The sequence below is a fragment of the Polynucleobacter campilacus genome (assembly GCF_002206625.1).
Taxonomy (GTDB): Bacteria; Pseudomonadota; Gammaproteobacteria; order Burkholderiales; family Burkholderiaceae; genus Polynucleobacter; species Polynucleobacter campilacus.
Window position 1 is genome coordinate 797,136 of the sequence record NZ_NGUP01000003.1, and the last position, 57,671, is coordinate 854,806.

The 57,671-nt window shown below is 45.2% G+C and carries 56 protein-coding genes and 1 pseudogene (2 of these 57 cut by a window edge); 38 read left to right on the forward strand and 19 right to left on the reverse strand.

Going from position 1 to position 57,671, the window contains the following annotated elements:
• Positions 1–253 carry the final stretch of a proline--tRNA ligase gene (locus CBI31_RS07570; protein ID WP_088525753.1) on the forward strand. The gene continues 1,490 nt to the left of window position 1, outside the view, so 253 of the gene's 1,743 nt are visible here — the last part of the coding sequence; the start codon falls outside the window, past its left edge; it ends in the stop codon at positions 251–253.
• Positions 254–276: 23 nt separating this feature from the next.
• On the opposite strand, the gene ffh is transcribed toward CBI31_RS07570, so the two are convergent.
• Complete coding sequence (ffh, locus tag CBI31_RS07575; RefSeq protein ID WP_088525754.1) at positions 277–1,650, reverse strand: signal recognition particle protein; 1,374 nt, start codon at positions 1,648–1,650, stop codon at positions 277–279.
• A gap of 426 nt (positions 1,651–2,076) precedes the next feature.
• Between ffh and CBI31_RS10520 the strand changes: the two genes are divergently transcribed.
• The 5 genes from CBI31_RS10520 to CBI31_RS07600 all read left to right on the forward strand — a co-directional run bounded on the left by CBI31_RS10520 (position 2,077) and on the right by CBI31_RS07600 (position 8,395).
• Positions 2,077–2,520, forward strand: coding sequence for a cytochrome C assembly family protein (locus tag CBI31_RS10520; RefSeq protein WP_240553799.1), 444 nt, complete (start codon positions 2,077–2,079; stop codon positions 2,518–2,520).
• A gap of 3 nt (positions 2,521–2,523) precedes the next feature.
• Positions 2,524–3,342 (forward strand): 1,6-anhydro-N-acetylmuramyl-L-alanine amidase AmpD, encoded by an 819-nt coding sequence (gene ampD, locus CBI31_RS07585; RefSeq protein ID WP_276207129.1) that lies wholly within the window; start codon positions 2,524–2,526, stop codon positions 3,340–3,342.
• Positions 3,343–3,674: 332 nt separating this feature from the next.
• Positions 3,675–6,602 carry a ribonucleoside-diphosphate reductase subunit alpha gene (locus tag CBI31_RS07590; protein ID WP_420812076.1) on the forward strand — a complete coding sequence of 976 codons (2,928 nt, stop codon included), beginning with the start codon at positions 3,675–3,677 and terminating at the stop codon, positions 6,600–6,602.
• Between the two features lie 45 nt (positions 6,603–6,647).
• Positions 6,648–7,832: a ribonucleotide-diphosphate reductase subunit beta gene (locus CBI31_RS07595; RefSeq protein WP_088525756.1), complete on the forward strand. Its 1,185-nt coding sequence runs from the start codon at positions 6,648–6,650 to the stop codon at positions 7,830–7,832.
• Between the two features lie 332 nt (positions 7,833–8,164).
• Positions 8,165–8,395 (forward strand): hypothetical protein, encoded by a 231-nt coding sequence (locus CBI31_RS07600; RefSeq protein ID WP_240553800.1) that lies wholly within the window; start codon positions 8,165–8,167, stop codon positions 8,393–8,395.
• Positions 8,396–8,606: 211 nt separating this feature from the next.
• Here the strand turns inward: CBI31_RS07600 and CBI31_RS07605 are convergent, their stop codons facing one another.
• The 7 genes and pseudogenes from CBI31_RS07605 to CBI31_RS07630 form a co-directional block, all read right to left on the reverse strand.
• Positions 8,607–9,566 carry a carbohydrate kinase family protein gene (locus CBI31_RS07605; RefSeq protein ID WP_088525757.1) on the reverse strand — a complete coding sequence of 320 codons (960 nt, stop codon included), beginning with the start codon at positions 9,564–9,566 and terminating at the stop codon, positions 8,607–8,609.
• Positions 9,567–9,636: 70 nt separating this feature from the next.
• Positions 9,637–10,182, reverse strand: coding sequence for a DUF3426 domain-containing protein (locus tag CBI31_RS10525; RefSeq protein ID WP_240553842.1), 546 nt, complete (start codon positions 10,180–10,182; stop codon positions 9,637–9,639).
• Between the two features lie 63 nt (positions 10,183–10,245).
• Positions 10,246–11,166 (reverse strand): annotated as a pseudogene (prmA, locus tag CBI31_RS10530) (50S ribosomal protein L11 methyltransferase); the annotation flags it as partial.
• 16 nt (positions 11,167–11,182) lie between these two features.
• Positions 11,183–12,547, reverse strand: a complete 1,365-nt coding sequence (accC, locus tag CBI31_RS07615) for an acetyl-CoA carboxylase biotin carboxylase subunit (protein ID WP_088525759.1) — start codon at positions 12,545–12,547, stop codon at positions 11,183–11,185.
• 48 nt (positions 12,548–12,595) lie between these two features.
• Entirely contained in the window at positions 12,596–13,063 is a 468-nt protein-coding gene (gene accB, locus CBI31_RS07620; protein ID WP_088525760.1) for an acetyl-CoA carboxylase biotin carboxyl carrier protein, read from the reverse strand.
• A gap of 36 nt (positions 13,064–13,099) precedes the next feature.
• Positions 13,100–13,549, reverse strand: coding sequence for a type II 3-dehydroquinate dehydratase (gene aroQ, locus CBI31_RS07625; RefSeq protein ID WP_088525761.1), 450 nt, complete (start codon positions 13,547–13,549; stop codon positions 13,100–13,102).
• 191 nt (positions 13,550–13,740) lie between these two features.
• Positions 13,741–14,268, reverse strand: a complete 528-nt coding sequence (locus CBI31_RS07630; protein WP_088525762.1) for a TlpA family protein disulfide reductase — start codon at positions 14,266–14,268, stop codon at positions 13,741–13,743.
• Between the two features lie 26 nt (positions 14,269–14,294).
• Between CBI31_RS07630 and mpl the strand changes: the two genes are divergently transcribed.
• The 6 genes from mpl to mtgA are packed head-to-tail and all read left to right on the forward strand — an operon-like array spanning position 14,295 to position 21,061.
• Positions 14,295–15,692 carry a UDP-N-acetylmuramate:L-alanyl-gamma-D-glutamyl-meso-diaminopimelate ligase gene (gene mpl, locus CBI31_RS07635; RefSeq protein ID WP_088525763.1) on the forward strand — a complete coding sequence of 466 codons (1,398 nt, stop codon included), beginning with the start codon at positions 14,295–14,297 and terminating at the stop codon, positions 15,690–15,692.
• Positions 15,693–15,732: 40 nt separating this feature from the next.
• On the forward strand, positions 15,733–16,467 hold the full coding sequence (fabG, locus tag CBI31_RS07640; protein WP_088525764.1) for a 3-oxoacyl-ACP reductase FabG: 735 nt from the start codon (positions 15,733–15,735) through the stop codon (positions 16,465–16,467).
• A gap of 2 nt (positions 16,468–16,469) precedes the next feature.
• Complete coding sequence (locus CBI31_RS07645) at positions 16,470–18,473, forward strand: ribonuclease catalytic domain-containing protein (RefSeq protein ID WP_088525765.1); 2,004 nt, start codon at positions 16,470–16,472, stop codon at positions 18,471–18,473.
• A 40-nt stretch (positions 18,474–18,513) separates the two neighbouring features.
• Positions 18,514–19,344, forward strand: a complete 831-nt coding sequence (locus CBI31_RS07650) for an energy transducer TonB family protein (RefSeq protein ID WP_240553802.1) — start codon at positions 18,514–18,516, stop codon at positions 19,342–19,344.
• A 42-nt stretch (positions 19,345–19,386) separates the two neighbouring features.
• Positions 19,387–20,292, forward strand: a complete 906-nt coding sequence (gene aroE, locus CBI31_RS07655) for a shikimate dehydrogenase (protein WP_088525767.1) — start codon at positions 19,387–19,389, stop codon at positions 20,290–20,292.
• Positions 20,293–20,317: 25 nt separating this feature from the next.
• Positions 20,318–21,061 (forward strand): monofunctional biosynthetic peptidoglycan transglycosylase, encoded by a 744-nt coding sequence (gene mtgA, locus CBI31_RS07660; protein ID WP_088525768.1) that lies wholly within the window; start codon positions 20,318–20,320, stop codon positions 21,059–21,061.
• 29 nt (positions 21,062–21,090) lie between these two features.
• Here mtgA and pyrF read toward each other — a convergent pair whose 3' ends face one another.
• Positions 21,091–21,933 (reverse strand): orotidine-5'-phosphate decarboxylase, encoded by an 843-nt coding sequence (pyrF, locus tag CBI31_RS07665; RefSeq protein ID WP_088525769.1) that lies wholly within the window; start codon positions 21,931–21,933, stop codon positions 21,091–21,093.
• 73 nt (positions 21,934–22,006) lie between these two features.
• Between pyrF and corA the strand changes: the two genes are divergently transcribed.
• A complete protein-coding gene (gene corA / locus CBI31_RS07670) occupies positions 22,007–22,972 on the forward strand; it encodes a magnesium/cobalt transporter CorA (protein ID WP_088525770.1) in 966 nt (321 codons plus the stop codon).
• Here corA and CBI31_RS07675 read toward each other — a convergent pair whose 3' ends face one another.
• The 3 genes from CBI31_RS07675 to thiL are packed head-to-tail and all read right to left on the reverse strand — an operon-like array spanning position 22,973 to position 25,049.
• Positions 22,973–23,467, reverse strand: a complete 495-nt coding sequence (locus tag CBI31_RS07675) for a CinA family protein (protein ID WP_088525771.1) — start codon at positions 23,465–23,467, stop codon at positions 22,973–22,975. It lies immediately after the preceding gene.
• Positions 23,464–24,027, reverse strand: coding sequence for a phosphatidylglycerophosphatase A family protein (locus tag CBI31_RS07680; protein WP_088525772.1), 564 nt, complete (start codon positions 24,025–24,027; stop codon positions 23,464–23,466). Before CBI31_RS07680 ends, CBI31_RS07675 begins: the two co-directional genes overlap by 4 nt.
• Positions 24,024–25,049 carry a thiamine-phosphate kinase gene (gene thiL / locus CBI31_RS07685; RefSeq protein ID WP_088525773.1) on the reverse strand — a complete coding sequence of 342 codons (1,026 nt, stop codon included), beginning with the start codon at positions 25,047–25,049 and terminating at the stop codon, positions 24,024–24,026. The genes CBI31_RS07680 and thiL overlap by 4 nt, the downstream gene beginning before the upstream one ends.
• 84 nt (positions 25,050–25,133) lie before the next feature.
• Here thiL and CBI31_RS07690 point away from each other — a divergent pair, with 84 nt between their 5' ends.
• Both CBI31_RS07690 and CBI31_RS07695 read left to right on the forward strand, forming a co-directional pair.
• Positions 25,134–27,455 (forward strand): NADP-dependent malic enzyme, encoded by a 2,322-nt coding sequence (locus tag CBI31_RS07690; protein ID WP_088525774.1) that lies wholly within the window; start codon positions 25,134–25,136, stop codon positions 27,453–27,455.
• Between the two features lie 128 nt (positions 27,456–27,583).
• Entirely contained in the window at positions 27,584–28,204 is a 621-nt protein-coding gene (locus CBI31_RS07695) for a barstar family protein (RefSeq protein WP_088525775.1), read from the forward strand.
• Positions 28,205–28,237: 33 nt separating this feature from the next.
• Here CBI31_RS07695 and CBI31_RS07700 read toward each other — a convergent pair whose 3' ends face one another.
• Positions 28,238–28,999, reverse strand: coding sequence for a 16S rRNA (uracil(1498)-N(3))-methyltransferase (locus CBI31_RS07700; RefSeq protein ID WP_088525776.1), 762 nt, complete (start codon positions 28,997–28,999; stop codon positions 28,238–28,240).
• 44 nt (positions 29,000–29,043) lie between these two features.
• Here CBI31_RS07700 and tkt point away from each other — a divergent pair, with 44 nt between their 5' ends.
• Together tkt and gap are read left to right on the forward strand one after the other, a co-directional pair.
• A complete protein-coding gene (tkt, locus tag CBI31_RS07705; RefSeq protein WP_088525896.1) occupies positions 29,044–31,047 on the forward strand; it encodes a transketolase in 2,004 nt (667 codons plus the stop codon).
• A 34-nt stretch (positions 31,048–31,081) separates the two neighbouring features.
• A complete protein-coding gene (gene gap / locus CBI31_RS07710) occupies positions 31,082–32,110 on the forward strand; it encodes a type I glyceraldehyde-3-phosphate dehydrogenase (RefSeq protein ID WP_088525777.1) in 1,029 nt (342 codons plus the stop codon).
• A gap of 92 nt (positions 32,111–32,202) precedes the next feature.
• Here the strand turns inward: gap and fur are convergent, their stop codons facing one another.
• Positions 32,203–32,658: a ferric iron uptake transcriptional regulator gene (fur, locus tag CBI31_RS07715; protein ID WP_088525897.1), complete on the reverse strand. Its 456-nt coding sequence runs from the start codon at positions 32,656–32,658 to the stop codon at positions 32,203–32,205.
• Between the two features lie 136 nt (positions 32,659–32,794).
• Between fur and CBI31_RS07720 the strand changes: the two genes are divergently transcribed.
• The 10 genes from CBI31_RS07720 to hemL all read left to right on the forward strand — a co-directional run bounded on the left by CBI31_RS07720 (position 32,795) and on the right by hemL (position 43,446).
• Positions 32,795–33,436 carry an outer membrane protein assembly factor BamE gene (locus CBI31_RS07720; RefSeq protein WP_240553804.1) on the forward strand — a complete coding sequence of 214 codons (642 nt, stop codon included), beginning with the start codon at positions 32,795–32,797 and terminating at the stop codon, positions 33,434–33,436.
• Positions 33,437–33,504: 68 nt separating this feature from the next.
• Positions 33,505–34,305 (forward strand): 4-hydroxy-tetrahydrodipicolinate reductase, encoded by an 801-nt coding sequence (dapB, locus tag CBI31_RS07725; RefSeq protein WP_088525898.1) that lies wholly within the window; start codon positions 33,505–33,507, stop codon positions 34,303–34,305.
• 49 nt (positions 34,306–34,354) lie between these two features.
• Positions 34,355–37,027 (forward strand): leucine--tRNA ligase, encoded by a 2,673-nt coding sequence (leuS, locus tag CBI31_RS07730; RefSeq protein WP_088525779.1) that lies wholly within the window; start codon positions 34,355–34,357, stop codon positions 37,025–37,027.
• Between the two features lie 15 nt (positions 37,028–37,042).
• Positions 37,043–37,570, forward strand: coding sequence for an LPS-assembly lipoprotein LptE (locus tag CBI31_RS07735; RefSeq protein ID WP_088525780.1), 528 nt, complete (start codon positions 37,043–37,045; stop codon positions 37,568–37,570).
• 19 nt (positions 37,571–37,589) lie between these two features.
• Entirely contained in the window at positions 37,590–38,651 is a 1,062-nt protein-coding gene (gene holA / locus CBI31_RS07740) for a DNA polymerase III subunit delta (RefSeq protein ID WP_088525781.1), read from the forward strand.
• 32 nt (positions 38,652–38,683) lie between these two features.
• Positions 38,684–39,961 carry a glutamate-5-semialdehyde dehydrogenase gene (locus tag CBI31_RS07745; RefSeq protein WP_088525782.1) on the forward strand — a complete coding sequence of 426 codons (1,278 nt, stop codon included), beginning with the start codon at positions 38,684–38,686 and terminating at the stop codon, positions 39,959–39,961.
• Between the two features lie 5 nt (positions 39,962–39,966).
• Positions 39,967–40,392 carry a CopD family protein gene (locus tag CBI31_RS07750; protein ID WP_088525783.1) on the forward strand — a complete coding sequence of 142 codons (426 nt, stop codon included), beginning with the start codon at positions 39,967–39,969 and terminating at the stop codon, positions 40,390–40,392.
• Between the two features lie 42 nt (positions 40,393–40,434).
• On the forward strand, positions 40,435–41,898 hold the full coding sequence (locus CBI31_RS07755; RefSeq protein ID WP_088525784.1) for a THUMP domain-containing class I SAM-dependent RNA methyltransferase: 1,464 nt from the start codon (positions 40,435–40,437) through the stop codon (positions 41,896–41,898).
• 62 nt (positions 41,899–41,960) lie between these two features.
• Positions 41,961–42,131: a rubredoxin gene (locus tag CBI31_RS07760; protein WP_088525785.1), complete on the forward strand. Its 171-nt coding sequence runs from the start codon at positions 41,961–41,963 to the stop codon at positions 42,129–42,131.
• Positions 42,132–42,153: 22 nt separating this feature from the next.
• Positions 42,154–43,446 carry a glutamate-1-semialdehyde 2,1-aminomutase gene (gene hemL / locus CBI31_RS07765; RefSeq protein WP_088525899.1) on the forward strand — a complete coding sequence of 431 codons (1,293 nt, stop codon included), beginning with the start codon at positions 42,154–42,156 and terminating at the stop codon, positions 43,444–43,446.
• Positions 43,447–43,458: 12 nt separating this feature from the next.
• On the opposite strand, the gene CBI31_RS07770 is transcribed toward hemL, so the two are convergent.
• Both CBI31_RS07770 and CBI31_RS07775 read right to left on the reverse strand, forming a co-directional pair.
• Positions 43,459–44,298 (reverse strand): symmetrical bis(5'-nucleosyl)-tetraphosphatase, encoded by an 840-nt coding sequence (locus tag CBI31_RS07770; RefSeq protein WP_088525786.1) that lies wholly within the window; start codon positions 44,296–44,298, stop codon positions 43,459–43,461.
• Between the two features lie 35 nt (positions 44,299–44,333).
• Entirely contained in the window at positions 44,334–45,809 is a 1,476-nt protein-coding gene (locus CBI31_RS07775; RefSeq protein WP_088525787.1) for a cryptochrome/photolyase family protein, read from the reverse strand.
• 75 nt (positions 45,810–45,884) lie between these two features.
• Here CBI31_RS07775 and CBI31_RS07780 point away from each other — a divergent pair, with 75 nt between their 5' ends.
• The 5 genes from CBI31_RS07780 (at position 45,885) to CBI31_RS07800 (ending at position 49,228) form a co-directional block, all read left to right on the forward strand.
• Entirely contained in the window at positions 45,885–46,685 is an 801-nt protein-coding gene (locus CBI31_RS07780) for a YdcF family protein (RefSeq protein WP_088525788.1), read from the forward strand.
• Between the two features lie 127 nt (positions 46,686–46,812).
• Complete coding sequence (locus CBI31_RS07785; protein WP_240553843.1) at positions 46,813–47,352, forward strand: YqgE/AlgH family protein; 540 nt, start codon at positions 46,813–46,815, stop codon at positions 47,350–47,352.
• Positions 47,345–47,755, forward strand: coding sequence for a Holliday junction resolvase RuvX (gene ruvX, locus CBI31_RS07790; protein ID WP_088525790.1), 411 nt, complete (start codon positions 47,345–47,347; stop codon positions 47,753–47,755). The genes CBI31_RS07785 and ruvX overlap by 8 nt, the downstream gene beginning before the upstream one ends.
• 16 nt (positions 47,756–47,771) lie before the next feature.
• Positions 47,772–48,275 carry a bifunctional pyr operon transcriptional regulator/uracil phosphoribosyltransferase PyrR gene (pyrR, locus tag CBI31_RS07795; protein ID WP_088525900.1) on the forward strand — a complete coding sequence of 168 codons (504 nt, stop codon included), beginning with the start codon at positions 47,772–47,774 and terminating at the stop codon, positions 48,273–48,275.
• Positions 48,272–49,228, forward strand: coding sequence for an aspartate carbamoyltransferase catalytic subunit (locus CBI31_RS07800; protein ID WP_206075459.1), 957 nt, complete (start codon positions 48,272–48,274; stop codon positions 49,226–49,228). Before pyrR ends, CBI31_RS07800 begins: the two co-directional genes overlap by 4 nt.
• On the opposite strand, the gene CBI31_RS07805 is transcribed toward CBI31_RS07800, so the two are convergent.
• Positions 49,208–50,131 (reverse strand): glycosyltransferase family 61 protein, encoded by a 924-nt coding sequence (locus tag CBI31_RS07805; protein WP_088525792.1) that lies wholly within the window; start codon positions 50,129–50,131, stop codon positions 49,208–49,210. The two genes, CBI31_RS07800 and CBI31_RS07805, sit on opposite strands and share 21 nt — an antisense overlap.
• Positions 50,132–50,262: 131 nt before the next feature.
• Here CBI31_RS07805 and CBI31_RS07810 point away from each other — a divergent pair, with 131 nt between their 5' ends.
• The 3 genes from CBI31_RS07810 to CBI31_RS07820 are packed head-to-tail and all read left to right on the forward strand — an operon-like array spanning position 50,263 to position 53,425.
• Complete coding sequence (locus CBI31_RS07810) at positions 50,263–51,594, forward strand: glycosyltransferase family protein (protein ID WP_240553806.1); 1,332 nt, start codon at positions 50,263–50,265, stop codon at positions 51,592–51,594.
• 11 nt (positions 51,595–51,605) lie between these two features.
• Complete coding sequence (locus tag CBI31_RS07815) at positions 51,606–52,505, forward strand: DUF6492 family protein (protein WP_088525793.1); 900 nt, start codon at positions 51,606–51,608, stop codon at positions 52,503–52,505.
• Positions 52,505–53,425 (forward strand): glycosyltransferase family 2 protein, encoded by a 921-nt coding sequence (locus CBI31_RS07820; RefSeq protein ID WP_088525794.1) that lies wholly within the window; start codon positions 52,505–52,507, stop codon positions 53,423–53,425. Before CBI31_RS07815 ends, CBI31_RS07820 begins: the two co-directional genes overlap by 1 nt.
• Here CBI31_RS07820 and CBI31_RS07825 read toward each other — a convergent pair.
• Complete coding sequence (locus CBI31_RS07825; RefSeq protein WP_088525795.1) at positions 53,422–54,450, reverse strand: hypothetical protein; 1,029 nt, start codon at positions 54,448–54,450, stop codon at positions 53,422–53,424. The genes CBI31_RS07820 and CBI31_RS07825 overlap by 4 nt on opposite strands.
• Positions 54,447–55,460, reverse strand: coding sequence for a glycosyltransferase family 10 domain-containing protein (locus CBI31_RS07830; protein ID WP_088525796.1), 1,014 nt, complete (start codon positions 55,458–55,460; stop codon positions 54,447–54,449). The genes CBI31_RS07825 and CBI31_RS07830 overlap by 4 nt, the downstream gene beginning before the upstream one ends.
• Positions 55,461–55,467: 7 nt before the next feature.
• On the opposite strand from CBI31_RS07830, the gene CBI31_RS07835 reads away from it, so the two are divergent.
• The 3 genes in view from CBI31_RS07835 to rfbD are tightly spaced (at most 24 nt apart) and all read left to right on the forward strand, a layout consistent with a single transcriptional unit that may run on beyond the window.
• Positions 55,468–56,409 carry a hypothetical protein gene (locus tag CBI31_RS07835; protein ID WP_088525797.1) on the forward strand — a complete coding sequence of 314 codons (942 nt, stop codon included), beginning with the start codon at positions 55,468–55,470 and terminating at the stop codon, positions 56,407–56,409.
• A gap of 24 nt (positions 56,410–56,433) precedes the next feature.
• Positions 56,434–57,489, forward strand: coding sequence for a dTDP-glucose 4,6-dehydratase (gene rfbB, locus CBI31_RS07840; RefSeq protein WP_088525798.1), 1,056 nt, complete (start codon positions 56,434–56,436; stop codon positions 57,487–57,489).
• Positions 57,490–57,506: 17 nt separating this feature from the next.
• On the forward strand, positions 57,507–57,671 hold the start of the coding sequence (gene rfbD / locus CBI31_RS07845; protein WP_088525799.1) for a dTDP-4-dehydrorhamnose reductase. It continues 789 nt past the right edge of the window; the window shows 165 of its 954 coding nt (coding positions 1–165); it begins with the start codon at positions 57,507–57,509; its stop codon lies off the right edge, out of view.

The window sequence follows — 57,671 nt, forward strand, 5'->3', positions numbered from 1 at the left end:
ATTGCATGATGAATTACTCGCTGCTGGCATCGATGTGATTTTGGATGATCGTGGCGAGCGCCCTGGCGCGATGTTTGCTGACTGGGAGCTGATTGGTGCACCGTTCCGCGTGGTGATTGGTGACCGTGGATTAGCCAATGCTGAAGTAGAGTTTAAAGGTCGCACCGATGCTGACTCACAAAATATTCCGCTAACCGATATCAAGGCAAAAGTGATTGCCGCTATTCAAGCGGCGAAGAACTCAATTCATTAAGCTCTTCGTAGTGCTTATTTAGTTTATTTTTTAAAGAGTCCGCCAATACCTTTGGCGACTCCTTTTGCAGCCATGGTGCGTGCCATCTTGCCACCTTTGAACTGTTTCATCATGGTTTGCATTTGCTCAAACTGAGCCAGTAGGCGGTTTACTTCTTGTACTTCAACTCCAGCACCTGCGGCAATACGCCGTTTGCGGCTGGCTTTGAGTAGCTCAGGTTTGCTTCGTTCACGTGGGGTCATGCTGTCGATAATGCCGCGCATGCGTGTAGTTTGTTTGTCTGCATTGCTGAGGTTTGTTTTAGAGGCTGCTTGAGCAACCTGACTGGGTAACTTATCCATCAAACTAGCCATGCCACCCATCTTTTGCATTTGCATGAGTTGATCACGGAAGTCTCCAAGATCAAACCCGCCTTTAGAAATCTTGCTGGCTAATTTTTCTGCTTTGGCAACATCAACATGTTCTTGGGCTTGTTCTACCAGGGCCAGAATATCGCCCATACCCAAAATACGATTGGCCATGCGCTGCGCATCAAAGGCCTCAAGCCCATCCATTTTTTCAGCCACACCAATGAATTTGAGGGGCACGCCAGTCACTTGGCGCACAGAAAGGGCAGCGCCGCCGCGAGAGTCACCGTCAAGCTTTGTGAGGATGACGCCCGTTAACGGAAGTGCTTCATGGAAGGCTTTGGCAGTATTGACGGCATCTTGACCAAGCATGGCATCAACTACAAATAGTGTTTCGATGGGGTTTAAGCTCGCATGCAAAGTTTTAATTTCTTGCATGAGTGCTTCGTCAATGCCTAAGCGACCTGCGGTGTCGACTAAAACTACGTCAAAATAATGACGGCGAGCCCAATCTAGGGCGGCAGTAGCAATGTCATTTGGTTTTTGATTAATGTTGCTTGGAAAAAATTCTGCACCAACTTGTTTGGTAACAGTTTCAAGCTGTTCAATAGCAGCAGGGCGGTAGACGTCACAAGAAACCGTCAACACTTTTTTCTTTTTCTTTTCCTGGAGCCATTTGGCTAGCTTGCCAACGGAGGTTGTTTTACCGGCACCCTGTAAGCCTGCCATCAAAATCACTGCTGGCGGCTGAGTGGCTAGATTGAGTTCGCCGCTTTGATCGGTGTCACCCATCATCACTTGGGCCAGTTCACGCTGGACTACGCCAACCAGAGCTTGTCCTGGGCTAAGGCTGCCAACCACTTCTTCACCAAGGGCTTTAAACTTGATCTGCTCTAGTAAAGACTTCACTACTGGTAGCGCTACGTCAGCCTCCAATAAGGCTAAGCGGATCTCCCGCAGCATTTCAGCGGTATTGGCTTCAGTGAGGCGTGCTTGGCCTCGCATTGTTTTAACAACGCGGGATAGGCGGTCGGTGAGATTCTCTAGCATTTATCGATTAGACTTTCCATATGGATATTTTAGGTTACTCAAGTTTCGGCTGGCTCCCCCCGGTCCTTTATTTACTTTTGCTGCTCTTTTTGAGCCAGAGAGCTAGGGCTGGTAAGGAGTCACCTCTCTCAGCTGGGCTAATGCAAGCCTGTATTTTTGTGATTTTGATGCTCCATGGCATTGAGTTGCATGATTCCGTCTTTACACCTCAAGGCTTCGTTTTTGGGTTTGCTCAGGACTTATCCTTGATTGCCTGGGTAGGTTTAGCATTTTATTGGTTCCAATCCTGGTTTTTGCCAATCGCTAGCTTGCTTTGGATGTCAATTTTATTTGCTTTGGCTTGTTCTCTTTTGCCGATTTTTTTCCCGGGAGTATTAATTTCGCCTGTGGCTGTTTCGGATCCTTGGTTCAAGGCACACTTCAATTGTGGCAACCATTTCAGTCGGCCTCTTAAGCCTAGCAGCGATGCAGGCAATGTTGATGAGTGTTTATGACCGCGCCTTGCATCGTCAATTAGCAATTGTTCCGAATAGTCGTCTGTCTCATTGGTTAGAAGATTTGCCGCCACTCATGATGATGGAGGGTCTGCTATTTAATTTGCTGTATGTTGGTTTTGCACTCCTAACAATGACTATTTTTTCTGGCTTATTCTTTTCACAAGTTTTGTTTGGTAAGCCTTTTGTGTTTGACCATAAAACTATTTTTGCGCTTGTCTCCTGGATCTTGTTTGCTGGATTGCTGATAGCCCGCTGGTGGGTTGGTTTGCGAGGTTGGGCAGCAATTCGTTGGGTATTGAGTGCCTATGTTGTTTTACTACTCGCCTATGTTGGCAGCCGCTTTGTATTGGAAGTGGTTCTTCAGAGAGCATGATCTTTGCTTAAGTGGCTTTTACTATTTGCCGGAGCAGGCCTTTTATATTTTTGGCTTAAGGGAAAAAAACAGGCGAAATTTGATCGGAGTAAATCAAGTAATCCCAGCCCCAGTAAGGATCAGACCCTGACGGAGCCTGAGGCAATGGTGCAGTGCCAATATTGCAAAGTACACCTGCCGAAAGCTGACGCCATTGCTCACGACAATCGGTTTTATTGCTCAAAAGAGCATCGTCATGCCTTAGACGAACAAGGATGGGTTGGTGCTGCAGCTTGGCGCGCCTCACCAAACAAAGACACAAGGCCAAATGAAGTAAAGCCTGATTTAGTGGTGATTCATCACATTAGTTTACCGCCCGGTGAATTTAAAAGTCAGAGCTCTACTCAGAACATCGTGAGTTTTTTTCAAAATACCTTAGACGTTAATGCGCATCCCTATTTTTCTGAGATCGCAAATCAAAAAGTTTCCAGTCATTTCCTGATTGCGCGTACAGGAGAATTAACCCAATTTGTTTCAACGCAAGACAGGGCGTGGCATGCCGGCGCATCGAATTTTATGGGTAGAGAAAGATGTAATGATTTTTCAATTGGTGTTGAGCTGGAGGGTGATGGCGCTACGCCATTTGAGGATGTTCAATACGAATCGTTAGCAAAGCTTGTTCAGAAATTGCAACTGACTTATCCAAATTTGCAATTTGCAGGGCATAGCGACATTGCTCCAGATCGAAAAACAGACCCCGGAAAATATTTTGATTGGGAAAAATTCCAAAAAGAGACAGGCATTTCGCTGGAAAAAATACCCTACGGATTGGTTTCTCGCTAACCCAAAACTTTGTATGTGAGCATACGCTCACTTTTTTAGCCTTTAGCTAAAAAGGGCTAGAAAATCCGCACCAAAATGACTCTTAAATTACTGTAAAACTTAGTAAAAATACTAATAAACATTGGTAAGAAAAAACTTACCAAAAACGAATTATTTCCCTATACTTAGTACCCAATGCGCTTCAAAACACTAGATGTAGTGTTTCAATACAGCAATACCCCATTGTTTTTTAACGATATTTTGTCCAAATAACTATATATATAAGCAGGAGCAACATGACATACGCCAATCCCCAGGCAGCAGGACAAGCAACTGGAGCTAATAATCCAGGAATGGGTCCTGCGGGAACCATGAACCAAACTCCCTCAGCCGGCTTTGTAGCTGGTGGTGTTGGCGGTAGCCAGGCAACCCAGTTGTCCGATTACAAAATCATTCGCCGCAATGGTTCTGTTGTTGCATTCGAGCCATCCAAAATCGCCATTGCAGTTACCAAAGCATTTTTGGCGGTTAATGGTGGCCAAGGCGCTGCATCTGCCCGTGTTCGTGAACAAGTTGAGCAGCTCACCCACTCTGTGGTGCGTGCTTTATTGCGCAGCCGCCCAAACGGTGGCACCTTCCATATTGAAGATATCCAAGACCAAGTTGAGTTGGCTTTGATGCGTAGTGGTGAGCACAATGTTGCTCGTGCCTATGTTCTCTATCGTGAAAAGCGTAATCAAGAGCGTGCAGCCCAGCAAGAAGCTTCACAAGATACTCAAGTGGCTAATCAGGCTGGTGAGTCTGGCATTAAGGTTACCGACGATGGTCAAGAGAAGTGGCTCGATATGGCTGCTTTGCGTACTGTGATTGAAGCTGCTTGCGAAGGCTTAGGTAATCAAATTGATGCAAGCCCAATCATCACCGAAACAATTAAGAATTTGTACGATGGCGTACCAATGGCACAAGTGTATGACTCTGCTATCTTGGCTTCCCGTACTCTGATTGAAAAAGATCCTGCATACAGCCAGGTGACAGCACGTATCTTGATGCATACGATCCGTAAAGAGATTTTCGGCAAAGAAGTATTACAAGGTGACACACAGGCTGAATACAGCACTTACTTTGCCAAGTACATCAATGAAGGTATTTCTGCAGAGTTGCTAGATCCACGGATGCGCGAGTTTGACTTGCCACGTTTGGCTGCTGCTTTAAATGCAAGCCGTGACTTGCAGTTCAATTACCTGGGCCTGCAAACTTTGTATGACCGCTATTTCTTGCATATTGAAGAGCGTCGTATTGAAATGCCACAAGCATTCTTTATGCGTGTTGCAATGGGATTGGCTTTAAATGAGATGGATCGTGAACGTCGTGCGATTGAGTTCTATGAAATTCTGTCTACATTTGATTTCATGTCCAGCACACCAACTCTATTTAATTCAGCAACAACCCGTCCACAGCTTTCTAGCTGCTACTTAACTACAGTGGATGATGATCTTGATGGCATCTACGAAGCTTTGAAAGAAAATGCTTTGCTGTCCAAGTTTGCAGGCGGTTTAGGCAATGACTGGACCAATGTCCGCGCTTTAGGAAGCCACATCAAAGGTACTAACGGTAAATCACAAGGTGTTGTGCCATTTTTAAAAGTAGTGAATGACACTGCAGTTGCTGTGAACCAAGGTGGTAAGCGTAAGGGTGCAGTTTGCGCCTACTTGGAAACATGGCACTTAGATATCGAAGAGTTCTTAGAGCTGCGCAAGAACACTGGTGACGATCGTCGCCGTACGCATGACATGAATACTTCTAACTGGATTCCTGACTTGTTCATGAAGCGCGTTATGGAAAATGGTGATTGGACTCTGTTCTCACCATCCAATACTCCTGATTTGCATGACAAGTTTGGTAAAGCCTTTGAAGAAGCTTATGTTGCCTATGAGCAAAAAGCGGACCGTGGTGAGTTAAAGCCATTCCGCAGAATCCCTGCGCAGCAGTTGTGGCGCAAGATGCTTGGTATGTTGTTTGAAACAGGTCACCCATGGATCACTTTCAAAGATCCTTGCAATATTCGTAGCCCACAGCAGCACGTTGGTGTGGTTCACTCCTCTAACTTGTGCACAGAGATTACTCTGAACACAAATGAGACCGAGATTGCTGTATGTAACTTGGGATCTGTGAACTTAACCGCTCACATGACGACCGATGCTAACGGTAAGATGATTTTGGATCATGAGAAGCTTCACAAGACTGTGCGTACTGCGATGCGCATGCTTGATAACGTAATCGATATCAACTACTACGCAGTTGCTAAAGCACGCAATTCTAATTTGAAGCACCGTCCAGTCGGCATGGGCATCATGGGCTTCCAAGATTGCTTGCATATGCAGCGCATTCCTTACGCTAGCGATGAGGCTGTCAAGTTTGCAGACTCTTCTATGGAAGCAGTTTGCTACTACGCTTACCAGGCTTCATGCGAGTTGGCTGAAGAGCGCGGCGTATACAGTACTTACAAAGGTTCCTTATGGGACCGCGGCATCCTCCCACAAGACTCAGTAGCGCTGTTGGCTGAGCAACGTGGTGGCTATGTAGAGGTGGATAACTCCTCTACGATGGATTGGAGTGGTTTACGTGCTCGCATTAAGCAACACGGCATGCGCAACTCCAATTGCGTAGCGATTGCGCCAACGGCGACGATTTCTAACATCATTGGCGTTTCTGCTTGTATCGAACCTACTTTCCAGAACTTGTTCGTCAAATCCAACCTTTCAGGTGAGTTCACGGTCGTAAATGAGTACTTAGTGCGCGATTTGAAGGATCGCGGCCTTTGGGATGAAGTCATGATTGCTGATCTGAAGTATTTTGACGGCACTTTGTCTAAGATTGATCGCATTCCACAAGACTTGCGTGATTTGTACGCAACTGCCTTTGAAGTTGAGCCAAGCTGGTTGGTTGAAGCAGCTTCTCGTCGTCAGAAGTGGATTGACCAAGCTCAGTCATTGAACATCTACATGGGTGGTGCATCTGGCAAGAAATTGGATGATACCTACAAGTTAGCTTGGTTGCGTGGCTTGAAAACGACCTATTACCTCCGTACTATGGCTGCAACCCACGTTGAGAAATCAACGGTTGCAAGCGGTCAATTGAATTCCGTATCCAGCGGTGGTGGAGTAAACGGTACAGATGCAGCTGCGCCAGCGGGTGCTAGTGGCGCAGTTGAAGCAGACGGCCCGGCTTGCACAATGCGTCCTGGCGATGCTGGCTTTGAAGAATGTGAAGCATGCCAATAAGCAATTTGCTTATTGGTCAGAAATAGAAGAATTGAGGAGAAAGTTATGTTGAATTGGGAAGAAGAAGTTGCTCCAGCGCTAGCGAAAGTTAGCCTTGCACCACAGCCGGTTGCAGCGGAGCCACAACGCCCACAGCCAGACCAAGTATCGATGGCACCGCAAACTGCTGCACCTGCGCAAGTAGAGGCTGCTAATTTATCAAGTGGCGCAGCCTTGCGTGTAAACGCTGCAGACAAGCGTGTGATTAATGCCAAGACCGATGTAAACCAGCTGGTTCCATTTAAATACAAGTGGGCTTGGGAGAAGTATTTGGCTGGGTGTGCAAACCACTGGATGCCGCAAGAGATCAATATGAATCGCGATATCGCACTTTGGAAAGATCCAAATGGCCTGACAGAAGACGAGCGTCGCATTATTAAACGCAACCTAGGCTTCTTTACTACCGCCGACTCTTTGGCCGCCAACAATATTGTTTTGGGTACTTATCGTCACATTACTGCTCCAGAATGCCGCCAATACCTATTGCGCCAGGCTTTCGAAGAGGCAATTCATACCCATGCATACCAATATATCGTTGAATCTTTGGGTTTAGACCAGAGCGAAATCTTCAATGCGTATAACGAAATTGAGTCAATTCGCGCTAAAGACCAGTTCCTAATTCCATACATTGACGTATTAACTGACCCAAATTTCAAGACTGGCACACTAGAAACTGACCAAAAATTACTTCGTTCGCTGATTGTTTTTGCCTGCGTAATGGAAGGTTTGTTCTTTTATGTTGGTTTTACGCAAATACTTGCAATGGGTCGCCAAAACAAAATGACTGGTGCTGCTGAGCAGTATCAATATATCCTTCGCGACGAGTCAATGCATTGCAATTTTGGTATTGATTTGATAAACCAAATCAAGCTGGAGAACCCGCAGTTATGGACTTCCGCGTTCAAAGACGAGATTAAATCGATCTTCGAAAAAGCAGTCGAATTAGAGTACCGTTATGCCGAAGATACGATGCCTCGAGGGGTGCTCGGATTGAACGCTCCGATGTTCAAAGGGTACCTAAGATACATCTGTAATCGCAGATGTTTGCAAATAGGACTTGACGCGATGTTCCCAAATGAAGAGAATCCATTTCCATGGATGTCAGAAATGATTGATCTTAAGAAAGAACGAAACTTTTTTGAGACACGCGTTATTGAGTATCAAACTGGCGGTGCGCTAAGTTGGGAGTAGTAAGCAGTAAGTAAGCGCATAGTCGGCTGAATAGGAGATTAGACGGTTGGATAGTAGAAATCAGCAAAATCAGACTCAAATCCGAAAACCCTTGATCAAGGGTGTCTGGTCTATCCGCTCCATTTTTTCCAGCACATTTAAGAAGCCGTTGTCCTTCGGGGCCACGGCTTTTTTTCCTAGGATTCATTAGCGTGCAGCACTTAGCATCAAGCCGTGCGCCGATGAATGGCTCGCTCGTCAGATCCAATCGGTTGCAAAACCAGGCGGAAATGAATGGTCGGGTCTTCTTAATCGTTAGTTCGTACTAATCCTCACGTGAAGGAGTAACACACATGGCAACAAAGAAAAAACCTGCTGCTAAGAAAAAAGTAGCTGCTAAAAAAGTAGCTGCTAAAAAGAAGCCAGCCGCTAAAAAGCGTCCAGCTGCTAAAAAGAAGCCAGCCGCTAAAAAGCGTCCAGCTGCTAAAAAGAAGCCAGCCGCTAAAAAGAAGCCAGCCGCTAAAAAAGCAGCTGCTAAAAAGCGTCCAGCTGCTAAAAAGCGTCCAGCTGCTAAAAAAAAGTAAGTAAACCTGCTGCGAAGAAAGCGGGCTCTGCTGTAAAAAAGCCCGCGGCTAAGAAAGCTGCATCAGTAACAACTGCCGCTGCTTGGCCCTTCCCAACTGGCACTCGTCCTTAAGTTTTAACTTTAGACGAGTGGTAAGAAGTTCAAAGGGGTCTCAATGAGACCCCTTTTTTATTGCCTAACTAGCCCAGCTCGGTAAAGTCTCTATAAGCTTAGAAGCTGAACCCAAATGCTGATTTGAATTGCTCTGTAATCTGAGCTTTGCTTAATTGGTGGTTTTGTGGTCCTTGATGGCTAATTTTGATTGAGCCCATCAAGCTCGCCAGGCGACCGGTAGTTTCCCAGTCCATGCCATTTTCTAGGCCAAAAAGTAATCCTCCACGAAAAGCATCGCCGCATCCAGTGGGGTCAATGATTTTTGCTGTGGACACTGGTGGAATAGCAATACATTTACCTTCGGAATAGATATCAGCACCTTCTGCGCCTTTGGTCACAATCAGAGCCTTTACGCGTTCAGCGACTTTAGAAAGACTTAAGCCAGTTCTTTGGGAAAGCATTTCACCCTCATAGTCATTGACAGCCAGATAGCTTGCAATATCAACCAACTCTAGTAGCTCTGGACCATTAAACATGGGTAAGCCTTGGCCTGGGTCGAAGATAAAAGGAATATTCGCTTCTGCCAATTGATGGCAATGCTCCCACATCCCTTGACGACCATCTGGAGCGACGATGCCAAACTTTGCAGCCCCTTTAGTATTTTTATCGCGCTCGGCAAGTACTGCAGAAACTTGGTTTAAGTGGGATTCATTCATGGCGCCTGGATGAAAGGCGGTAATTTGATTATTTGACTGATCGGTTGTAATCATCGCTTGAGCAGTAAATGCATGTTCAATTTGGCGAATGTGGCTGGCATCAATGTGCAATTGCTTGAGTCGCTCTAAGTAAGGCTTAGCGTCCCCACCAACGGTTGCCATAATGATCGGATCGCCACCCAAAAGACTGAGGTTATAGGCGATGTTGCCAGCACAACCACCAAATTCTCGGCGCATCGTTGGTACCAAGAAGGCCACATTCAGAATATGAATCTGCTCTGGCAGGATTTGATCGGCAAATTTGCCTTCAAAGTTCATGATGGTGTCGTAGGCGACAGAGCCGCAGATCAAGCTAGCCATAAATTACTTTCTGTAAGAGATAAATAAGAATCAGGGTTAAGGATAAAGAAAAAGCACAATTGGGGATGTTTTAGGGGTAAACCACTCTCACCCGATAGCCAGCTGCATTCTGTGGCAATGGAATTGGTAGTTGAGCTTGGATTAACTCTCCGGGGGCAATGCCTAAGCGCAAAAAATCAGCATGAGATTCTTGCCATGCAATGGGTAACCATTCTTTTGGAGTTAAGCGAACTGATTTGATCTCAGATTCTTCTGCATCAGTCAGAGTAATTTCTAAATTTGGAGGTAAAACAGCAAGTGCAAGACGATTTTGTATTTCAACTTGCAGTATTGATTGATTTGCGCCGCTTTTAAGGCCCTCTCGTGCGTTTTCGGGTGATAGTGTGGCGGAAGTTATTTTCCATGCAGCAAAATCGCTTACGGGGCGATTTACGCATCCTAGTACGCCACATATTTTTTCATCGATAGCCTGCAAAATAGAAAAGGCGGACACTGAAAAAGCATTTGATGTGCCATCTACTCGTGGCGCTAACGCTGGCAGTAAAGAATTTCTGGAGAGATGCTCACTAAAAACCAGCAACAGGATAAAAAAACAGGCGAGTAGAGTGAACTTCACCCCCTTTTTTTGCGCAGGTGCAGCAAAATCTCTTTTTTTACTACCCTCTTGATCTTTAGAGAGCGTTCCGTGTAAACAAACCCACCCATCATTCTCTTTCCAGATAGAGATTTTGAGCCATTGACTATAAGTGGCAATCACCTCATCTGCTTGACGTGCAAGCACTCCAGATAAAACAATTTGTCCACCGAGGCGTATTTTATTAACCAACGCTGGAGCGAGCACTTGAAGTGGGTTAGCCAAAATATTGGCCATCACAATATCGTATTTGGTTTCTGCTGCAAGCTCTGGAGCATCCTCATTTGGTAGAACAAACTGGATGACGGTGTTGTTGATTTGGGCATTGCTGCGTGCTGCAACTATCGCCTGAGGATCGATATCTGTTCCTACGACGGGATTGCAACCTAGTTTTGCAGCAGCAATAGCGAGGATGCCGGAGCCGCAACCGTAATCGAGCAAACTCTGATTTTTTAGATTGGTATGCTCTTCGAGCCATAGCAAACACAAATGGGTGGTGGGGTGGCTACCTGTTCCAAAGGCTAGGCCCGGATCAACCGCCAAACAGATTGCATTTGGATCAGTGGGAGCATCGTGCCACGATGGCACGACCCAAATGCGTTTGCCGATAGGAATCGGTGCGAACTGACTTTGGGTAAGCCTTACCCAATCTTGCTCTTCAACAATTTTTTCTTGAGGAGCTGATAACTTAAAACCAGCCTCTTTTAGAGAGGCAAGTAGTTCAGGGATAAATTGCGCGCTACCGGAAGCATCAATCTCTGGATTAAAAAGAGCGGTTACTGAAGATCTATCCCAAGCCTGCACATCAGGCGATAAACCGGGCTCTCCGTACAGTGGGTTCTCATCATATCCGCCAGCTGCATCATCTTCTACGGTGACGGATAGAGCCCCTAACTCCAGGAGCGCATCGCCTAATGGTTCTGCTGTTTCAGCAACTACCGTGAAGACCAGTTCACGATAAGACATAAGGCACTCGCATTAGTTAAGATTTTCCGCGGCTTGCGGCTTGCTCTTCTAAGCGATGCTCCAGGTAGTGAATGCTGGTGCCGCCTTCCATGAAGTTAGGATCCAACATTAATTCACGGTGCAAGGGCACGTTGGTAGTGATGCCATCAATCACCATTTCGGAGAGGGCAATTTGCATGCGGCGAATCGCTTGTTCACGAGTTTTGCCATAAGAAATCAATTTGCCAATCATCGAGTCATAGTTCGAAGGAACAACATATCCACTGTAGGCGTGGGAATCTACTCGAATTCCAGGGCCGCCTGGCATATGGAAGGATCCAATCTTCCCTGGGCTGGGTGTGAACTTGAATGGATCTTCTGCATTCAAACGGCATTCGATTGCATGGCCACGGAACACAATATCTTTTTGGCGATAGCTTAATTTCAGGCCAGCAGCAATTCGAATCTGTTCTTGAACGATATCCACACCAGTAATCATTTCAGTGACGGGGTGCTCAACTTGAACACGGGTATTCATCTCAATAAAGAAGAATTCACCATCCTCATAAAGGAATTCAAAAGTGCCTGCGCCACGGTAGCCCATTTTTCGACAGGCTTCTGCACAGCGTTCACCAACTTTAGCGATTAAGCGACGATCAATGCCTGGGGCCGGAGCCTCTTCTATTACTTTTTGATGGCGGCGCTGCATCGAGCAATCACGTTCACCTAACCAAATTGCATTGCCATGGGTATCAGCTAGAACCTGAATCTCAACGTGGCGAGGTTTTTCTAAAAACTTCTCCATATAGACTTCTGGGTTACCAAACGCACGACCCGCTTCTTCGCGCGTCATATTGACAGCATTGAGCAGAGCTGCTTCGGTGTGAACAACGCGCATACCACGACCACCGCCACCGCCAGCAGCTTTAATGATGACTGGATAGCCCACTCTCTTGGCAGTAGCAATAATTTCTTTTGGATTATCTGGTAATGCACCTTCGGATCCAGGAACGCAAGGAACGCCCGCTTTAATCATCGCGCGTTTAGCAGAGACCTTATCACCCATTAAACGGATTGTTTCTGCTTTAGGACCTATGAAGGCAAAGCCAGATTTCTCAACGCGCTCAGCAAAGTCAGCATTCTCGGAGAGGAAACCGTAACCCGGGTGAATGGCTTCGGCATCAGTCACTTCAGCCGCAGAAATAATGGCTGGCATATTGAGATAACTCAGTGGCGAGGGGGCTGGTCCAATACAAACGGCCTCATCAGCCAGCTTCACGTACTTAGCTTCTTTATCTGCGGTGGAGTAGACCACTACAGTTTTAATTCCCAACTCACGGCATGCGCGTTGGATACGGAGAGCAATTTCTCCCCGATTGGCAATCAGAATCTTATCGAACATGTCGGCTCTGAGTTAGGTAAAAATAGATTGGTAGAGGAGCTTAAAAGATTAAGCAATGATGAATAGTGGTTGGTCAAATTCAACTCCTTGACCGTTTTCACACAGAATCTCTTTAACAACACCTGCGTATTCTGACTCAATCTCATTAAGTAATTTCATCGCCTCAATGATGCAAAGCGTTTGGCCTACTTTTACCGTATCACCAATGCTGACAAAATTGGGAGACTCTGGATTTGGCGCGCGATAGAAAGTGCCTACCATTGGGGAGCGAGCAACAGAGCCAGATTCAGCAGCAGGCGCCTCAGTAACTGGGGTAGAGGCTAGTGCAGCCGCTACAACTGGTGCAGCTTGTGGGGCTGGAGCAGGCGCTGGATTTGTATGCACTATTTGTCCAGCAGGGGCTGCAGAGCCAGAGTTAACGATGCGTACACGGTCTTCGCCTTCATTCACCTCTAATTCAGAAATGCCCGACTCAGACACGAGGTCGATCAAGGTTTTTAGTTTTCTCAGATCCATAGGAGTACTTCCTCTCTTGTAATACTTTAAATAGACTTATTTTTGCGTATGGGCAATCGCTGCTTGCAATGCCAATTCATAACCAATCGCGCCAAGACCACAAATCACACCAGTAGCGATATCGGATAAATAGGAGTGTTTACGAAACTCTTCGCGCTGATGAATATTGGATAAATGGATTTCTATAAAGGGAATAGCTACCCCAGCCAAAACATCTCGTAAGGCAACGCTAGTATGGGTAAATGCACCTGGATTGATGATGATGAAATTCACCCCATCTTGTTTCGCTTTTTGAATGCGGTCAATTAACTCACCTTCATGGTTGCTTTGATAGGTGCTCAGGTCTACAGATTGAGTTTGAGCTAGCCCTTCTAGCTTTTGATGAATATCTTTAAGGGTGGTTGTCCCATAAACCTCTGGTTCACGAGTGCCTAGTAAATTGAGGTTTGGACCCTGAATTACGAGAATTGAAGCTTTTTTCGACATAGATCCCTGTTTTTAGAGGCAGTTTGGTGTTCATTGCATCGAATGCTATGGGAGAAGTATACCTTCTCAAGATTCTGAAAAAAGGAACTCTAGGCATTTTTAGGGTGAGATTTTGAGCCTAAATACCCTAATTGCCTTATTTTTGAGCAATAAAAAGGTCGGTCTGAGTCTAGAAAAATCGATATCAGTCTCTATAAAACATCTTTAATTACTTTTCTGAGCTCATCTTCGCTTATCTTCCCTAATTTTGTATACGTTGCCTTACCCTTGGAATTAATAATTACTGTGTAAGGAAGAGCTCCTTGGGTATTGCCCATTTGCTTAGAAAGATTGCTGCCCTCTAGACCGCCGACAACAATCGGATAGGAGACTGGGGTACTTTTAAGGAATTCACGAATATTAGAGGGTGAATCGATACCGATACCAACAAATAACGTATTTTGCTGTAAAAACTCTTGCGAAAGCAAGTCTAAAGTAGGCATTTCTTCGATGCAAGGGGGGCACCAGGAGGCCCAGAAGTTCACAACGAGGACTTTTCCCTGCCATTCAGTCGTATTTACTGGTTTTCCGTCCGGAGTTTGCCAAGGGTTAGCAAAAAAAGCTTTTACAGACGGTTCGCTAGCTAAGCCAGTTTTCGAAATCCACTGTGAAGTCAGTACGCCGCCTAGCAGTGCCAAAAGACCAATTCCACAGATGGTCAGTAATTGTCTTCGGTTCATTGCAACTCCTTCGCTAAAATTCGTAGATGCATATACATATCTTGGGCATTTGCGGCACTTTCATGGGCGGCATTGCCGCAATCGCTCGGCAAGCCGGACATCGTGTAACTGGTTGTGATGCTAACGTGTATCCGCCAATGAGTACACAACTTGAGGCTCAGGGCATCAAATTGATTGAGGGTTTTTCACCAGATCAATTATTGCAGTTTGAGACGATGCCTGATTTATTTGTGATCGGCAATGTGGTTTCTCGTGGCAATCCCTTGATGGAGGCTATTCTGAATCAAGGGCTCCCTTATATTTCTGGTCCGCAGTGGCTAGGAGAACAAGTTTTATATGGCAGGCATGTTTTAGCAGTTGCCGGAACGCATGGCAAGACAACAACATCAGCCATGCTCACTTGGATTTTAGAATTTAATGGTTACAAACCGGGTTATTTGATTGGTGGTGTGCCACTCAATTTCACCGTATCTGCACGCTTAGGTGAGAGTAAATATTTTGTGATCGAGGCTGATGAATACGACACCGCTTTTTTTGATAAGCGCAGTAAGTTTGTGCACTACAGGCCACGCACCGCTTTATTAAATAATTTGGAATTTGATCATGCCGATATTTTTGCTGATCTAGCGGCCATTGAGACCCAGTTTCACCATTTAGTTCGTACAGTCCCGGGCGATGGTTTGCTAGTGGTGAATGGCGAAGAGCCTGCCTTAGCCAGTGTGATTACTCGGGGTTCTTGGGCGCCTGTAGAGCATTTTGGTCATGAGTCCAATAATGAGTGGTCATTCATTTCTCAAGAGAGTGACGGCTTTATTGTGCGCAAATCTGGCAAAGAGATGGCTACTGTGAAGTGGGCTGCAGATTCTGGAGTGATGGGTCGACATAATCAACTTAATGCTCTTGCAGCAATTGCATCAGCAAATCACATTGGTATTTCACCGGCGGATTCCGCTTGCGCTTTGGCGCAATTTAAAAATGTCAAACGACGTCTTGAAACAATCGGTGTTGCAAATAACATTACGGTCTATGACGATTTTGCCCATCATCCAACTGCGATTACGACAACTGTGGATGGTTTGCGTCGTCGCGTTGGCAAGGCTCGTATTCTGGCAGTATTAGAGCCTCGCTCTAATACGATGAAGCTAGGCGTGATGAAAGCGCAGCTTCCTGGCAGCTTAGAGCAGGCAGATCAAGTTTTTGCCTATGGTGCTAACGCTGGTAAGGAGTCTTTAGGCTGGGACTTGGCTGAGGTGTTATCCCCACTCAATACAAAAGAACAGGGCAAGGCACATGCTTTTGATGATCTGGATGCCTTAGTAAATGCCCTTGTAAAAGAGGCAAAGCCTGGAGACCATATTCTGGTGATGAGTAATGGTGGATTCGGTGGGGTACACCAAAAAATATTAAAAGCGATTAGCGCTTAATCGGTACGATCAAAGTAAATCAAAATACAGAGAGCAAATCATGGGCGACAGATTAAAAAATAAGGTAGCAATCATTACAGGCGCGGCAAAAGGAATTGGTTTTTCTACAGCGCAACGCTTTGCACAAGAAGGTGCCATCGTGATCATGGCGGATATGAATCTAGAGTCCGTAAAAGGTGCTTCCGCACAAATCCCGAATGCAGAAGCTTATGCCATGAATGTGATCGATCGGGCCAGCATTCAGGCGGTTGTGGATCAAGTGATGCAAAAACATGGCCGTATCGATATTTTGATTAACAACGCTGGTATTACGCAGGATGCCCGCTTGGTGAAGATGACGGAGGCGCAATTTGATGCAGTAATTGATGTCAATCTCAAGGGCGTATTTAATTGCACACAGTTGATTGTTCCCCATATGTTGGAAGCCAAATCAGGGGCGATTGTCAATGCATCTAGTGTTGTTGGTATTTACGGCAACTTTGGCCAAACTAATTACTCGGCTACTAAATTTGGTGTAATTGGTTTTACTAAGACTTGGGCTCGCGAGCTCGGCCCTAAAGGCATTCGGGTAAATGCGATTTGTCCTGGATTTATTGCAACTGAGATGGTTAAAGCGATGCCAGAAAATATTTTGCAGGATATCGAGAGGCGCAGTTGGCTTGGGCGCCTTGGTACTCCGGAGGAAATAGCAAATGTGTATTTATTTTTAGCTAGCAATGAGGCCAGCTATATCAATGGAGTTGCTTTAGAGGCTAGTGGCGGAATCTCTCTCTAAGCATGAATCTTTTATACGAAGAAGGCGGCGATATTAAGCTTGCCACAGTGCAGGCTTCATCAGGTTCGGGTGATGCCGAGTCTTGGCAAGCCACTAGTCTTTCGGGAAAAAAGATTAAGCTCAAAGCCAAGGAAGTTTGGCTACGCTTTGAAAAGCCTGAAGCTCAGGCCGTCATGGATGAGGCCACTGTTTTATCTAAAGACATCGATTTGCAATTACTTTGGGATTGCGCTCCAGAAGAAGAGTTTGGTCTCGTCGATGTCTCACAAGAATATTTTGGTGAGCAAGCCACTATTGCTCAGCAAGTCTCCTTGGGAATTGCTTTGCAGGGAGCCCCGGTATTTTTTCGTCGCAAAGGGCGTGGGCGTTTTCAAAGAGCGCCACTTGAGCAGTTGCAGGCTGGCTTATTAGCGTTGGAGCGTAAGCAAAAAGACTTAGAGCAGCAGTCTGCTTGGCAACAAGAATTGGTCGCAGGCACCTTCCCAGCAACACTTCAGTCTTTGGCTTCGCAGTTATTATTTTCACCAGATAAAAATACCACTGCGTATAAAGCGTTGATGACTGCATGTAATGAGATGGGGGAGTCGCCTGTGCAGCTCATGATTCGTTGCGGAGCAATTGATTCACCCCTGGCTTATCACCAGGGTATGTTTCTCAAGACGCATTTTCCTAATGGGGCTGCGCATAGTCAAAGTATCGCTATTGACCAAGCTGCTTATGCCGCCGCTATTGCAGAGCTTCCTCTTGCAGATGTGAAGGCTTTCTCAATTGATGATGCTGGAACCACGGAAATTGATGATGCCTTATCGGTAATAGAGCTCGTTGATGGAGGTCATCGTATTGGTATCCATATTGCGGCACCTGGTTTGGTGATTGCTAAAGATGATTCCCTAGATCGGGCAGCGCGCAGTCGGATGTCAACAGTCTATTTTCCGGGTGACAAAATTACGATGTTGCCTGATTCTGTCATTGAGCAATTTTCTTTGGATGAAGGCGCCTCAAGACCGGCCTTATCGATTTACGTTGATATCGATGCGCAAGGCGTGACAAATAGAGATTCACTTCAAATGCGTGCCGAGATGGTGCCCATGGTTGCCAATTTGCGTCTAGAAGATATTGAGCACCTCGTTAGCGAAGAAAGTTTGGCTGATGAAGCGGCTACTTATCCTTATCGCAAAGAGCTCGCTATTTTATGGAAGGCTGCTCAGCTCCTGCATGCTGGTCGCCAAGAAAAGCGCATCGCTAATGGTCTTCGTGCAGAGCAGTTAGGGCTTATTGACCCTAATGCTTTAGCAAGAGATTTTCACTTCCAGATCAAGGATGTGAATGGAGTAGAGCGCGTAGAGATTGTGCCGCGTCAGCGTGGATCTATCCTCGATACGATTGTTGCTGAATGGATGATTTTCTGTAACAGTGCCTCTGGTCAACTCTTAGCTGATCATGGTTTGCCAGGGTTATTCAGAACCCAAAAGGGTTGGGGCCCGTTGCGCACGCGCATGCAAACTACCCCAGGACCACATGAAGGCTTAGGCTTAGATTATTACGCGTGGTGTACATCGCCACTGCGTCGTTATTCTGATTTAGTAAATCAATGGCAGCTCATTGCCTTAGCTAAGCATGGGGTAACCGCCAAGATGGTTGCGCCTTTTCCGCCGCGTGATGCTAGTTTGATGGGTATTGCAGCAGACTTTGAATCTTGCTATCAAACTTATGGTGAATACCAAGACAGATTAGAAAAGTACTGGTGTCTGCGTTGGGCTACTCAAGACGGCGACTCTAAGAATGTACATGTGCGTCATTTAAAAGAAGGCATGTCTCGACTAGAGTTGGTCCCCTTGCATCTCCCTGTTCCAGAGTTGGCAAGCCATCCACGAATGACTCGCGCCGAGGTGGTGCTGGCAGATATCGATTTATTGCAGTTGAGTGCCGCTGTTAGGGTGCTAGAGATCGAGGCTAAGGCTGAAGTGCCACAAGTGAGTGCTCAAGAAGATGGTAGCGCAGACTAAATTGGAACAATTCGTGATACCTGAGAAATTAAGAAAAGCCATGCTTTATTTTCAGACCACTTGGCAACGCTATCCATTTCGCTTGGCACTTTGTATCTCACTTGTAATTCATATTATTTTTTTATCGGTTCGTTGGGGATTTGGAGAGATTGAGAATCGTCGCCTCAATACTCCTCTCAGCATTGTTTTGGTCAATGCTAGTAATAAAACACCGCCTAAGGAAGCTAATAAATTAGCGCAAGCGGATTTACAGGGTGGTGGCAAAACAGAAAATCAAGATGCAACTGCTTTGCATCGTGCTCGCTTGGGTGCAGAGGCTCGTCTTGAGGTTTTGGAGAAACAGCAAAAGCAAATGTTGGCAAAGTTGACTGAGGAGCGACTTCGTTCAGGCGGACGTAAAAGTGGAGATGATCAAAAAATGACTCCCCAACTGAATTCTCTGGAAGCGGAACTGGCTAAACGTTTGGAGGTAGATGGACGCGAACCACGTCGCAAAGTCTTAACGGGCACCAATGCTAAGGCAGTGACTTTTGCACACTATTACGATGCCATGCGTCAGAAGATCGAAGCTTATGGAAGTGCATTTTTTCCGCGTGCCAATGGCCGCCCTTTATACGGTAGCTTGGTGATTGTGATTAGCGTGGACGCCCAAGGACGAATTACTACGAATGCTCAAGGTAAGGACGGTCTATCGATCGGTCGCAGCTCAGGCAACCCAGAGTTAGATAGGCAGGCTATTGCCATCGTGCGAGCTTCCGCTCCGTTTGGTCCATTTCCTTCAGAAATGCGAAATCAGATTGATGTACTAGATTGGGTTTCGACCTTTGAGTTTGCTCGCGATGGTACTGATCGTCTGGAGTTACAACGTTAATTTTGAAAAATACCTCATAAATTCGCTTATTCTGTAGTCATTATGAATTCATCTACCCCAGCCGATCTGCATACTGATCCCAGTTTATTTGCTGGGGTGGATGTGTATGCTGTTGCCGGCAATCCGATTGCTCATAGTAAGTCACCTGTAATCCACCAAAGCTTTGCAGAACAAGCTAGGCAAAAAATGCACTATGGGCGCTTGCAACCTGACATTAATTCATTTGCGCTAGAGGCAAAATCTTTTTTTGCAGCTGGCGGTAAAGGTATGAATGTCACTGTGCCATTTAAACTCGATGCACAAGCTTTTGCAGATGTATTAAGCTCGCGCGCTCAGTTGGCAGGCGCTGTAAATACCTTATGGACAAAAGATGGCAAGATTTATGGCGATAACACTGATGGTGCTGGTCTAGTACGTGATTTATTGGCACAAGGTATTGCCATTCATCAATCGAGAATCTTGCTCTTAGGTGCGGGTGGGGCAGCCCGTGGTGTGATTGGCCCGTTGCTAGAGCAATCGCCAAAGTGTTTAGTGATTGCCAATCGTTCTAATGCAAAAGCACAAGAGCTAGTGAAATTATTCACCGATCTTGCGGTCTCCAAAGAGGTTGCTCTTGAGTCTAGAGCCTTAGTTGAACTTGAGGATGCTGCAAAAACACCCTACCCATTTGATTTAGTCATTAATGCCACCGCGGCTGGTTTAAGTGATGAATCTCCTTTAAGTACTCAGGCAGCGGCTAATATTTTTGTACCAAGCTCTTTTGCATACGATATGGTCTACGGAAAATCTACCGCCTTTATGCAGCAAGCTTTGCAAAAAGGCGCAAGGGTGAGCGATGGCCTAGGAATGCTAGTAGAGCAAGCTGCGGATGCTTTCTTATTATGGCGCGGCGAAACTTTAGCCGCGGCGATTGATCCACGCGCAGTGTTAGTCAAACTTCGCAGTTAATTGACCTATTTGGCTTAATTTTTCGATGCGTTGGCTCACTTATTTAGTCAAATGCCTACTTTGTGGTTTTGTAGCAATGCAGCTCTATTTTGCGATACAGATCGCCTTATGGATTGTTGTCAATCCTTCAAGCACTGCGTTTCAAAGGGCTGAGCGTTGGCGCTTATGTTCATGGCATTGGTCCTGTCCTGTTTATTCTGAGTGGACGCCTTACGACAAGATTTCTAATAATCTCAAACGGGCTGTATTGGTTAGTGAAGACGATATCTTTTTCCAGCATCAAGGCTTTCGCTTTGAAGATATGAAAAAAGCTTGGGAAAAGAATCAGCAAAAAGCTCAGACGGGAAGTAGCTCAAAGACGGCTTTGCGTGGCGGCTCAACCATTACACAGCAGTTGGCTAAAAATCTCTTTCTTTCTTCGGAGCAAAATTATTTTCGTAAAGGACAAGAATTCATCATTGCCGGGCTTTTGGAGTTAACTCTCTCAAAGCAGAGACTATTTGAGATTTATCTCAACTCCGTAGAGTGGGGTGAGGGTATTTTTGGAATAGGATCTGCTGCCCATTACTACTATTCAACAACTCCAGCCTCATTAGACCGAGATCAAGCTGCAGCCTTAGGTTCCGCACTGCCTTCACCGAAGTGTTTTGATAAACCTCAATATTGTCGTAAGGCTAATATTCACTTTCCTACTCGCCAAGACTTCATCTTAGGAAATATGGATCGCGTTGCTTTGGCGCCTTATCCGAACCCTAAAGGTAGCAAATAAATTAGCCAAAGGATTCTTAGGTGCGGTGTTTATTTAGAAGCTGCAGACCTCAAAGCATCACGCGTACTTTGCGCTACATCTCTTGCAGCCTGAGCAAAATCACTACCAGCGCTTGCATACAAAATCGCTCGTGATGAATTGATGATCATTCCAGTGCCGGGTGCATTTGGAATGCGACCTGCTTTAATGGTTGCATCGATATCACCACCTTGAGCACCAATGCCCGGAATCAGTAAGGGCATGTCACCCACAATGGCGCGTACCTTAGCAATTTCTTCGGGGAAGGTGGCGCCGACTACGAGACTGATCTGACCAGAGCTATTCCACTGTTGTGCAGCTAGTTTGGCAACATGCAAATAGAGTGGTTCTCCTGAGTTCACATTTAGAAATTGCAAATCTGAGCCACCGGGGTTGGATGTACGACAAAGCACAATGACTCCTTTGCCAGCGTGCTTGAGGTAGGGTTCAATGGTGTCAAAGCCCATATAGGGGTTCACGGTGACCGCATCTGCTCCATAGCGTTCAAAAGCCTCTTGGGCATAGTGATCAGCTGTGCTGCCAATATCCCCGCGCTTGGAATCAAGGATCACGGGGATATGGGGATATTGGTCCTTCAGGTGCCTAATGAGCCTTTCTAATTGGACCTCAGCCCTTTGGGAGGCAAAGTATGCAAACTGGGGTTTAAATGCGCATACTAAATCCGCAGTGGCATCGGCAATTTCTCGGCAGAACTCAAAGATCCCCTCAGGTTTGCCTTGTAAAGATGGGGGAAGGCGCTTAGGATCAGGGTCAAAACCAACGCACAGCATGCTGCCTTGGGAAGCCCATGCAGACTGGAGTTGCTGGTTAAAGGTATTTGAGCGAGAGTTCATTGGATTTGGCTTATTTTAGTGAAACTGTCATGTTGTATAGGATAAACTAGCGCACATTCCTTAGGAGTTCACCATGATCAACTTGTTCGTCCTGCAAAATGGCCGCCTCTCTCAAGAGCAAGTCGAAGATCGCAATGAATTGTTGCAATACGCTAATCCTATCTGGATCGATGTCGTTGATCCAGAGGAAGAGGAACTTATTTGGATTAAAGAGGCGTTTGGGGTGCTTTTGCCTGAGTTGGACGACTTGGGCGACTTGGAAGCCTCTGCCCGCTATTTTGAGGCCGACGATGGCCATCTCCATATTCGTACTGATTTCTTATTGGATGAGGAAGAAACTTCTCGCAACGTGCGAGTTGCGTTTGTCCTGACCAAGCAAGTGTTGTTCTCGATTCATGATGAAGATTTGCCAGTGTTCCGCTTGGTTCGACTACGTGCGCGCTTGCGCCCTGGTTCAGTGAGCAATGCAAAAGACGTATTGCTTGATCTGTACTCCACTGATGCTGAGTATTCTGCTGATGCCCTGGAAGAAGTTTATGAAAACCTCGAACAAGCTGGTAAGAGAGTGCTATCTGACAGCATTAATGATGCTGATGCTGCAGAGGTTTTAGAGACGATTGCGAAAGAAGAGGATACCAACGGACGCATTCGTCGTAATGTGATGGATACCCGCAGAGCCTTATCTTTTCTGATGCGCAGCAAGTTGCTGTCTGATGAGCAGCAAGAAGAAGCCCGTCAAATTTTGCGCGATATTGATTCTCTTGAGAACCATACTGCATTCTTATTCGATAAGATTAACTTCTTAATGGACGCAACGGTCGGCTTCATTAACTTGAACCAATCAAAGATTATCAAGATCTTCTCGGTGGTATCAGTTGCCTTAATGCCTCCTACTTTGTTGGCAAGTGTTTGGGGTATGAACTACAAACATATGCCTGAGCTGGATGCGACTTGGGGTTATCCAATGGCCATTGGTGCGATGATTATTTCATCCGTTATTCCGCTAGGCTACTTCTATAGCAAAGGCTGGATGAAGTAATTAGTTGTTGAGGAGTGTAAGTAAGCCGGTCAACGCATACTCAGTTGCCTGTTGCCGTATTGCTTGTCTATCACCGATAAATAGTTTGGTTTGACAAGTGGTGACATGCTCACCACTTGTATTTGGTATGGTCCACCCAAAGCAAACTGTACCCACAGGCTTTTCTGCTGTGCCCCCTGTGGGCCCAGCAATTCCAGTAATTGAAACACCGATATTGCTGCCAGCATTGCGCTGTGCCCCCTGTGCCATGGCCTTAGCTACTAGCTCGCTCACTGCCCCATGAGACTCTATTAGCTCTACTGGAACTCCTAGACACTCTGTTTTAGCTTGGTTGCTATAGGTGATGTAGCCGCGCTCGAACCACTCGCTCGATCCAGATAATTCTGTCAGAGTGGCACAAACCAGGCCGCCCGTGCAAGATTCGGCGAGCGCCACTTTCCATCCTCTAGCCAGTAAAAGTGGGGCTAGTGTTTTAGCGTGATCAATTGAGCTCATATTGCAATTATCTTCTGTATCAAGGCAATTGCTAATAGTGTGAAGAAGGCTGCAGCAAGGTCATCGACCATAATCCCAAAGCCCCGCCAAAGTATTTGCAATAAGGAAGATTGGGAATGATCGCTACCCTCCATCTCTTTAAAGTAACGATCAATCATTCCAATAGGCCCTGGTTTGATGGCGTCAAAAAAACGGAAGAGTCCAAAAGCGACCACCTGCATCCAAATATTAGTTGGCATGATAAAAAAAAGAACAATCCAAAAGGCAATAATTTCGTCCCAAACAATGCCGCCGAAATCTTTTCTGCCTAACTCTTCGCTGACCTGACCACAGACCCAACACCCTAAGAGAGCTCCACCGCCAATAATCCAAACAAAGTCCTCGGTGGAAAAGAAATACTCGCCTAGCAAAAAAGTTGCCCAAGCCCAGAGAGTGCCAGCAGTCCCAGGTGCGAGCGGGCTTAGACCGCTACCAAAGCCAAAGGCGATAGTGCGACTAGCGGTTTGTCTCACCCACTTAAAAGTGGGTGTTGCTAGATTGAGATCTTGCGCAGTGTTCATTTTACAAAGTGGTCAAATGATTTCAGGAGTGCAGCTGATTTGGTCTCGTCTAGTAAGACACCATTTTTATTGAGTAAAGATAATTTTTCTAATACACCAGCTGTTTTTGTAACGCTACCAATTCTAGTGAGGGGTAAATTGAGTGCTGTGCTGATTTGATCAATAGCATCTCTCTTATCAATCGGAGCGGTGAAGCAGATTTCATAATCATCACCACCACTAGCAGCAAATTGATTTTGAATGTCCTCACTTTGTTTTTGCAAAGTTTCAGATTTTGGAAGCCGATCTAAAAAGACTTCTGCGCTCACCTGAGATTGGTTAAGAATATGTTGTAGATCGCCAAGTAGGCCATCCGATATATCTAAGGCTGCGCTTGCAACCTCTCGTATTTTCATGCCTAGCTCTACGCGCGGAGTTGGGTTATGCATGCGATGTTCTATTTGTTTTAAGTCACTCTCAGGTAGATTCATTTCATGACGCAGTGCAGCAAGAGCAAGTCTTGCATCTCCAACAATTCCTGAGGCCCAGATGTCGTCGCCGACTTTTGCGCCTGATCTGCGTATGGCTTTTCCCGAGGGAATACTACCGAATGCAGTAATGGAGATCGTCAGGGGGCCAGCAGTGGTGTCTCCGCCAATGAGTGGGCAGGAATACTGATTTGCAATGGCAAAAAGACCTTTGGAAAAAGCTTCAAGCCAGGCTGCATCTACTTTAGGTAAGGCGATGGATAAAGTGAATCCTATAGGCTTTGCTCCCATGGCTGCTAAGTCTGAAAGGTTGACTGCAAGGGCTTTGCGGCCTAGTAGCTCAGGATTAGCATTCATAAAAAAATGCCTGCCTGCGACCAGCATATCGCTCGTAATCGCAATTTCTTCTCCTGCAGCCGGCTTGAGAAGGGCACAATCATCACCAATGCCTAGAGCAATCATTTTCTGATCATTGGAGCGCATTGCATCTGCACCCGCTTTAAAAAAACGCTGGATGAGGTCAAATTCGCCAAGAGGGCTAGATTCAGAATGCATATCCTATTTTATGGCTCTTGGGGAGCTGGCGCTCGAGAGGAATAGAATTAGACTCTTGAATACGCCCTACCAAAGAGCACACTGATGAGTAAAGAAAACAATAAAGAGCAACAAATTGCAGCCCTAAGAGAGGCTGCTCTGCAGTATCACGAGTTTCCAACTCCAGGCAAGATTGAGATTGCTCCAACTAAGCAGCTGACCAATCAACGGGATTTAGCGCTTGCCTATACCCCAGGCGTTGCCTTTCCTTGCGAAGAGATTGTTAAAGATCCTGCTAATGCATTCAAATACACTGCCCGTGGAAATTTAGTTGGTGTGATTACCAATGGCACCGCCGTTCTCGGCTTGGGAAATATTGGACCGCTGGCAAGTAAGCCTGTGATGGAGGGTAAAGCTGTCCTTTTCAAAAAGTTTGCAGGTATTGATGTTTTCGATATTGAAGTAAATGAAAACGATCCCGATAAATTGGTAGAAATTATTGCTGCACTAGAGCCAACATTTGGTGGTATTAACTTAGAAGATATCAAAGCACCTGATTGTTTTATAGTCGAGCGCAAGTTACAAGCGCGCATGAAGATTCCGGTCTTCCATGATGATCAGCATGGTACTGCGATTGTGGTTGCAGCAGCCATCATCAATGGTCTGAAGGTGGTTGGCAAAGATGCGGCTAATGTAAAGCTGGTTACCTCTGGCGCTGGCGCGGCAGCATTGGCTTGCTTGGATTTATTGGTTGATCTTGGTATCCCCCGTAAAAATATTTGGGTAACCGATTTAGCTGGTGTTGCCTATAAAGGTCGCACAGAATTAATGGATCCGGAGAAGGAGCCGTTTTGCCAAGAGACGGAACTACGAACATTGGATCAGGCAATTGAAGGCGCTGACATTTTCTTGGGCCTATCGGCTGGCGGCGTATTAAAGCAAGAGATGGTAAAGAAGATGGCTCCTAAGCCACTGGTCTTTGCCTTAGCAAATCCAACTCCAGAAATTCTGCCTGAAGAGGTGAAGGCGGTGCGCCCGGATGCAGTGATGGCTACCGGCCGCACTGATTACCCTAATCAAGTAAATAACGTCTTGTGCTTCCCATTTATTTTCCGCGGCGCTTTAGATGTGGGCGCTACAACGATTACACGCGGCATGGAAGTGGCTGCCGTGAAGGCGGTTGCTGAGTTGGCGCAAGCAGAGCAGAGCGAAGTAGTGACCTCTGTGTATGGCATTGATAATTTGTCATTTGGCCCAGAGTACTTAATTCCAAAACCATTTGACCCACGTTTGATTACGGTCATTGCACCTGCTGTCGCAAAAGCGGCCATGGCGGATGGCGTGGCAACCCGCCCCATAAAAGATTTTGATGCCTATCGCAATCAGTTGCAGCAGTTTGTCTACCACTCTGGTACCTTGATGAAACCGCTCTTCAATATTGCGAAGCAGGCACCAGCAAATCAAAAACGCATTGTGTTTGCTGAGGGCGAAGATGAGCGCGTATTGCGTGCTGTACAAATCATTATTGATGAGGGTCTTGCTACCCCGATTTTAATTGGTCGCCCAGCCGTGATCGAACACCGAATTGAAAAATTTGGCTTGCGTATGAAGGCTGGCGATAACTTTGAAATCGTCAACCCGGAGAACGATTCGCGTTTCCGTGATTTTTGGCAAACCTATTTAGCTCTGACAGAGCGTAAGGGCGTTACAGAGTCTTTTGCAAAACTCGAGATGCGTCGTCGCAATAGTTTGATTGGCTCAGTCATGATTAGCAAGGGTATAGCGGACGGCATGATTTGTGGAACGATTGGCAATTCTGCTACGCATCTGAAATATATTGATGAGGTTGTGGGTCGTGAGCCAGGCGCAAATGTTTATGGTGCTATGTCGGGGTTGATTCTTCCGGGTCGCCAAGTATTCTTGGTGGATACGCATATTAATATTGATCCAACAGCACAAGAGTTGGCTGAGTTGACTTTGATGGCTGCAAGTGAAATGCGCAAACTTGGATTGATTCCAAAAGTCGCACTTCTTTCGCACTCGAACTTTGGGTCTAGTAATGCCCCTTCCGCTATCAAAATGCGCGAAGTATTGGCCTTAATTCAAAAAGCAGCGCCTGATTTAGAGGTGGATGGTGAAATGCATGGCGATACCGCCTTGGATGAAACTATTCGGGCGGGTGCGGTCACCTCATCCCCATTGAAGGGCAGCGCAAATCTCCTGGTTCTACCGAATATTGATGCCGCTAACATTTCTTACAACTTGTTAAAAACAGCAGCAGGCAACGGTATTGCTATTGGACCCTTGTTATTGGGTGTGGCTAAGCCAATCCATATTTTGACTCCAGCGGCTACCGTGCGCAGGATTGTGAATCTGACAACATTGGCGGTAGTAGAGGCCGCTAGTAACGCTAGAGGGATTGCCTAAGTCATTTAAATATATGTAAGTTAGTATTAACTTACATATATTTATCCTATATAAATCAATGGTTTATATAAAATGCACTGTATTTGGGCTTGATTTGATAGCGCGTTACGGGTAACCTAGCAAACATCATGAATAATCGTAATGACAACACCGACTTAGCCAGCTTCGAGGAGCATAGCCGGGCTGAAAGTTGGGACAGCAATGATCGATTAGAGACTGAATCATCTGCTGCCAATGTTTATGCCCAGGGCGGTTTATCTCGTTTACAAACCTATGCAGCAAATCAAGTTTCGGGGAAAAAAGTGACAGCTTCTTGGCGTGCCGCTTTGGCCGTTCGCGATGCCGGACCGCCGGCAATGTTGCGCAGTGTGCGCACTAATATCGTGCAATCAATTCGTGCTTTCCGTACTCCAGATTTACAGGAAGCGGCTACTGAACTCGGTCAACATTTCATTTATGCAAATTGCGCAAATGCGATGACTAAGGGCGAGGTGCTGGAGTCAATCGCAATCGCTTACTCATTTACAAAACAACAGGCCAAAAATTTTGACCCTTTGTTAGATGCATTGACTACAACAATTGACAAGACTGGTTCACAACCTGGATTTGTTGTAGTGCTTGAAGGTTTGCCTTGTACTCAGAAATTCGATAAAGAAGCCCGTGAAACTCTTTTAGATGTTTTCCGTGACGCTGTAGATTTTTGGGCTGAGCGTCGCACACCTTATAGGGTCTTCTACTCTTTTGCTTAATCGCTCAGGTAGCTTAAGCCCCTGGAATCGCCTCTATTTGAGGCGATTTTGCATTTCAGGATTCCAAATACTGTGAACAGTTGTAATGGCAACTGTTCCGGCTGTTTCGGTGCGTAATACGCGCTCCCCAAGTGAAACGATTTGGTAACCAGCCGCCTCTGCTTGAGCTTCCTCTTCTGGCGAGTGACCACCCTCCGGCCCAATCATGAGAACAATATCTTGTGGAGCACTTTTCATGAGAACTGAATACATGCTTTTAGTAGCATCCGGGCTTAAGAGTAGTTTTAATGTTGGCTTTGGGTTTGCCTTTAGATACGTTTCAAAAGTTTGGATGGGTTCTAGGGTAGTAAATACCGTGCGATCACATTGCTCGCATGCTGCTTGAATGATTCCTTCCCAATGCGCATGACGCTTTTGGGCGCGATCCTGATCGCTAGGGCGTGTGAGCTTAAGAATTGAGCGTTCACACTGCATGGGGGCAATGATTTGAGCTCCAGTTTCAACAGCCTTCTCCACGATCCAGTCCATTTTGTCGCCTCCAGCCAAGCCTTGGGCCAAAGTAATCGCATAAGGCGTCTCGCGGTGAGTATCGGTGCGGATATTGCTGAGCTGAACTTGCCCCGTTTTTCCGCTCAAAGAAAGGAGCTCAGCCTGGGCTACCCGACCCTTTCCATCAAATATAGGAAAGGATTCCCCGGCCTGGATGCGCCGAACACGCAAGTGATGGGCGACCTCAGTGGTGAGGGTTGTTGGCTTTTCGGATTCCCATGGCCCGGGAAGATAAAATTGAGGCATTACTGCAATATAGCCAATTTATTTTCCTCGAGACCAATTTTACGATGCCAAACCTTCAAATCCGCATGGCCAACGCAATTCGTGCTTTATCAATGGATGCCGTTCAACAAGCAAATTCAGGTCATCCTGGTATGCCAATGGGCATGGCAGATATTGCTGTTGGGCTTTGGAACGAACATTTAAAACATAATCCAACCGATCCTCATTGGATTGATCGCGATCGTTTTGTTTTATCCAATGGCCACGGTTCAATGTTGTTGTATTCACTCTTGCATCTTTCTGGTTATGACTTGCCAATTGCAGAGTTGAAGAACTTCCGCCAATTGCACAGCAAAACTCCAGGGCATCCCGAGTATGGAATAACGCCTGGTGTTGAAACGACTACTGGCCCACTTGGCCAAGGAGTTTCTAACGCAGTAGGTATGGCGCTTGCTGAAAAATTATTAGCAGAAGAATTTAATCGTCCTGGTCTGAATATCATCGATCACTACACCTATGTATTTTTGGGTGATGGTTGTTTGATGGAAGGCATTAGTCATGAAGTTTGTGCATTGGCTGGTACCTTAAAGCTCAATAAGTTGATTGCACTTTGGGATGACAATGGAATTTCGATTGACGGTAAAGTAGTTTCTTGGTTTAACGAAGATACGCCAAAGCGCTTTGAGGCATACCACTGGAATGTGATTCGCAATGTTGATGGTCATGATGCTGAAGCTGTATCGGCTGAGATTGCTAAAGCTAAAAAGAGCGATAAGCCCACCCTGATTTGCTGCAAGACCTCTATTGGCAAGGGTTCGCCCAATATGGCTGGCAGCGATAAAGTCCACGGTTCACCACTAGGTGCTGCTGAGATTGCAGAAACCCGAGTTGCTTTGAACTGGCCTTATGCACCGTTCGAAGTTCCAAAAGATATTTATGATGCTTGGGATTTTAAAAAGCGTGGTCAAGCGGCTGAGCATGAATGGAATAAAGAATTTCAGAAATATAAAACCAAATTTCCAGAACTCGCTTCTGAATTACAGCGTCGTATGCTAGGCGATTTATCAAAAGACTTTTCAAGCACACTGAATGCTTACTTAAAAACTTGCCAATCGAAAGCAGAAACAATCGCTACTCGTAAAGCTAGCCAAAATGCGATTGAAGCTTTAGCGCCTGCTTTGCCAGAATTTATTGGCGGCTCTGCTGATTTGACTGGTTCAAACTTAACTAATTGGTCTTCATGCAAACCAGTACGTGGTGATCAATGGGGAAATCATATTAATTATGGTGTGCGCGAATTTGGTATGAGCGCCATCATGAATGGTATCGCCTTACATGGCGGCTACATTCCCTTTGGCGGCACCTTCTTAACTTTCTCAGACTACAGTCGTAATGCAATTCGCATGGCTGCTTTGATGAAGTTGCGCAGTATTTTTGTTTTTACGCATGATTCTATTGGCCTTGGTGAAGATGGCCCAACCCACCAATCTGTAGAGCACGTTGCTAGCTTGCGATTAATCCCCAACCTGATGGTTTGGCGTCCCTGTGACACTACTGAGAGCGCTGTGGCTTGGGGTTCTGCCATTGAGCGTAAGAATGGCCCTAGTGCCTTAATCTTTAGTCGCCAGAACTGCCCATTTGTTTCTCGCAATGCTCAGCAAATTAAAGACATTGCACGCGGTGGCTATGTATTGCGTGACCCGCAATCTGGAAAGATCAATGCAGCCATCATCGCTACTGGCTCTGAAATAGCCCTCGCTTTACAAACGGCAGAACGTTTAGAAAAAGAGAGCGCAGGAAAAATTGGTATTCGAGTAGTTTCAATGCCATCGACTACGGTATTTGATCAGCAAGATGCTGCCTATAAAGCGAAGGTATTACCAGCCAAGATTCCACGCATTGCGATTGAAGCGGGCGTGAGTGATTTTTGGTGGAAGTATGATTGTGCAGCGGTACACGGTGTAGACACCTTTGGTGAGTCTGCACCTGCAGGTCAGTTGTATGAATATTTTGGTTTAACAGCAGATCAAATCGCAAAGACTGTAAAAAAATGTATCGCACAAAAATAATCATTCAGAATTTAAAATGAGTAAGGGGTAATAAATGACAATTCGTGTCGCAATTAATGGTTATGGACGTATCGGGCGTATGGTGTTGCGAGCCCTGTATGAAGATCAGGTCAATGGTAAGCCACGGCGTGATATCAAGATTGTCGCGATCAATGCGATGGGCGATATTGCTATCAATGCCCATCTTACCCAGTATGACTCAGCGCATGGCCGCTTTCCTGCAGAAGTATCGGTCGACGGTGATTGCATGGTTGTAAATGGCGATCGCATCAAAATGTTTTGTACTCGTAATCCTGCAGAAACCCCATGGGGTGAATTGGGCGTTGATTTGGTTTTAGAGTGCACTGGCAAATTCACCTCCAAAGAAAAAGCCATGATTCATATAGAGCAGGGTGCAAAGAAAGTATTGATCTCTGCTCCTGGTGAAAAAGATGTAGATGCAACCATTGTTTATGGCGTCAACCAAAATGTATTGAAGCCAACAGATGTGGTGGTATCCAATGCAAGCTGTACAACTAACTGTTTAGCTCCATTGGTAAAACCATTGCTCGAAAAAATTGGTATTGAGTCTGGTTTGATGACAACTATTCATGCATTTACGAATGATCAAGTATTAACTGATGTGTATCACAAGGATATGCGTCGTGCACGTTCTGCTGTGACCAGCATGATTCCAACCAAGACTGGCGCAGCAAAAGCAGTTGGTTTGGTATTGCCAGCATTAGCGGGCCGCTTTGATGGTTTTGCGATGCGGGTACCAGTGATTAATGTTTCTGTAGTTGACTTAACGTTTTCGGCAAGTCGTGCTACTAGTTTGGATGAGGTGAATTCCATTCTTAAGGCCGCTAGTGAGGGTGAGCTTAAGGGAATTTTGGGCTTCAATACCTTGCCTTTGGTTTCGATCGACTTTAACCATGATCCACGCCCAAGTATTTATGACGCATCCCAGACGCGCGTCTCTGCCGATGGGAAGCTGGTCAAAGTATTGGCTTGGTATGACAACGAGTGGGGTTATTCGGTACAAATGCTCAATGCAGCTGAGGCATTAATGGCTGTAAAGTAAGTAAAAGTACTTAAAAGTTGCTAACAGTAGCTAAAAAGTAGAAAAGACCTCAACATGAGGTCTTTTTTGATTGCCAAGTTGCTGAAAAGTGCTTATTTTTGCTTATTTCGACAGTTTTTCTTCTGACAATGACCATACATTGCTAAGGAATGTTCTTGGAGCTTAAATCCGAGATTTTTGGCGATATCTCGCTGCCTTTTCTCGATTGCTTCATCTACAAACTCTTCCACATGGCCGCAATCAAGACATACCAGGTGGTCGTGATGTTGACCCTCATTCAGCTCATAGATTGCTCTGCCATCACCCTTACTAGACTCAAAATGGCTGCGAAGTAGCAAGCCTGCCTGCTCAAATTGGGTAAGAACGCGATAGACCGTAGCTAGACCGATTTCTTGATCCTCTTTTGCCAGGGCCATAAAGACGTCCTCAGCGCTAAAGTGGGTGCCACCATTTTGATGAAAAAAATCCAGAATTTTCATGCGTGGACCGGTCGCCTTTAGGCCAATATTGCGCAAATCTGAAGGAGTAGGGTTTTGGTTCGTATTCATGGCTTTGGGAGCTAAAATCAATGTCTTAATGATACGGCCAGCCATGCAAAATTGCCTTGAACTTTTTAATCGTTTTTTGAACCCTCTTTTTGGGGGGATTTTCAGCCTTGCCCGACTGGGGCTCGCCGTTTTTACCATGACTGCTCTTTTGGGCCTTGCCGCTTGCACTTCAGCTGTTGACAATACTCAGCGGGCCTGGATGAATACAGTATTTAGGCCTTATGTTCCAGACGTTGTTCAGGGCAATTTCATTTCCAGCGAGCAGTACGCAAAGTTGCAATTAGGGATGAGTCGTGAGCAGGTACGTCAGATCTTAGGCACGCCTTTATTAGCCAGCTACTTTCATGCAAATCGTTGGGATTATGTTTTCGAATTTAAACGTTCTGGGCAGCGTATTGCTAAGGAACGTCATATCTCTGTATTTTTTGATGGCGATAAATTAGTCAGGTTTGAAGGTGATGCGCTGCCAACCGAAATTGAGTTGGTTGCTGAGATTGATAACTATGCCAAAACAAAGCGTTCCTTCTGGGATGTTATGACAGGGTCAAATAAGCCGCCAGTGACACCTCCGCTGCAGAAGCCGGAGCTATTGGTCGCAAGCCCAACAGACAACCTGCCTAAAGGCGCTGTTGTGCCGGCAGTACCTGCTAAAAGCAAGAGCTCATTTTGGGATTTATTTGGTTCCTCGAAGTCATCAGATGGTCAAGCTGTATCGCAACCTGAAACTTTAGGTCCTGGTGCACTGAATGTTCCGCCAGCCCCTGAGGCGAAGAAGTGAGAATTATTGTTGCATTGGTAGCCAAGTCAAACTGTACTTACCTTTAATTTGAAGTGATGAAATAAATGATGAAGATCGCAATTGCTGGAGCAAATGGCCGCATGGGAAAGATGTTGATTGAGGCCGTGCTAAATATCCCTGATGCCCAATTAGTTGGGGCGCTTGAGCACATATCATGTCCTCAGTTAGGTGAGGATGCTGGCGCATTCTTGGGTAAAAAAACAGGCGTGATGATTTCGGCTGACGTTGGCCAGGTTTTAGCAAACGCTCAATTTTTAATTGATTTCACTAGGCCCGAAGGTACGATGGTCCATTTAGCAGTTGCAGAGAAAACCGGTACCAAAATGATTATTGGTACAACGGGTTTGAATATTGAGCAAATTGCTAGCCTCAAAAAAGCATCTAATCAGTTGGCGATTGTGTTTGCTCCAAATATGAGTGTTGGAGTTAATGCCACATTCAAATTGCTTGAGATTGCAGCGAAGATGCTCAATCAAGGCTATGACATTGAAATTGTTGAAGCCCACCATCGCCATAAAGTGGACGCACCTTCAGGGACTGCGCTGAAGATGGGTGAGGTGATTGCTGAAGCTTTGGGTGAAAAGCTGGACGACGTCGCTGTATATGCTCGTGAAGGCCATACTGGTGAGCGTAAGGAAGGTTCAATTGGATTTGCAACGATACGTGGTGGCGATATTGTTGGTGATCATACGGTTCTGTTCGCTGGTGATGGCGAGCGTATTGAAATTAGCCACAAGTCTTCTAGCCGCCAATCCTATGCACAAGGTTCATTGCGCGCCGCACGTTTCTTGCAAACCCAAAATTCTGGCTTGTATGACATGCAAGATGTTCTGGGTTTGCGTAAATAGCATCTAGCATTCACCAATGACTAAAATTAGAAGAAAAGAGTTGTCTTGAATGAGTAAGGATTACGACTACCGCGCTATTGAAGCGGCAGCGCAGGCTGATTGGGAGAGTGCGCAAGTCTATCGAGTTTCTGAGAATGCGGTAGATCTGGCTGGTAAGAAAAAGCCAAAGTATTACGCTTGCTCTATGTTGCCTTATCCATCTGGCAAGTTGCATATGGGACACGTGCGCAACTACACCATCAATGATGTGATGGCTCGTCAGCTCCGCATGCAGGGCTATAACGTTTTAATGCCAATGGGCTGGGATGCTTTTGGTATGCCTGCTGAAAATGCGGCGATTCAGAATAAAGTACCTCCAGCAAAGTGGACCTACGACAATATTGCTTATATGAAAAAGCAAATGGCTGCGATGGGACTGGCCATTGATTGGTCGCGGGAAGTTGCCACATGTAATCCTGATTACTATCGATGGAACCAATGGCTTTTTCTGAAGATGTTAGAAAAAGGGATTGCTTACCGCAAGACACAAGTAGTAAATTGGGATCCCATCGATCAAACTGTTCTAGCAAATGAGCAGGTAATCGATGGCCGCGGTTGGCGTTCTGGCGCGTTGGTTGAGAAGCGCGAAATTCCTGGTTATTACTTCAATATCACTGCCTATGCAGAGCAATTGCTTTCTAGTTTGGATGGTTTAGGTTGGCCTGAGCGCGTCAAAACGATGCAACAAAATTGGATTGGTAAAAGTCGTGGCGTGCGTTTTGCGTTTAAGCATGAGATTGCTGATGACCATGGCAACTTTATACAAGATGGTCTGCTATACGTCTTCACAACTCGTGCTGATACCATCATGGGCGTCACCTTCTGCGCGGTTGCTGCAGAACATCCGTTGGCAACAAAAGCTGCCGCAAATAATTCAGCCCTCGCAGCTTTTATTGAGAAATGTAAAACAGGCAGTGTGATTGAAGCTGATCTAGCCACTCAAGAAAAAGAGGGGATGTTTACGGGTCTTTATGTCACACATCCTTTAACGGATGAGCCGGTACCTGTTTGGGTTGGTAATTATGTGTTGATGTCTTATGGCGATGGCGCTGTCATGGGTGTGCCTGCCCACGACGAGCGTGATTTTGCTTTTGCCCTGAAGTACGATTTGCCGATCAAGCAAGTTATTGCACTTAAGACCGAGTCGCCAATCTTTAATGCAAGTCGCTGGGAAGATTGGTATGCCCAAAAAGAAGGTGTGATTTGCTTTAATAGCGACAAGTATGACGGCCTCTCTCACGAAGAGGCGGTCAGCACAGTCGCTAAAGATTTAGAAAAGATGGGCATAGGTGAAATCAAGACCACCTACCGTTTGCGTGATTGGGGCATTTCTCGTCAGCGCTATTGGGGCACTCCAATTCCGATTATTCATTGTGGCGACGATGCAAATCCAGGCTGCGGTGCGGTTCCTGTTCCCGAATCTGATTTGCCAGTAGTGTTGCCTGAAGATTGTGTCCCAGATGGGAGTGGAAACCCATTAAATAAGCATGCAGATTTTCTGAATGTGAAGTGTCCGAAGTGCGGTAAGTCAGCACGTCGTGAGACTGACACGATGGATACCTTTGTAGATTCTTCTTGGTATTTCATGCGCTACACCGGCCCTAATGCCAAAACCATGGTGGATGAGCGCAATGAGTATTGGATGCCGATGGATCAATACATTGGCGGCATTGAGCATGCCATTTTGCATTTACTCTATGCGCGTTTCTGGACTAAGGTCATGCGCGACCTCAAGCTGATTACTTTTGATGAGCCTTTCCAGAATCTGTTGACGCAAGGCATGGTGCTGAACGAAACGTATTACTCTGAAGATGCTTCCGGTAAGAAAACTTGGCTCAATCCTTTGGATGTTGAATTAGATCTCGATGAAAAAGGTCGCCCTAAGGGCGCCAAGTTGAAAGGTGATGCATCAAATACTCCTGTGATTGTTGGCGGTGTTGAGAAGATGGCCAAAAGTAAAAACAATGGAGTAGATCCTCAGGCCTTGATTGATCAGTATGGTGCGGATACTGCCCGTTTATTTGTGATGTTTGCTGCGCCACCAGAGCAGCAGTTGGAGTGGTCTGGGGCTGGTGTTGATGGTGCTTCACGCTTCTTACGTCGTGTTTGGATGTATTCGAGTAGTCAGGCTGACGCCATTCGTAGCGCGCAAGATTCTGTTCCCAATCACTTGAGTGATGCTGAAAAAGAGTTGCGTCGTGAAGTGCATACTATTTTGAAGCAGGCTAACTTTGACTATCAACGTCGCCAATACAACACCGTAGTTTCTGCAGCGATGAAGATGCTCAACGCACTTGAGCCAATAAAGATAGGCCAAGATGCTGCTATTACCGCTCCAGTACTGCGTGAGTGCTTAAGTATCTTATTGAGAATTTTATATCCGGTAGTGCCGCATTTAACCCATATACTTTGGAAAGAAATGGGTTACGCCAAGACCTTTGGCCCTCTTCTGGATGCGCCCTGGCCTGCTGTAGATGAGGCTGCCTTAGTTCAAACAGAAATCACTTTGATGCTGCAAATTAATGGTAAGTTACGTGGCGATATTCGGGTTCCAGCAGATGCTGGGAAAGAGCAGATCGAAACTTTAGCATTGCAAAGTGAGCCTGCACTCAAGGCTCTCAATGGCGGCGAACCCAAGAAAGTGATTGTTGTCCCAGGTCGCTTAGTCAATATTGTGGCCTAACTAGAAAATAAATACATGAGCGCAAATCACATTCGACGTACATTAATTGGTTTAATAGTTACAGCACCCCTGAGTGGGCTGATTGCTTGTGGTTATCGCCTGCGTGGAATGGTTGATTTGCCCTTTAAAGCAATTGCGATTACAGGCAATCTCTCACCTCCATTGCGTGGCGATTTACAAACTGCCATTTTGACGGGTACGGATGTAAAAGTTGCAATTAATCCTAAAGACGCTGATTTAATTTTAGATGTAAGTAATGAAATTAATGGCCGAGAAATTTTGGCTTACAACTCTAACGGTCAGATTTCTGCATATCGCTTGACTATTCGCATTACCTTTAGAGTCTTCGATAATACTGGTGGAGAGATTGTTCCTGAAAGTGAGCTTTATATGACTAGGGATATGGACTTCTCGAATACTACCGTGTTGGCAACTGATGTTCAGCAGCAGCAGTTCTTTACATTAATGCGCAAGGATTTAGCGGTGCAGATTTTGCGTCGTATCTCTGCTGCGGCAAAAAACCCACAAGCAAGATCTTTCTAAAGATAGATAGAGAACTCGTATGGTCAAAGTTGATGCATTGCAAGCGCATCTCAAATCATTTAGTTCTGGCGCTGCTATGTTGCCACTCTATGTTTTTAGTGGTGATGAGCCTCTTTTGATGATGGAGGCAATGGATCAGCTCCGTTCAGCCGCCAAGAAAATGGGCTTTACTGATCGTGAGGTCATGGTGCAAGAGCGGGGATTTGATTGGAGCACTCTCATGAATGCGGGCCAAACGATGTCTTTGTTTGGCGACAAGCGCTGGGTAGAGCTCCGCATTCCAACTGGGAAGCCAGGCCGTGACGGAGCAGACGCTTTAAAACAATTTTCTGCACAAATCGCTTCTCAGCAAGATGGCGCAAATGGTCCTGATACGGTGGTTTGCATTGTGCTGCCAAGATTAGATGGAAAAACCAAAACCTCTGCTTGGTTTACTGCTTTAGATGATTCTGGGATGGCTATTCAGGTTGATACCTTAGATCGTAGCCATTTACCGCAATGGATTTCCGGCCGACTCAAGAAGCAAAGTCAAGAAGTCGAGGCTGGCCCTGAGGGTCAGCGAGCTCTGGAGTTTATTGCCGACCAGGTTGAAGGCAATTTAATCGCTGCACATCAAGAAATTTTGAAATTGGGTTTGTTATACCCTGTAGGTAAGCTAACTGAAGAGCAGATTCGCTCATCTATTTTGAAGGTGGCGCGCTATAACGTTTTTGAATTAACCGAAGCCATGCTAGCTGGCGATTTACCAAGGTTAAATCGTATGTTAGACGGCTTAAAAGGTGAGGGCGAGCCTTTGGTATTGATTTTGTGGAGCGTAACTGAAGAGCTTAGGCTACTATCTAAATTAAAGGCTGCGAGCGATGCTGGGGAGTCTGTTCAGCAGCTCATGCGAGCCAATCGGATTTGGGGCAATAAAGAGCGTTTATATCCGGCTGCTATTAGAAGAGTGCAACCCCTCAAGCTGCGCAGAGCAATGCAAGTTGCGGCAGGCTTGGACCGGCAGTCAAAAGGTCTGCATGCTGCGGAATTGCCGGCAGACCCATGGGATGGCTTACGTTTGCTTGGTAATTTATTGCGGTAATGGTTTAGAAAATTAGGAATATAGGTGTAGCGATGAGTTTGAATATTAAAGAGATGATGCAAGATATTGGCAAGCGGGCGCGTAGCGCATCGCAGGCGATGGCACGTGCTTCTGCTGAGCAAAAAAATCAAGCCCTCTTACATATTACTAAGCTTGTGCGTCAAAAAGCAGCCGAGATTCAGAAAGTGAATTTACAAGATGTAGAGCGCGCAAAAGCAAACGGACAAGATGCTGCATTTGTGGATCGCCTAACGATGACCCCAAAGACAATTGAAACCATGGCTTTAGGTCTTGAGCAAATTGTTTCGCTGGATGACCCGATTGGGAAAATTTCTGCTTTTCAAAAGCAAGCCTCTGGAATTGAGATTGGCCAAATGCGTGTTCCACTTGGTGTGATTGGCATCATCTACGAGTCACGCCCTAATGTCACGATTGATGCAGCAGCGCTTTGTCTGAAATCAGGTAATGCCGTGATCTTGCGTGGTGGTTCCGAGGCGATTGATTCCAATACTTTGTTAGCTCAAATTATTCAAGAGGGCTTGGCAGCAGCGAATCTGCCTAAAGATGCCGTTCAGGTTGTTACCACGATAGACAGGAGTGCTGTTGGTGAGATGATCACGATGACTCAATATATTGATGTGATCGTGCCACGGGGCGGCAAGAGTTTGATTGCGCGACTCATGGCTGAGGCACGTGTGCCAATGATTAAGCATTTAGATGGCATCTGCCATACCTATATTGATGCAGATGCAGACATTGCGATGGCAGTGAAGGTCTGCGATAACGCTAAGACGCAGCGCTATTCACCATGCAATGCGATGGAAACCCTTTTGGTTAACAAAGAGGTTGCACAAAAAGTGTTACCAACACTTTGCAAAATCTATCAAGACAAAGGCGTGGAATTAAGAGTGGATGGTTTGACTCGTAAAACGCTGGAGTCGAATGGTTTTCAGAATCTGGTAGATGCTACAGAAGAAGATTGGCACACAGAATACTTGGCTCCAATTCTATCTATTAAGACAGTCGCTAATATTGATGAGGCTATGAGTCATATCGAGCGCTATGGCAGCAAGCACACTGATGCAATTATTACTAACAACAAAGCTCAATCAGATCGTTTCTTGCGCGAAGTGGATAGTGCTAGCGTGATGGTGAATGCCAGCACTCGTTTTGCAGATGGCTTTGAGTATGGCCTGGGTGCAGAGATTGGTATTTCTAATGACAAGCTACATGCCCGCGGACCTGTTGGCTTAGAGGGTTTAACTTCCCTGAAATACATCGTCATGGGCCATGGCGAGATTCGTAGTTAAAAAATATGACAAACTCTTATCTCTGGATTAAAACTTTCCATATCGTCTTGATTACTTCATGGTTTGCAGGTCTATTTTATCTGCCACGTATCTTTGTAAATCTGGCTGATGAGAAAAACCCCGATACTTATGCCCGTCTCCTGGGAATGTCTGACCGCCTCTTTCGCTTTATGACTATCTTGGCTGTACCGGCCGTATTGCTTGGGGTAACGCTCTGGCTTTACTTTGGTGTTGGCGCGGGCGATGTTTGGATGCATGCCAAGTTATTTTTTGTTCTTTTAGTCATTGGCTATCACCACGCCTGTTATGGCATCCTCAAGAAGTTTCGCGCTGGTGTGAATACAAAGTCTGGCGTTTGGTATCGCTGGTTTAATGAAGTGCCTGTCATTCTGCTGGTGGTCATTGTTGCTTTAGTTCTTTTTAAACCCTAGGCATCCTCTTATTTTTTATTATCTTTTTAGACTGTTAGCCCCATGAGATTTTTTGTTGTTTGTCCAGGCGGTTTAGAAGTACCGCTTGCTCAGGAGCTCGCAGAGATTGCTCAGCGCCCCGAGTCCAAAGCGTTAGGGGTTTGGGTGATTGATCCAACCCCAACTAGTCCAACTGGTGGAATTGGGCTTGCCGCGCCGATTTCTGCGGCGATGGCTCTCAATTTACATTCCAGAATTGCTAGTCGTGTTTTGTTGCAGATGGCACAAGCGCCCTATAGGCAAGAAGAAGATCTTTACAAATTAGCTAGTGGCTTAGCTTGGGAAGATTGGTTTACTTCGCAGCAAACATTGCGCGTGGATGTGACCGCCCATCGATCCCCACTCAAGAGCTTAAACTTCGCCACTTTGAAGATTAAAGATGCCATCGTGGATCGTTTGCGAGATGTTACTGGTGATCGTCCTAGTATTGATACTGCCTTTCCGGATGTGCGAGTTCAGGCGCACTTAACTGCGACCCAAATAACGATTTACTTAGATACTTCTGGTGAGGCCCTTTTTAAGCGTGGTTGGCGCGATGAAAAAGGTGATGCTCCCCTGAAGGAAAATTTAGCTGCAGGTATTTTGTCGATCACTGGCTGGAAGCCAGGGCAGTCATTATTTGATCCGATGTGCGGTAGCGGTACTTTTTTGATCGAGGCTGCTCAGATGGCTCTATCTATCCCTCCTGGAGCGATTCGGGCAGGGATATATGGCGATGATGCTAAGCCCAGCAGACTAGCTTATCGCCCATTGATTACTTCTGCAAACGGCTTTGGCTTTCAGAGGCTTAAGCCCTTTAATGAAGCTGCTGAGCAAAAGCGTTGGGGTAATTTAAAAGAAGCTGCGCTGGCGCAAATGTTAGAAAAGCGTAAGCAATATCCAGACGTAGATTCCTTAAGAATCAGCGGTGGCGATATTAATGAAAAATTAGTCTCTATGTTCAAGGGTAATTGGCAGAGAGCACAGCTGCCAGAGCAACCGCTTGTCCGTCAGGTTGATGCTCTAGCAAGTAAGCCTCCAACAAATGCTCAAGAAGGTGTGATGTTGTTAAACCCACCTTATGGTGAGCGCCTTGTCATTAAAGGCGGCAGAGGGGGAGGTGGCCAGGATCATGATTCTCGTGATGTACGTGATGCTGAATATGGGGTTGAGCCAGAAAATCGCTTTGAGATGAATTTAGAGACAGGTCGTCAGAGTGCCAAGCGCTCTAGTCGTGAGTCTTTGAAGAAGCTTCAGGCAGAAGAAGAGCAGGATCCCAAGTTTGTCGAGTTCTTGCGCCAATTTGGCCAACACCTGAAAGATACTTTTGGTGGATGGAATGTTTTTGTATTGACTGCCGATATGGCCTTGCCTGGGCAGTTGCGTATTAAGGAGTCAAAGCGCACCCCATTATTTAATGGTCCTCTAGAGTGTCGTTTATTTAAGTTTGAGATGCATGCTAAGCGCCCTTCCTCCAGCGAAGGCTAAGCCCTTTAAAATAAAGCTACTATTAAAGAAATACATTAAGAAATAAAGCGGAGAGTAAGTAAATGGAATTTAAAACCTATATGTGTCTGATTTGTGGCTGGGTCTATGATGAAGCAGCTGGTCTACCTGACGAGGGTATTGCTCCAGGCACTCTCTGGAAAGATGTACCCTTGAACTGGGCTTGTCCAGAATGCGGTGCTCGTAAAGATGATTTTGAAATGATGGCGATTTAATTAGGAGTTGACTGTGGCAAAAGTGAATCAAAACGAAGTTTTATTTGAGCGTGCACAAAAGACAATTCCAGGAGGCGTGAACTCCCCAGTACGAGCTTTTCGTCAGGTGGGTGGTACACCCCGTTTTGTTACAAAAGCCAAGGGTCCCTATTTTTGGGATGCGGAGAATAAGCGTTATATCGATTTGATTATGTCTTGGGGCCCAATGATTGTTGGCCATGCAAATCCAGAGGTAGTCGAGGCGGTACAAAAAGCAGCAGAAACCAGTTTTAGTTATGGTGCCCCAACAGAGGGCGAAATTGAGTTAGCTGAGCGTATTTGCTCCATCATGCCTAGCCTTGAGCAAGTGCGCATGGTCTCGAGTGGCACAGAGGCAACAATGAGCGCCCTCCGTCTTGCACGTGGCTATACCGGGCGAGACTTAATTATTAAATTCGAAGGTTGTTATCACGGTCATGCAGATAGTCTTTTAGTAAAGGCTGGCTCTGGCTTACTAACCTTTGCTGACTCTACTCAAAACGCACCATCATCTGGCGGTGTTCCGCAAGATTTGGTCAAGCACACATTGGTATTACCCTATAACGATGTGGCTGCGATTGAGGAGGTCTTTAATAAGCAGGGTAATGAGATTGCAGCAGTGATCTTGGAGCCCATTGCAGGCAATATGAATTTAATTCAGCCTTCAAAAGAATTTTTATCAGCGATGCGCAATCTTACAAGTAAGCATGGCAGTGTTTTAATTTACGACGAAGTGATGACAGGTTTTAGGGTTGCTTTAGGTGGTGCCCAGTCTTTGCAAGGCATTACTCCTGACCTCACTTGCTTGGGCAAAGTTATGGGTGGCGGTATGCCTATGGCAGCTTTTGGTGGCAAAAAAGAAATCATGTCTAAGCTTGCACCTTTAGGTAGCGTCTACCAAGCGGGCACTTTATCCGGTAATCCAGTGGCTGTAGCAGCGGGCTTAAAGACTTTGGAGATTATTTCTCGGGAAGGTTTTTATGAATACCTGACTGGTCAAACTAAAAAGCTGATGACGGGCTTAAAGCAGGCCGCTGATAAGGCAGGTGTTCCGTTTGCAGTTGATAACGTGGGCGGTATGTTTGGTTTCTACTTTGCTAATCAGGTGCCGACTTCTTTCGAGGCAGTGACTAAAACTGATATTGAGGCGTTTAAGAAATTCTTTCATTTAATGCTGGATGAAGGCGTGTATCTTGCCCCATCTGCCTATGAGGCTGGCTTTACTTCGATTGCGCATGACGATGAAGTAGTCAATGCCATCATTGCAGCAGCAGAGAGCTCATTTAAGAAGCTCTAAGCTAGGCTGCGATTACATTCTGAGTGGATGGTCGTAGCCATCCACCTGAATAAGCTCAAGGCTTTTTGAGTCTTTATTAGAGTTGGCAATTTCCAGGGCAGTGAGTTTTCCACCCCAGACACAACCAGTATCTAGTCCAATCACATTGCTTCGTCGCAGAAGACCCAATGTAGACCAATGACCAAAGTAAATGAGGGTGTCTGTGGTTTTACGCTTAGGCACATTAAACCAAGGGATGTAACCATTGGGACCATTCTCTAAACCTTCTTTACTTTCAAATTCCATCTGTCCGCTGGGGGTGCAAAAGCGCATACGGGTGAGTGCATTGGTAATAAGCCGCAAACGCTCATAACCCTTTAGTGAGTTACTCCACTTATTGGGAGTATTGCCGTACATATTAGCCAAGAAATCCTTATAGGATTTGCTACGCAGGGCCTTCTCAACTTCTTGTGCGCATTCAATGGTTTGCTGTAGGTCCCATTGTGGGAGAACGCCGGCATGCACTGTTAATACCTTGCCATTAGTCAGTGCCATGGGTCTTTTACGAATCCAATTGATGAGTTCTTTCCGATCAGGCGCTTTTAGAATTGCATCAACCGTATCTAAACCCTTAGTATTGCGCAGTCCAGCATCAATTGCTAAGAGATGAAGATCATGATTACCAAGAATACATTCAGCGCGACCAGATTCTTGTAGAGATTTAAGTTGCCTTAGGGCGCCAAGGGAATCAGGACCACGGTTCACTAAATCACCTAAAAAAATCAGATTAGATTTTTTGGGAAGTTTTTTGACGAGGGCTTTGAGAGAAGGACCGCATCCTTGGACATCCCCCACAGCATAGATTTTGCTCATACCCTATCTTAGCGGAAAAGAAGCTACCGAACCTTTTACTCGCTGACTTTTTTGACTACGCTATAGCGCACCAAAGTTTTCTTGCGTGCCTCATCATGATCAACAACAGGCAAAGCATAGTCTCTACCTAAGACTACGCCGGCAGCTTCAAGTTCAATATGTCCCGCTTTCCAGGGCGCATGAATCGATTTCTTGGAGAGCTTTTCAAGTTGAGGCAGATAGCGCCGAATAAATTTTCCCTCAGAATCAAACTTCTCTGATTGGGTGATGGGATTAAAGATGCGGAAATAGGGCTGGGCATCACAGCCTGAGGAGGAGGCCCATTGCCAACCACCATTATTGGATGAGAGTTCAAAGTCATTGAGGTGTTCAGCGAAATAGGCCTCACCCCAGCGCCAGTCAATACCCAAATCCTTTGTGAGAAAGCTAGCTACAACCATGCGTAGACGATTATGCATATAGCCACTCTGATTGAGTTGATGCATGGCCGCATCGACAAGCGGATAACCGGTTTTACCTTCGCACCAAGCTGCAAAGAGTTTTTTTGCATGAGCGCCACTTTCCCAAGTGATGTTGTCGTAGTCTGGTTTGAATGAGGCTCCTTTTGCAAGTCTTGGATGGTTAGCCAAAATCATGAAATAAAAATCACGCCAAATCAGCTCACTTAACCAAATCGTGGCACCCATGCTTCCGGCCAGCATGCGACGATGTGCTTCGCGAACCAGACCTCTAATAGAAAGCATGCCAAAGCGTAAATGCGTCGATAAATAACTCACACCTTTAATAGCAGGAAAGTCTCTACCGATTTGGTATTGATCAATGCGGGAAAGAAAGTCTTCCAAAAATGCTTGTCCACCCTCAGAGCCTGGCGGCAAATAGGCTTCAATACCAGTGGCACAAAAGCCCATCGATTCTAAAGAGGGAAGGGGAGTATCTAGCTTTTTGGGAATGGGAGCAAATTGACCGGCTTTAGGCTTGCATTCATGAGCAGCTAAATCTTTTTCTTGCAGCGTTTTGAGCCAATTGTTTTTATAGGGCGTAAAGATCGAGAAAACAGTATTGGAGTTGGTAAGGATTTCTCTCTTCTCAAAAATCACTTGATCTTTAAATTCTGCAAACTGAATATTGAGTTTCTCCAGTGCTCCTTTGACAGACTCATCACGTGCTACAGCTGATGGCTCATAGTCGTGATTGGTAAAGACAGCGTCAACGCCCAATTCTTTAGCAATCTGGGGAATACATTCAAGGGGCTTACCAAAGCGAACAATAAGACCTCCACCCATGGCGCGCAGCTCTTCATCAATTTGCTTTAGACCTTGCCAAATAAAATCAACACGGCGCTCGTGTTTTAAGCCTTTGGCATCTAATTCCCCCTGAATAAGCGGTTTTAGAATATCGGTATCAAAAATGAAGGTGAGCCAGACCTGTTTAGCCTCTTTTAGGGCGTGGGAAAGTGCAGCATTGTCATAAAGACGAAGGTCACGACGGAGCCAGACTAGAGCTTTTTGCATAGCCCCTATATTAGGGCTAATTTGAGTGTGCTGCTGAAGGGAAGATATCCAGACGGGTTAAGATCAATGCTAACCATGGATACGATCTTTTTTATTCTCTCGAAGGTAGTGCAGTTTTGCATTGAACCGCTCAACTGGGTCATTATTTTCGTCTGTCTAAGCTTGCTCTTTTTGGGCTTAAGAAAACCGCATCTTTGTAAACGGTTTTTAGTATTAGCAGTTCTGGATTTACTCATTGTCGGATGGTTGCCTGCTTCCGAGGTTTTTCTGAGACCGCTTGAGGATTTTGTTCCTAAGATAGATATTGGCAAATTAACGGCAGATCAGGTTGGCGGCATCATTATTTTGGGCGGGGCAATAGAAGGCGGAAAAATTGCGGTAGATCGCGGCGAGATTTCGATTTACTCTTCAGCCGAAAGGGTTACTAAGGCTTTTGAGCTCATCCGAAAGTATCCTAACTTGCCTTTCATCTTTAGTGGGTTCTCGGGGCGTATTACACCAAGTGGTATATCCGAAGCTGACGCATTTAAGCAGCTCATTCAAGAGCAAGGCTTGGCAGATAGAGCTGGACATTACGAAAACCAGTCACGCAATACCTATGAGAATGTGGTTTTCATGAAACCCATGATTGCTCAGATTGAGCAAGGAAAGACTGGAAAACCCTGGCTTTTAATTACCTCCGCAAGTCATATGTATCGATCGGTGAAGATTTTTCAAAAGCAGGGGGTAGAGATTATTCCCGTTCTCGTAGATTACCAAACGGCTAATAGTCTTCATTGGACAGCATTTGATTTAGTGGATGGGGCGCAAAACTGGAATAAGCTGATTCACGAAATAATTGGTCTTTTTGCCTACTGGATTACTGGAAAAATCTAGATATTCTGTAAAATAAACCCATATGACCTCGGCTAAAAAAGCACCCCCTGCTTCAGATCTAGCATCTGTGCCAGAGTCTTCAATTTCTTTTTCAGCCAGTCATTTGGCAAATCAATTTTTAATTGCCATGCCCGGCATGGTCGATCCTAATTTTGCGAGATCGGTGATCTATCTCTTTGAGCATACCGAGAGAGGTGCAATGGGTTTGGTTGTGAATCGACCAACTGAATTAGATCTAGCAACCCTATTTGACAAGATTGAACTGAAATTAGAAATTGCTCCCTTATTGGAGCAGCCAGTGTATTTCGGTGGCCCGGTTCAAGTGGAGCGTGGTTTTGTCTTGCATGAACCCATCCCCAACCCATCCTATAGTTCTTCATTGATTATTCCCGGCGGCTTAACGATGACTACTTCTAAGGATGTTTTAGAGGCTCTAGCCATTGGAAATGGCCCACGTAAGTTTCTGATGACTTTAGGCTATGCCGGCTGGAGTGCGGGTCAGCTTGAAGAAGAGATCACCTTAAATGGCTGGATGAATGTGCCTCTTTCACGCCAACAAATGATTGATATTATTTTTGATACCCCCTCGAGTCAGCGCTACGAAAAGGCAATGAGTCATTTGGGCTTTGATCCTTCACACTTATCTGGAGAGGCAGGGCATGCTTGACTCGATCAAGAAGCCGATGACGATACTGGCTTTTGATTATGGAACGCGTCGGGTTGGTGTGGCAGTAGGAAATACAGAGACAAAGGCAAGCCAGGCATTAAAGATTATTGCCGCTCCAAATGCAGATGGACTATTTCGAGAAATTGAGAGCCTTTTAAAAGAGTGGCAGCCAGATCAGGTTGTTGTGGGGCTTCCCACTCACCCTGATGGTGCTGAGCATGAGATGACTATCAAGGCACGGCGTTTTGGCAATCAGATTCAAGGGCGCTTCAATTTACCCGTAGCTTGGGTTGATGAGCGCTATACATCGGCAGTTTTGGAGGCTGACCCTCAGATGTACGACAATCTAGATGCGCATTCTGCCGCGCTCATTTTGGAGCAATATTTTGCAGAATATTTATAAGCACCGGAATAAAAAAATGAATGCTGAATCCTTATACAAAAAATTATTAGAAAATTTGCATAGCAAGTTGAAAAGTGGAACTTTTGAGCTGGCTGGCTTGGCTATGGGTGGCGCATGGATTGCGGAGCGTTTAGCCGAAGATTTAAAGCTACCTCACTTTGGTGTGATTAACGTCGCCTTTCATCGGGATGATTACGCAGAAAAAGGAATGACTGCATTGAGAACGGCAAGCACGATGTCCACTCAATTACCTTTTGATGTGAACGGGGCAAACATTATTCTGATTGATGATGTCTTGCTTACAGGTAGAACCGTGAGAGCAGCTCTGAATGAATTATTTGATTTTGGTAGGCCGGCGCAAGTTGAGTTAATGGTCTTGGCCGATCGGGGCAAGCGGGAATTGCCAATCACTGCAAATTTTGTAGGGGAAGTCATCCAAGTTCCAGATCAGCAAATTTTAGTATTAGAAAAAGATGCGACTGGCAAGTTCAGCTTTGTCCTTGAGGAGCGTGAATCATGAATCCCGTAAATCAATTTAATACAGCTGGCGAGTTAACCCATCTTCTGACCCTAGAGGGCCTACCCAAAGAGCAAATTCTGCATATTCTGGATACTGCTAAGCAGTTTGTCAGCGTTACTGATCCTTCTAGAGAAGTTCGCAAAGTGCCTTTACTGCGGGGTAAGAGTGTCTTCAATCTTTTCTTTGAGAACTCTACACGTACAAGAACTACTTTTGAGATTGCGGCAAAACGTTTATCTGCTGATGTCATTAACTTAGATATTTCCACTTCTTCAACCGCTAAAGGCGAAAGTCTGCTCGATACGATTGATAACCTAGTCGCGATGCAAGCAGATATTTTTGTAGTGCGCCATAGCGTCTCTAAAGCGCCAATTGAAATTGCAAATCACGTACCATCTCATGTGCACGTGGTGAACGCGGGAGATGGTAGCAACCAACACCCTACCCAAGGCCTTCTGGATATGTATACGATGCGTCACTTCAAGCAGAATTTCAAAGGCTTAAAGGTTGCGATTGTTGGCGATATTGTTCATAGCCGTGTAGCTAAATCTAATATTCACGCACTGACCACATTGGGCTGCGAGGAGATTCGCGCTATTGGCCCTGAAAGCCTGCTACCAAGCAATCTAGATATGTTGGGTGTCAAGATTTATCACAGCATGGAAGAGGGTCTGAAGGATGTCGATGTGGTGATGACATTACGTATTCAGAAGGAGCGTATGGAAGCTGGGCAAGTACCCGAAGGAGATGCCTTCTTCAAGCAATATGGTTTAACGCCTGCGCGCTTGGCCTTGGCCAAACCAGATGCGATTGTGATGCATCCTGGACCAATGAATCGTGGAGTTGAAATTGATTCAGCCGTAGCTGATGGACTTCAATCTGTTATTTTGAACCAAGTAACCTTTGGTATTGCTGTGCGTATGGCTGTGATGTCAATTGTTGCCGGTAACTAGGGATTTGATAGCCGCTTCAATTTGATTATCAAAGTAAACATGACTATCTAGTATGGCCTCATCTTGAGTCGCAGCACTTGAGTTAGCAAGGTTGTTGCTAATAACTACATTAAATTGACACAGATTACTCAGGCCAAACATCTGTGCCCATGAGTTATTTCTGTAGGGGTTAATTTCTAAAACTCGGACGCTAGAGTCCAAGAACAGCAAGTTGAAAACACCGGCACCGACCATATAGGTAAAAGTTTCTGCTTTGGCCAGGGTGTCTAGATAATCTCTAAAGCTCAATTTCGATAAGAAAACTTGCTCGATATTATTTGCTTGCAAAAATTGCTGATCAATATCGAGGAGATTTTTACGGCTTAACTCATTTCTGCCATAGATTAAATTCTTATTGCGAGCTTCGACAATATGATGTTTTGTAAAGCAGGTATTTTTTATTTCTCGGCAGATATTTAAATACTCAGGATATATTTTTAGATCTCTTCCCTCGGGCGTAATGATGAGATTAGAGAATGAATAGGCGGTGTTGTAGTCTAAAAAGATCAAATCTTGAGGATCAATAACAGACTCAAGAAAATCCCTTTGAAAGTGGTCCCCTTTGATAGAGACACATACACGTTTCTTATTTTTTCTCCACTCTACATAAAAGGGAAAGAAAACATCATGAAAAAAATGGGCGATATTATTGGTATGAATTAGTAGTAAATAAAATTCTTCCCCATGAAGTTCTTGGGTATTTAGCTTAAATGGGAATGTAATCCAGCGCCTAATGAATTGGATTCGGTCATGTTTGACGGTAATAGCGTGCTTGCTGAATAACTGATTCTGATAGAGAAGGTAGCTTTCATTCGCCGATAGACGAAACGACAGCTTTTTAATGAATTCTTGAATTTTATTCATACCTAATCTTTATATAATCTACCTACGCGCGACCACTATAATTTATTAATACCAGTTTAACGATCATTTTAAGTATTCACCATTTCTATAGTATTTAGCTTTATTCCACAGAAGGAAGTTGATTGAAATCCGTGTCGATCCAGAATCAGAAAAATTGGCTTTTGCTATCGCACGCTTTCAATATGGATGGTCGTGCTGCTAGTTTGACGATTACCGATAAAATCCCCTATTTTTTAGAGGCGGGCATCCAGCCTATCGTCTTGAGCGCCATTACCGGCTTGAAGGACCAGCGCTTTCAGCATGAGCAGTTCTTAGCTTGGGGTCCTGCAGCATTCCGTTTTGATTTTCGTCATTGGATTGCAAATAAGTATGGCCGTGGCTTTATTTATAAGTTACTCACGCGCACTGTATCTATTTTGTTAGCACCCTTAATCGCTATTGAAAAACTACTCCTGGGCTACTCGAGTCAATGGTCTTGGGCAATCCCAGCATTTATTCGTGGTTATATTCTGATCCGTCGGGGCAAGGTGGATGTCATCTATTCCATTGGCAGCGCATGGTCGGCGCATTTGGCTGGTGTGTGGTTGAAGAAAGCCACCGGCCTGCCACTGATATCTGAAGTACATGATCCCTTGGTGATTCGCAAAGATCAAAATGATCAAGGTTTTGAGAAGCCAAAAAATCGGGATGCGCGCTTTCGCCACTACTTAGAGGCCCAGCTGTGTAAGTATTCCGATTATGTATGGTGGTTTACTCAGGGCGCTTTGCATTACGCTAAAGTTCGCAATCCTAATTTAAATACTCCCGGTAATGCTCTTGGATTTGTAGTGATACCTGGCGCTAATCCGCCAGGAACAATCGACAAAGCAGATACCCATCAATACAGTGAGCATTTAAACCTTTGCCATTTTGGTTCTTTAGCTAATGACCGCTCACTTTCCATGATTTTGAAGGCGGCACATAGTCTATTTGATAAATATCCAGAGGCTAGGAAACATCTTCGTGTTCATGCCTATGGTGCGCCCTTAGACTCTTTATCTCATGATGCGATCAAGCAGTATGGCTACTCAGATATTTTATTGGCTCATGGAAGGTTAGAGCGCGATCCCGTATCCAGAATGTCTGGTCGTGAACAGGTTGCGCAAAAGATGCAGGAGGCGGATGTATTGATTCTCTTGCATGGTAATGATGAGTGGTGTGCCGAGTACATCCCATCAAAATTCTATGACTACTTATGGTCTGGTCGTCCAATCTGGGGTATCACCCACCGCAATCCACAGCTAGATCAAATGCTGTTAGATCGCAAGTCTTATTTGAGTGCTGATGGCGATGAGCCTGGCATTGCGATGGCGCTTGAGCGGATCTGGTTGGATTGGCAGCAAAAGCAATTAATTAAGCCGGTCTGGGAGCCGATTGGTGTAGATCAAGCGGTTAGCAGTATCCTGTCACATATTGCTTCATAGAAGGCCGCATCTTGAAAGATCTCGTTCTTTACTGCAAATCTTATCGTAAAGATTTCTTGCGCTTAAAGCGCTTGCTCAAATCTATCTCGCAGCACAATATCGATCAAATTCCTTTTTATATTTCAACTCCGACTGCAGATCGAGAATTGCTCATTGAGCTCGTTGGCTCTCAGGGTTATGAATGGGTTTCTGATGAGTCGATTATTGATGCCAACCCGCTGGTACCTAGCGGTATTGCAAATACAAAATCTGGCGGACTAGCCCAGCAAGTTGTTAAGTCTGAATTTTGGCGTTTGGGTTTGTGTGCTAACTATGTTTGTCTTGATTCGGACTGTATTTTTATCAAAGACTTTCATGGCGCAGATTTCTTGGCGGATGATGGAAATCCTTATACGGTGATTTATCAGAATAAGGAATATTTTCAGCTAGCAATTGATCGCGGCTATAGCAAGGCACCCGCACACCTCAAAGCAGAAGGTGATCGCGTAAAGGCTTTGTTTGGGCGCCAAGGGCCGAACTACTATTGCCCTTGCCCACCATTTATATGGTCTGCTGCGGTATGGAAATCATTGGATGAGCAATACCTTAAACCAAGAGGGCAGACTTTCTGGGATCTATGTACTCCAGAGCATCCAGAAACCTTACTGTATTTAGAGGCCTTATTAAACTTTAAGGCCATCCCTCTGTACCCGATTGAGCAGCTCTTCCGAATTTACTACTACGACTGGCACTACTATCTCTTGCGAAGACTGGGTGAAGCTCCTGACAAGTTGAAAGATAACTATTTAGGTTTGATTTATCAATCTAGCTGGGACTTAGGCTTGGACTATGGGGGAAGCCAGAAGTCGATCTTTTCAAGAGCCTTGAAAAAACTCAAACGATTTGCTCGTTACCTGCAAAGCTTTATCTAATGAAAAATACACCGTTAGTTAGCGTGCTCATGCCCGCCTATAACTCGGAGCTATATATTGCGGAGGCTATTCAGAGCATTCTGAATCAGACATATCAGAATATTGAACTGATCATTTTTGATGATGGTTCTTCTGACAAAACAAGACAGGTAATTGAAGGTTTTACAGATTCACGCATTATTAAAATACTCTCCGATCAGAATTACGGCGTAGTACGAGCTCGCAATGAGATGATTGATAGGGCTAGTGGTCAGTACATTGCCTTAATGGATGCAGATGACATTGCAGATCCATCGCGCCTTGAGAAGCAGATCAGTATTCTTGAGAGCGAGCAGTATGATCTTTGCGGTAGCGCCCAGTGGGTATTAGATGAGGGTACTGGCCAGATCAAAAAATCAAAAGATAAGTTTTCAGATGCAGATCTTCGGGCGCTTTTATCTGTTTATTGCGGTTTATGTAACTCCGCTATGACAGGTAAGGCAGAAATCTTTAAACGTTTTAAATATGACACTTCAATTTTGACTTCTGAGGACTATTATCTTTGGGTGCAAATGGCTGCAGCCGGATCTCGCTTCTTAAATCTTCCCGAGCGTTTAATTACTTATCGTCGTTATCCTGCCCAGACTAGCTCTGTCCATTTGGAAAAATTCAAGCTAACCACGATTGAAGTACAAAAAAAGTATCTCGAGCTATTAGGAATCAATCCTGATTTCTATCCACGCCATCTTCCCTTTAAGCAAAGGTTGGTTAACGGTATTGGACTCTTGCGAGAACTCAATCGAAGATTTCCTAGAGTATCACTGAAGGCGAATACTGAGATCTATGCAAGATTTCAGTATCGAAGAAATGGTATCTACACGCCATTTACTCGTCTCGAGCGCCTTTTGGTTGCCCTGTGGGCAAGCTTGCTAGTTTCTTAACGCAGGTTTAGCTTGATGTGGCTGGCAATAGTTTGTTGATCGATATCGCCTATAGAGCTGGGCAATTCAAGTAATTTATTGGTGCCCCTATAGGAGTGCCACATCTGTGGCATGAGTTTTACCTGATCGCCCAACATCCCTGCAAGATGACTCATGCCACTTTTAGATCCTATTAAGACATCTGCATGAAGTAGGTGATGAAAGGTGCCCATGAAATCGCTATCAATATGCTCATGGACTTCATACCCCGTGTTCTGAAAGCGCTCTTTCCAGGAGAATGGCGCCCCAGTTTCAGAATGGTACCGGCCATCTTTACCTTCGCTATAAATATGAATCGCTACTGAACGTGGCGAATGACTCAAAATCGTATTGAGTATTTCTAGGTACCAAGCGTCGGGTAGCATTCTGGAAGAGAGGTCTGAGAATTGTCTGCCCGGAAGAAGATCGCCCCTTCTAATATGAACCGCAATGTTGATCTTCTTTGGATCAAATATCAAGGGAATTGGAAGATGTTCGCGGGCTTGTGTGTAGGCCTTGATAAACCAGTCACGGCTTGGGCCATATTCGTAATCACCAAATCGATTATTGCTAATCTTAAAGGCAATATCTGGGCCTGGATGCTGCTGAATAAATGCATCCACTGCCTTATAGATTTCATCATCGACTTGATCATTCGTCGGAATGTGAATTTCAAATTCGGGCAGCTCAATGACTTTCACGTCACCCTTTTTAATCTTTTGCTCAAGATCCTCTCGGCTAGTGAGAATCCTTTTGGGATCCAGCATCCGATTTAAGTCATCCCCAATATTATGGGTTTCGTTCGCACATCTACCTCTTAATTTACGTAGGGATTGCTTTAAATTCCATCTAAAGGACTGCTTATGTGATTTTTGAAGTTGCTTTTCTGAATACGCAAATTGCAAATTGTTTCTGGCAGCAATTTTGATGGCACGATTCATGATTCCCATCGAGTGCCCAATCCCCGCATCAGGATTGTCATAGTCAATTAAAAACCGATTATTCATCGTTGCAGATCTTGAAGAACTTTATTGACAATGGTTGATGCATAGCTACTTGTGTCAAATTCAATTGCCTTAGGACTCGCAAGGAATTTCTGTATATTGTCCTGGTATTGCTGGTATTGATCGGCATCGATAGTTAAAAGAAATTGGTGTACTTCGCCCGTACTCTTAAAATTTCGTCTATCGATATAGCATGTGCTGGGAATATGTTCTTCAATAGTATGGGATCCCCAGTAGACAGGAACACAGCCATTCAGTAGGCAATCAAATATTTTTTCGCTAATGTAGTCCGGTAGATTGGCCACGTTCTCATAGCAATAGGCAAACTTTGCTTTTTGATACACGCTCCCTTTATCTTCAATTTCACCAACATAGCTTGGGAAAGGTTTGTATCTAAAAATTTGGGATGCCATACGTTTTAAGCGTCGAGTGATTTTTTCAGTGGAAGTGAAAGCGGGTTCGGGCTTACTCCAGCCCAATCCATACAATGAGAAATACTCAGGAGCATTTCTTTCGTACCAGCGAATGACATTGATGCGCTCTTTATATAAATCATCATCCATGGGCTTAGGAAATGCCTTATTAGCATTAATAAGACATGCAAATATAGGGCGATCTTTGAAGGCCGGCGTCGGCTTTATTTGAATCTGATTTGGGATGAATAAGCCAATAGCATTTGGAAGATGTAGTAAGTCTTTATTCCAGGTAAAGACGCCATCAAAAGTACTTAGATATGCCTCATTCCTATTGAGGGGGCAAATATATGGGTTTTCAGTGGCTATCAGGTATTTTGGACTTGGAATATGGTCTATTGCTTGCCCATCGTGCAAAATACTAAAAGCAATTTCTCGACCTTGGTTGATATCAGGATTATTGAGCTCAATACCGTGTTTTAGAAATTCAGATCTGAGTAATCGGTTGGTAAAAGTTGGGTTGTAGGTATGATGTCTATCAATTTCCTCAAAAGAGGCATTTTTCACTCTATCTTGTTGATAGTAATTAGCAAATAACATTATTTATATGGCTCTATTTAAATCTCAGAAGTTAGCGCGGAAATCGATTGTAGATTCCAAAATACTGCTGGCTGGTCCAGTTAGAAATGTAGCGCACACGATTCAGAATGAGGTTGAAACCCTAGTAGCAAGTCTTGGCAACTTTAAAGAGATTTATTGCTTTGTGGTTGAGAGCGATTCTAGTGATGATACCCTGAAAAAATTAGAAGAACTACAGGGTGTCATTAGAAACTTTTCTTATGTGAGTGCGGGTAATTTGAGTGAAAAGTACCGCCGGCGTACCGATAGAATTGCCCTGTGTAGAAATCTCATTATTGATGAGGTTGCAAAAAATCCGCTTTTTGCAGATATTGACTATATTGCCATGGCTGATTTAGATGGTATGAATGGCTTGGTTACCCCGGCAAAGATTGCACAATGCTGGGAGGTAGATGAGCCCTGGGATGTCATTACCGCTAATCAGCTGGGCGAATATTACGATATCTGGGGATTAAGCCATCCCCATTGGAATCCAATAGATTGTTGGGAGCAAAAGCGCCAACTAGAAAATATTCTCGGTAATGATATGGCTCAAGATATTGCGGTGACCTGTAAGCAATCTCCAATAGATCCACGAGCAGACCTGATAGAAGTAGACTCAGCTTTTGGCGGCCTGGGTATTTATAGGCGCGAGGCTTTTCTGGCAGGTCGATATGCTGGGACAGATGATTTAGCTGGTGGCATTGATGTGGCTGATCACACGCCATATCACAGAGAGTTACGCCAAAAAGGCTTTCGTATTTTTATCAACCCCGCCTTAATTAATTGCGATAAGTCTACGCGCGATATTGCCGAAGGTGCTCCCATACCCAAGGCTAGCGGCGCATTAAAATTAGTAAAGAAACTAGGAATTTTATTATTTGGTAAGAAGCGATTTAATAAGTATCTGCAAATGATGCAGACTCCTTAATCGCATATTTGGTAGATCAACGACATGATATTAGTAACAGGCGGTGCTGGATTTATTGGCGGTAACTTCGTACTAGATTGGTTAGCCGATTCTAGCGAAGGCATTGTTAATTTGGATAAGTTAACGTATGCCGGAAATTTAGCTACCCTGGACTCTTTAAAAAATGATCCGCGTCATATTTTTGTTCATGGCGATATTGGTGATAAAGAGTTAGTTACTAAATTATTAAAAGAGTATCAACCGCGCGCCATCGTCAATTTTGCTGCTGAGAGCCATGTAGATCGCTCGATTCATGGGCCGGCCGAGTTTGTACAAACCAATATTATGGGTACATTTAATTTATTAGAGTGTGCTCGTGAATATTGGAATAGTCTTGAGGATGTTGCTCAAGAAAAATTTCGCTTTCATCATGTTTCAACTGATGAGGTCTATGGTTCTCTATCTGCAAGCGATCCTGCATTTACTGAAACCAACCCTTATGAGCCTAATAGCCCATACTCTGCCTCCAAGGCAGCCTCTGATCACCTAGTTCGCGCCTGGTTTCATACCTACGAGTTTCCAGTAGTCACAACCAATTGCTCTAATAATTACGGCCCTTACCACTTTCCTGAGAAATTAATTCCCTTAGTCATTCTCAATGCTTTAAATGGCAAGCCTTTACCTATCTATGGCGATGGTCAGCAGATTCGCGACTGGCTCTATGTAGGCGATCATTGCTCTGCAATTCGTGAAGTATTGGCCAAGGGAAAATTAGGTGAGACCTATAACATTGGCGGCTGGAATGAAAAAGCCAATATTGATGTTGTGAAAACGATTTGCCGCATTCTCGATGAATTAAAGCCTCGCTCAGATGGAAAGCCCTATGCTGAGCAAATTACTTTTGTAAAAGATCGCCCTGGCCATGATCGTCGTTATGCAATTGATGCGAGTAAAGTAGAGCGCGAACTTGGCTGGCGTCCTGCCGAAACATTTGATACCGGCATTCGTAAAACGGTGCAATGGTATCTAGATAATCCAGTTTGGATCGAGGGTGTAGTCAGCGGCTCTTATCGAGACTGGTTACAAAAGCAGTACAACTAGATTCAATTAAAGAACGAATGAATATCCTTATATTTGGCAAGGATGGTCAACTGGGAAAGGCATTTCAAAACCTTTTTCAGAAAGCGCCGCTAGCCTTCGAGATCAGCATTCAATATATTGGCCGCAATCAATGCGACTTAAGCAATACCGCAGCTCTAAGTGATCTCCTTAATTCGTCTCAG

Coding starts and splice junctions, on each gene's coding strand:
- ffh (WP_088525754.1), bottom strand. CDS start 1,650: ATGCTAGAGAATCTCACCGACCGCCTATCCCGCGTTGTTAAAACAATG.
- CBI31_RS07590 (WP_420812076.1), top strand. CDS start 3,675: ATGGGTCCTGCGGGAACCATGAACCAAACTCCCTCAGCCGGCTTTGTA.
- CBI31_RS07595 (WP_088525756.1), top strand. CDS start 6,648: ATGTTGAATTGGGAAGAAGAAGTTGCTCCAGCGCTAGCGAAAGTTAGC.
- CBI31_RS07600 (WP_240553800.1), top strand. CDS start 8,165: ATGGCAACAAAGAAAAAACCTGCTGCTAAGAAAAAAGTAGCTGCTAAA.
- CBI31_RS07605 (WP_088525757.1), bottom strand. CDS start 9,566: ATGGCTAGCTTGATCTGCGGCTCTGTCGCCTACGACACCATCATGAAC.
- accC (WP_088525759.1), bottom strand. CDS start 12,547: ATGTTCGATAAGATTCTGATTGCCAATCGGGGAGAAATTGCTCTCCGT.
- accB (WP_088525760.1), bottom strand. CDS start 13,063: ATGGATCTGAGAAAACTAAAAACCTTGATCGACCTCGTGTCTGAGTCG.
- aroQ (WP_088525761.1), bottom strand. CDS start 13,549: ATGTCGAAAAAAGCTTCAATTCTCGTAATTCAGGGTCCAAACCTCAAT.
- CBI31_RS07630 (WP_088525762.1), bottom strand. CDS start 14,268: ATGAACCGAAGACAATTACTGACCATCTGTGGAATTGGTCTTTTGGCA.
- mpl (WP_088525763.1), top strand. CDS start 14,295: ATGCATATACATATCTTGGGCATTTGCGGCACTTTCATGGGCGGCATT.
- fabG (WP_088525764.1), top strand. CDS start 15,733: ATGGGCGACAGATTAAAAAATAAGGTAGCAATCATTACAGGCGCGGCA.
- CBI31_RS07645 (WP_088525765.1), top strand. CDS start 16,470: ATGAATCTTTTATACGAAGAAGGCGGCGATATTAAGCTTGCCACAGTG.
- CBI31_RS07650 (WP_240553802.1), top strand. CDS start 18,514: ATGCTTTATTTTCAGACCACTTGGCAACGCTATCCATTTCGCTTGGCA.
- aroE (WP_088525767.1), top strand. CDS start 19,387: ATGAATTCATCTACCCCAGCCGATCTGCATACTGATCCCAGTTTATTT.
- mtgA (WP_088525768.1), top strand. CDS start 20,318: ATGCGTTGGCTCACTTATTTAGTCAAATGCCTACTTTGTGGTTTTGTA.
- pyrF (WP_088525769.1), bottom strand. CDS start 21,933: ATGAACTCTCGCTCAAATACCTTTAACCAGCAACTCCAGTCTGCATGG.
- corA (WP_088525770.1), top strand. CDS start 22,007: ATGATCAACTTGTTCGTCCTGCAAAATGGCCGCCTCTCTCAAGAGCAA.
- CBI31_RS07675 (WP_088525771.1), bottom strand. CDS start 23,467: ATGAGCTCAATTGATCACGCTAAAACACTAGCCCCACTTTTACTGGCT.
- CBI31_RS07680 (WP_088525772.1), bottom strand. CDS start 24,027: ATGAACACTGCGCAAGATCTCAATCTAGCAACACCCACTTTTAAGTGG.
- thiL (WP_088525773.1), bottom strand. CDS start 25,049: ATGCATTCTGAATCTAGCCCTCTTGGCGAATTTGACCTCATCCAGCGT.
- CBI31_RS07690 (WP_088525774.1), top strand. CDS start 25,134: ATGAGTAAAGAAAACAATAAAGAGCAACAAATTGCAGCCCTAAGAGAG.
- CBI31_RS07695 (WP_088525775.1), top strand. CDS start 27,584: ATGAATAATCGTAATGACAACACCGACTTAGCCAGCTTCGAGGAGCAT.
- CBI31_RS07700 (WP_088525776.1), bottom strand. CDS start 28,999: ATGCCTCAATTTTATCTTCCCGGGCCATGGGAATCCGAAAAGCCAACA.
- tkt (WP_088525896.1), top strand. CDS start 29,044: ATGCCAAACCTTCAAATCCGCATGGCCAACGCAATTCGTGCTTTATCA.
- gap (WP_088525777.1), top strand. CDS start 31,082: ATGACAATTCGTGTCGCAATTAATGGTTATGGACGTATCGGGCGTATG.
- fur (WP_088525897.1), bottom strand. CDS start 32,658: ATGAATACGAACCAAAACCCTACTCCTTCAGATTTGCGCAATATTGGC.
- CBI31_RS07720 (WP_240553804.1), top strand. CDS start 32,795: ATGACTGCTCTTTTGGGCCTTGCCGCTTGCACTTCAGCTGTTGACAAT.
- dapB (WP_088525898.1), top strand. CDS start 33,505: ATGAAGATCGCAATTGCTGGAGCAAATGGCCGCATGGGAAAGATGTTG.
- leuS (WP_088525779.1), top strand. CDS start 34,355: ATGAGTAAGGATTACGACTACCGCGCTATTGAAGCGGCAGCGCAGGCT.
- CBI31_RS07735 (WP_088525780.1), top strand. CDS start 37,043: ATGAGCGCAAATCACATTCGACGTACATTAATTGGTTTAATAGTTACA.
- holA (WP_088525781.1), top strand. CDS start 37,590: ATGGTCAAAGTTGATGCATTGCAAGCGCATCTCAAATCATTTAGTTCT.
- CBI31_RS07745 (WP_088525782.1), top strand. CDS start 38,684: ATGAGTTTGAATATTAAAGAGATGATGCAAGATATTGGCAAGCGGGCG.
- CBI31_RS07750 (WP_088525783.1), top strand. CDS start 39,967: ATGACAAACTCTTATCTCTGGATTAAAACTTTCCATATCGTCTTGATT.
- CBI31_RS07755 (WP_088525784.1), top strand. CDS start 40,435: ATGAGATTTTTTGTTGTTTGTCCAGGCGGTTTAGAAGTACCGCTTGCT.
- CBI31_RS07760 (WP_088525785.1), top strand. CDS start 41,961: ATGGAATTTAAAACCTATATGTGTCTGATTTGTGGCTGGGTCTATGAT.
- CBI31_RS07770 (WP_088525786.1), bottom strand. CDS start 44,298: ATGAGCAAAATCTATGCTGTGGGGGATGTCCAAGGATGCGGTCCTTCT.
- CBI31_RS07775 (WP_088525787.1), bottom strand. CDS start 45,809: ATGCAAAAAGCTCTAGTCTGGCTCCGTCGTGACCTTCGTCTTTATGAC.
- CBI31_RS07780 (WP_088525788.1), top strand. CDS start 45,885: ATGGATACGATCTTTTTTATTCTCTCGAAGGTAGTGCAGTTTTGCATT.
- CBI31_RS07785 (WP_240553843.1), top strand. CDS start 46,813: ATGCCCGGCATGGTCGATCCTAATTTTGCGAGATCGGTGATCTATCTC.
- ruvX (WP_088525790.1), top strand. CDS start 47,345: ATGCTTGACTCGATCAAGAAGCCGATGACGATACTGGCTTTTGATTAT.
- pyrR (WP_088525900.1), top strand. CDS start 47,772: ATGAATGCTGAATCCTTATACAAAAAATTATTAGAAAATTTGCATAGC.
- CBI31_RS07800 (WP_206075459.1), top strand. CDS start 48,272: ATGAATCCCGTAAATCAATTTAATACAGCTGGCGAGTTAACCCATCTT.
- CBI31_RS07805 (WP_088525792.1), bottom strand. CDS start 50,131: ATGAATAAAATTCAAGAATTCATTAAAAAGCTGTCGTTTCGTCTATCG.
- CBI31_RS07820 (WP_088525794.1), top strand. CDS start 52,505: ATGAAAAATACACCGTTAGTTAGCGTGCTCATGCCCGCCTATAACTCG.
- CBI31_RS07825 (WP_088525795.1), bottom strand. CDS start 54,450: ATGAATAATCGGTTTTTAATTGACTATGACAATCCTGATGCGGGGATT.
- CBI31_RS07830 (WP_088525796.1), bottom strand. CDS start 55,460: ATGTTATTTGCTAATTACTATCAACAAGATAGAGTGAAAAATGCCTCT.
- CBI31_RS07835 (WP_088525797.1), top strand. CDS start 55,468: ATGGCTCTATTTAAATCTCAGAAGTTAGCGCGGAAATCGATTGTAGAT.
- rfbB (WP_088525798.1), top strand. CDS start 56,434: ATGATATTAGTAACAGGCGGTGCTGGATTTATTGGCGGTAACTTCGTA.